58 protein-coding genes and 1 tRNA gene (1 of these 59 running past the window's edge) are annotated in these 54,755 nt (G+C 64.9%); 34 read left to right on the forward strand and 25 right to left on the reverse strand.

The annotated features are described in order from the left end of the window. Positions 1-265 precede the first annotated feature (265 nt). On the forward strand, positions 266-1,522 hold the full coding sequence (gene frc, locus SCD90_RS11700) for a formyl-CoA transferase (RefSeq protein WP_319844864.1): 1,257 nt from the start codon (positions 266-268) through the stop codon (positions 1,520-1,522). 309 nt (positions 1,523-1,831) lie between these two features. Here the strand turns inward: frc and SCD90_RS11705 are convergent, their stop codons facing one another. From SCD90_RS11705 to SCD90_RS11715, 3 genes are read right to left on the reverse strand one after another with little or no spacing between them, the layout of a single operon-like run. Then, positions 1,832-2,605 (reverse strand): fumarylacetoacetate hydrolase family protein, encoded by a 774-nt coding sequence (locus tag SCD90_RS11705; protein WP_319844865.1) that lies wholly within the window; start codon positions 2,603-2,605, stop codon positions 1,832-1,834. 28 nt (positions 2,606-2,633) lie between these two features. After that, complete coding sequence (gene pyk, locus SCD90_RS11710) at positions 2,634-4,052, reverse strand: pyruvate kinase (protein WP_319844866.1); 1,419 nt, start codon at positions 4,050-4,052, stop codon at positions 2,634-2,636. Beyond that, complete coding sequence (locus SCD90_RS11715) at positions 4,045-5,373, reverse strand: glycerate kinase type-2 family protein (protein ID WP_319844867.1); 1,329 nt, start codon at positions 5,371-5,373, stop codon at positions 4,045-4,047. The genes pyk and SCD90_RS11715 overlap by 8 nt, the downstream gene beginning before the upstream one ends. A gap of 206 nt (positions 5,374-5,579) precedes the next feature. On the opposite strand from SCD90_RS11715, the gene gloB reads away from it, so the two are divergent. From gloB to SCD90_RS11730, 3 genes are all read left to right on the forward strand, one after another. Continuing rightward, positions 5,580-6,338, forward strand: coding sequence for a hydroxyacylglutathione hydrolase (gene gloB / locus SCD90_RS11720; protein ID WP_319844868.1), 759 nt, complete (start codon positions 5,580-5,582; stop codon positions 6,336-6,338). A gap of 75 nt (positions 6,339-6,413) precedes the next feature. Then, positions 6,414-6,488: transfer RNA gene (locus tag SCD90_RS11725), tRNA-Gly, on the forward strand. A 294-nt stretch (positions 6,489-6,782) separates the two neighbouring features. After that, a complete protein-coding gene (locus tag SCD90_RS11730; protein WP_319844869.1) occupies positions 6,783-8,465 on the forward strand; it encodes a hypothetical protein in 1,683 nt (560 codons plus the stop codon). A 293-nt stretch (positions 8,466-8,758) separates the two neighbouring features. Here SCD90_RS11730 and SCD90_RS11735 read toward each other — a convergent pair whose 3' ends face one another. Continuing rightward, a complete protein-coding gene (locus SCD90_RS11735; protein WP_319844870.1) occupies positions 8,759-10,873 on the reverse strand; it encodes an NACHT domain-containing protein in 2,115 nt (704 codons plus the stop codon). Positions 10,874-11,659: 786 nt separating this feature from the next. Here SCD90_RS11735 and SCD90_RS11740 point away from each other — a divergent pair. The 7 genes from SCD90_RS11740 (at position 11,660) to SCD90_RS11765 (ending at position 16,941) form a co-directional block, all read left to right on the forward strand. Further along, positions 11,660-12,424: an ABC transporter ATP-binding protein gene (locus tag SCD90_RS11740; RefSeq protein ID WP_319844871.1), complete on the forward strand. Its 765-nt coding sequence runs from the start codon at positions 11,660-11,662 to the stop codon at positions 12,422-12,424. Positions 12,425-12,447: 23 nt separating this feature from the next. Further along, positions 12,448-13,305 (forward strand): ABC transporter permease, encoded by an 858-nt coding sequence (locus SCD90_RS11745; protein ID WP_319844872.1) that lies wholly within the window; start codon positions 12,448-12,450, stop codon positions 13,303-13,305. 59 nt (positions 13,306-13,364) lie between these two features. Further along, entirely contained in the window at positions 13,365-14,417 is a 1,053-nt protein-coding gene (locus SCD90_RS11750) for an ABC transporter substrate-binding protein (RefSeq protein WP_319844873.1), read from the forward strand. Between the two features lie 43 nt (positions 14,418-14,460). Beyond that, the gene (locus SCD90_RS16635; RefSeq protein ID WP_425265681.1) at positions 14,461-14,628 is read left to right on the forward strand and encodes an allophanate hydrolase-related protein; all 168 of its coding nucleotides are present in this window, start codon (positions 14,461-14,463) and stop codon (positions 14,626-14,628) included. A 26-nt stretch (positions 14,629-14,654) separates the two neighbouring features. Continuing rightward, positions 14,655-15,311, forward strand: a complete 657-nt coding sequence (locus SCD90_RS11755) for a GntR family transcriptional regulator (protein ID WP_319844874.1) — start codon at positions 14,655-14,657, stop codon at positions 15,309-15,311. A gap of 208 nt (positions 15,312-15,519) precedes the next feature. Next, positions 15,520-15,726 (forward strand): hypothetical protein, encoded by a 207-nt coding sequence (locus tag SCD90_RS11760; protein WP_319844875.1) that lies wholly within the window; start codon positions 15,520-15,522, stop codon positions 15,724-15,726. Between the two features lie 129 nt (positions 15,727-15,855). Further along, positions 15,856-16,941: a sensor histidine kinase gene (locus SCD90_RS11765; protein ID WP_319844876.1), complete on the forward strand. Its 1,086-nt coding sequence runs from the start codon at positions 15,856-15,858 to the stop codon at positions 16,939-16,941. Positions 16,942-17,024: 83 nt separating this feature from the next. Here SCD90_RS11765 and SCD90_RS11770 read toward each other — a convergent pair whose 3' ends face one another. Together SCD90_RS11770 and SCD90_RS11775 are read right to left on the reverse strand one after the other, a co-directional pair. After that, positions 17,025-17,609, reverse strand: a complete 585-nt coding sequence (locus SCD90_RS11770; RefSeq protein ID WP_319844877.1) for a histidine phosphatase family protein — start codon at positions 17,607-17,609, stop codon at positions 17,025-17,027. 139 nt (positions 17,610-17,748) lie between these two features. Next, positions 17,749-18,774 (reverse strand): isocitrate/isopropylmalate dehydrogenase family protein, encoded by a 1,026-nt coding sequence (locus SCD90_RS11775; protein ID WP_319844878.1) that lies wholly within the window; start codon positions 18,772-18,774, stop codon positions 17,749-17,751. Between the two features lie 236 nt (positions 18,775-19,010). Between SCD90_RS11775 and SCD90_RS11780 the strand changes: the two genes are divergently transcribed. The 7 genes from SCD90_RS11780 to SCD90_RS11810 all read left to right on the forward strand — a co-directional run bounded on the left by SCD90_RS11780 (position 19,011) and on the right by SCD90_RS11810 (position 26,145). Further along, a complete protein-coding gene (locus SCD90_RS11780) occupies positions 19,011-19,922 on the forward strand; it encodes an ABC transporter substrate-binding protein (RefSeq protein ID WP_319844879.1) in 912 nt (303 codons plus the stop codon). Positions 19,923-19,937: 15 nt separating this feature from the next. Beyond that, a complete protein-coding gene (locus SCD90_RS11785; protein WP_319844880.1) occupies positions 19,938-20,774 on the forward strand; it encodes an ABC transporter permease in 837 nt (278 codons plus the stop codon). Then, positions 20,771-21,577: an ABC transporter ATP-binding protein gene (locus tag SCD90_RS11790; protein WP_319844881.1), complete on the forward strand. Its 807-nt coding sequence runs from the start codon at positions 20,771-20,773 to the stop codon at positions 21,575-21,577. The genes SCD90_RS11785 and SCD90_RS11790 overlap by 4 nt, the downstream gene beginning before the upstream one ends. Before the next feature lie 8 nt (positions 21,578-21,585). Continuing rightward, entirely contained in the window at positions 21,586-22,344 is a 759-nt protein-coding gene (locus tag SCD90_RS11795; RefSeq protein WP_319844882.1) for an ABC transporter permease, read from the forward strand. Next, positions 22,341-23,063: a fumarylacetoacetate hydrolase family protein gene (locus tag SCD90_RS11800; RefSeq protein ID WP_319844883.1), complete on the forward strand. Its 723-nt coding sequence runs from the start codon at positions 22,341-22,343 to the stop codon at positions 23,061-23,063. The genes SCD90_RS11795 and SCD90_RS11800 overlap by 4 nt, the downstream gene beginning before the upstream one ends. A 210-nt stretch (positions 23,064-23,273) precedes the next feature. Then, positions 23,274-23,981: a FadR/GntR family transcriptional regulator gene (locus tag SCD90_RS11805; protein WP_425265682.1), complete on the forward strand. Its 708-nt coding sequence runs from the start codon at positions 23,274-23,276 to the stop codon at positions 23,979-23,981. Positions 23,982-24,111: 130 nt separating this feature from the next. After that, complete coding sequence (locus tag SCD90_RS11810; RefSeq protein WP_319844884.1) at positions 24,112-26,145, forward strand: AI-2E family transporter; 2,034 nt, start codon at positions 24,112-24,114, stop codon at positions 26,143-26,145. Here the strand turns inward: SCD90_RS11810 and SCD90_RS11815 are convergent. The 3 genes from SCD90_RS11815 to SCD90_RS11825 are packed head-to-tail and all read right to left on the reverse strand — an operon-like array spanning position 26,061 to position 27,693. Beyond that, positions 26,061-26,696, reverse strand: a complete 636-nt coding sequence (locus SCD90_RS11815) for an HAD hydrolase-like protein (RefSeq protein ID WP_319844885.1) — start codon at positions 26,694-26,696, stop codon at positions 26,061-26,063. The genes SCD90_RS11810 and SCD90_RS11815 overlap by 85 nt on opposite strands. Positions 26,697-26,749: 53 nt before the next feature. Continuing rightward, positions 26,750-27,190 (reverse strand): VOC family protein, encoded by a 441-nt coding sequence (locus tag SCD90_RS11820; RefSeq protein WP_319844886.1) that lies wholly within the window; start codon positions 27,188-27,190, stop codon positions 26,750-26,752. Then, a complete protein-coding gene (locus tag SCD90_RS11825; RefSeq protein WP_319844887.1) occupies positions 27,187-27,693 on the reverse strand; it encodes a MarR family winged helix-turn-helix transcriptional regulator in 507 nt (168 codons plus the stop codon). Before SCD90_RS11825 ends, SCD90_RS11820 begins: the two co-directional genes overlap by 4 nt. Before the next feature lie 56 nt (positions 27,694-27,749). Between SCD90_RS11825 and SCD90_RS11830 the strand changes: the two genes are divergently transcribed. The 3 genes from SCD90_RS11830 (at position 27,750) to SCD90_RS11840 (ending at position 30,881) form a co-directional block, all read left to right on the forward strand. After that, positions 27,750-28,496: a VOC family protein gene (locus SCD90_RS11830; RefSeq protein ID WP_319844888.1), complete on the forward strand. Its 747-nt coding sequence runs from the start codon at positions 27,750-27,752 to the stop codon at positions 28,494-28,496. A gap of 91 nt (positions 28,497-28,587) precedes the next feature. Beyond that, positions 28,588-30,066 (forward strand): sensor histidine kinase, encoded by a 1,479-nt coding sequence (locus tag SCD90_RS11835; protein WP_319844889.1) that lies wholly within the window; start codon positions 28,588-28,590, stop codon positions 30,064-30,066. A 41-nt stretch (positions 30,067-30,107) separates the two neighbouring features. Continuing rightward, positions 30,108-30,881 (forward strand): methyltransferase domain-containing protein, encoded by a 774-nt coding sequence (locus SCD90_RS11840; protein WP_319844890.1) that lies wholly within the window; start codon positions 30,108-30,110, stop codon positions 30,879-30,881. A gap of 6 nt (positions 30,882-30,887) precedes the next feature. Here SCD90_RS11840 and metW read toward each other — a convergent pair whose 3' ends face one another. Next, the gene (gene metW, locus SCD90_RS11845) at positions 30,888-31,562 is read right to left on the reverse strand and encodes a methionine biosynthesis protein MetW (protein WP_319844891.1); all 675 of its coding nucleotides are present in this window, start codon (positions 31,560-31,562) and stop codon (positions 30,888-30,890) included. Then, positions 31,559-32,737 (reverse strand): homoserine O-acetyltransferase MetX, encoded by a 1,179-nt coding sequence (gene metX, locus SCD90_RS11850; protein ID WP_319844892.1) that lies wholly within the window; start codon positions 32,735-32,737, stop codon positions 31,559-31,561. Before metX ends, metW begins: the two co-directional genes overlap by 4 nt. A gap of 144 nt (positions 32,738-32,881) precedes the next feature. Here metX and SCD90_RS11855 point away from each other — a divergent pair, with 144 nt between their 5' ends. From SCD90_RS11855 to SCD90_RS11870, 4 genes are all read left to right on the forward strand, one after another. Continuing rightward, positions 32,882-33,658, forward strand: a complete 777-nt coding sequence (locus SCD90_RS11855; protein WP_319844893.1) for a chorismate mutase — start codon at positions 32,882-32,884, stop codon at positions 33,656-33,658. Next, complete coding sequence (locus tag SCD90_RS11860; protein WP_319844894.1) at positions 33,655-34,773, forward strand: pyridoxal phosphate-dependent aminotransferase; 1,119 nt, start codon at positions 33,655-33,657, stop codon at positions 34,771-34,773. Before SCD90_RS11855 ends, SCD90_RS11860 begins: the two co-directional genes overlap by 4 nt. Next, positions 34,766-35,689: a prephenate/arogenate dehydrogenase family protein gene (locus tag SCD90_RS11865; RefSeq protein WP_319844895.1), complete on the forward strand. Its 924-nt coding sequence runs from the start codon at positions 34,766-34,768 to the stop codon at positions 35,687-35,689. Before SCD90_RS11860 ends, SCD90_RS11865 begins: the two co-directional genes overlap by 8 nt. A gap of 101 nt (positions 35,690-35,790) precedes the next feature. Next, positions 35,791-36,330: a gamma-glutamylcyclotransferase gene (locus SCD90_RS11870; RefSeq protein WP_319844896.1), complete on the forward strand. Its 540-nt coding sequence runs from the start codon at positions 35,791-35,793 to the stop codon at positions 36,328-36,330. On the opposite strand, the gene SCD90_RS11875 is transcribed toward SCD90_RS11870, so the two are convergent. From SCD90_RS11875 to ftsE, 4 genes are all read right to left on the reverse strand, one after another. Continuing rightward, the gene (locus SCD90_RS11875) at positions 36,327-37,085 is read right to left on the reverse strand and encodes a lysophospholipid acyltransferase family protein (RefSeq protein WP_319844897.1); all 759 of its coding nucleotides are present in this window, start codon (positions 37,083-37,085) and stop codon (positions 36,327-36,329) included. The two genes, SCD90_RS11870 and SCD90_RS11875, sit on opposite strands and share 4 nt — an antisense overlap. Then, a complete protein-coding gene (locus SCD90_RS11880; protein WP_319844898.1) occupies positions 37,082-37,735 on the reverse strand; it encodes a YdcF family protein in 654 nt (217 codons plus the stop codon). The genes SCD90_RS11875 and SCD90_RS11880 overlap by 4 nt, the downstream gene beginning before the upstream one ends. Beyond that, positions 37,735-38,601 (reverse strand): cell division protein FtsX, encoded by an 867-nt coding sequence (locus tag SCD90_RS11885; protein ID WP_319844899.1) that lies wholly within the window; start codon positions 38,599-38,601, stop codon positions 37,735-37,737. Before SCD90_RS11885 ends, SCD90_RS11880 begins: the two co-directional genes overlap by 1 nt. An 80-nt stretch (positions 38,602-38,681) precedes the next feature. Then, positions 38,682-39,341: a cell division ATP-binding protein FtsE gene (ftsE, locus tag SCD90_RS11890; protein ID WP_319844900.1), complete on the reverse strand. Its 660-nt coding sequence runs from the start codon at positions 39,339-39,341 to the stop codon at positions 38,682-38,684. 336 nt (positions 39,342-39,677) lie between these two features. Here ftsE and hpt point away from each other — a divergent pair, with 336 nt between their 5' ends. Both hpt and SCD90_RS11900 read left to right on the forward strand, forming a co-directional pair. Next, positions 39,678-40,241 carry a hypoxanthine phosphoribosyltransferase gene (gene hpt, locus SCD90_RS11895; protein ID WP_319844901.1) on the forward strand — a complete coding sequence of 188 codons (564 nt, stop codon included), beginning with the start codon at positions 39,678-39,680 and terminating at the stop codon, positions 40,239-40,241. 3 nt (positions 40,242-40,244) lie between these two features. Then, positions 40,245-40,625, forward strand: a complete 381-nt coding sequence (locus tag SCD90_RS11900; protein WP_319844902.1) for a response regulator — start codon at positions 40,245-40,247, stop codon at positions 40,623-40,625. A gap of 7 nt (positions 40,626-40,632) precedes the next feature. On the opposite strand, the gene SCD90_RS11905 is transcribed toward SCD90_RS11900, so the two are convergent. The 4 genes from SCD90_RS11905 to argH all read right to left on the reverse strand — a co-directional run bounded on the left by SCD90_RS11905 (position 40,633) and on the right by argH (position 46,380). Beyond that, the gene (locus SCD90_RS11905; RefSeq protein WP_319844903.1) at positions 40,633-43,194 is read right to left on the reverse strand and encodes a TIGR02302 family protein; all 2,562 of its coding nucleotides are present in this window, start codon (positions 43,192-43,194) and stop codon (positions 40,633-40,635) included. 78 nt (positions 43,195-43,272) lie between these two features. Then, positions 43,273-44,541, reverse strand: a complete 1,269-nt coding sequence (gene lysA, locus SCD90_RS11910; RefSeq protein WP_319844904.1) for a diaminopimelate decarboxylase — start codon at positions 44,539-44,541, stop codon at positions 43,273-43,275. A 20-nt stretch (positions 44,542-44,561) separates the two neighbouring features. Then, positions 44,562-44,888 carry a hypothetical protein gene (locus SCD90_RS11915; protein WP_319844905.1) on the reverse strand — a complete coding sequence of 109 codons (327 nt, stop codon included), beginning with the start codon at positions 44,886-44,888 and terminating at the stop codon, positions 44,562-44,564. Positions 44,889-44,991: 103 nt separating this feature from the next. Then, complete coding sequence (gene argH / locus SCD90_RS11920; protein WP_319844906.1) at positions 44,992-46,380, reverse strand: argininosuccinate lyase; 1,389 nt, start codon at positions 46,378-46,380, stop codon at positions 44,992-44,994. A gap of 27 nt (positions 46,381-46,407) precedes the next feature. Between argH and tlpA the strand changes: the two genes are divergently transcribed. Further along, positions 46,408-47,073 carry a thiol:disulfide interchange protein TlpA gene (gene tlpA / locus SCD90_RS11925; RefSeq protein ID WP_319844907.1) on the forward strand — a complete coding sequence of 222 codons (666 nt, stop codon included), beginning with the start codon at positions 46,408-46,410 and terminating at the stop codon, positions 47,071-47,073. 3 nt (positions 47,074-47,076) lie between these two features. Here tlpA and SCD90_RS11930 read toward each other — a convergent pair whose 3' ends face one another. From SCD90_RS11930 to SCD90_RS11945, 4 genes are all read right to left on the reverse strand, one after another. Then, positions 47,077-47,958 carry a 3-hydroxybutyryl-CoA dehydrogenase gene (locus tag SCD90_RS11930; protein ID WP_319844908.1) on the reverse strand — a complete coding sequence of 294 codons (882 nt, stop codon included), beginning with the start codon at positions 47,956-47,958 and terminating at the stop codon, positions 47,077-47,079. Positions 47,959-48,053: 95 nt separating this feature from the next. Continuing rightward, positions 48,054-48,782 carry a rhomboid family intramembrane serine protease gene (locus SCD90_RS11935; RefSeq protein ID WP_319844909.1) on the reverse strand — a complete coding sequence of 243 codons (729 nt, stop codon included), beginning with the start codon at positions 48,780-48,782 and terminating at the stop codon, positions 48,054-48,056. 75 nt (positions 48,783-48,857) lie between these two features. Continuing rightward, the gene (locus SCD90_RS11940) at positions 48,858-49,055 is read right to left on the reverse strand and encodes a twin transmembrane helix small protein (RefSeq protein ID WP_319844910.1); all 198 of its coding nucleotides are present in this window, start codon (positions 49,053-49,055) and stop codon (positions 48,858-48,860) included. A gap of 21 nt (positions 49,056-49,076) precedes the next feature. Continuing rightward, positions 49,077-49,583 (reverse strand): TspO/MBR family protein, encoded by a 507-nt coding sequence (locus SCD90_RS11945; RefSeq protein WP_319844911.1) that lies wholly within the window; start codon positions 49,581-49,583, stop codon positions 49,077-49,079. Positions 49,584-49,701: 118 nt separating this feature from the next. Between SCD90_RS11945 and SCD90_RS11950 the strand changes: the two genes are divergently transcribed. Both SCD90_RS11950 and SCD90_RS11955 read left to right on the forward strand, forming a co-directional pair. Next, positions 49,702-50,619 carry a YihY/virulence factor BrkB family protein gene (locus SCD90_RS11950; protein ID WP_319844912.1) on the forward strand — a complete coding sequence of 306 codons (918 nt, stop codon included), beginning with the start codon at positions 49,702-49,704 and terminating at the stop codon, positions 50,617-50,619. 38 nt (positions 50,620-50,657) lie between these two features. Next, positions 50,658-50,921, forward strand: coding sequence for a hypothetical protein (locus tag SCD90_RS11955; RefSeq protein WP_319844913.1), 264 nt, complete (start codon positions 50,658-50,660; stop codon positions 50,919-50,921). Between the two features lie 3 nt (positions 50,922-50,924). Here the strand turns inward: SCD90_RS11955 and SCD90_RS11960 are convergent, their stop codons facing one another. Further along, complete coding sequence (locus tag SCD90_RS11960; protein WP_319844914.1) at positions 50,925-51,218, reverse strand: hypothetical protein; 294 nt, start codon at positions 51,216-51,218, stop codon at positions 50,925-50,927. A 96-nt stretch (positions 51,219-51,314) separates the two neighbouring features. Here SCD90_RS11960 and SCD90_RS11965 point away from each other — a divergent pair, with 96 nt between their 5' ends. Beyond that, positions 51,315-51,515, forward strand: a complete 201-nt coding sequence (locus SCD90_RS11965; RefSeq protein ID WP_319844915.1) for a KTSC domain-containing protein — start codon at positions 51,315-51,317, stop codon at positions 51,513-51,515. Here SCD90_RS11965 and SCD90_RS11970 read toward each other — a convergent pair. Then, positions 51,512-51,781 (reverse strand): BolA family protein, encoded by a 270-nt coding sequence (locus tag SCD90_RS11970; RefSeq protein WP_319844916.1) that lies wholly within the window; start codon positions 51,779-51,781, stop codon positions 51,512-51,514. The genes SCD90_RS11965 and SCD90_RS11970 overlap by 4 nt on opposite strands. Before the next feature lie 123 nt (positions 51,782-51,904). On the opposite strand from SCD90_RS11970, the gene SCD90_RS11975 reads away from it, so the two are divergent. The 3 genes from SCD90_RS11975 to cobT all read left to right on the forward strand — a co-directional run. Next, positions 51,905-52,543 carry a J domain-containing protein gene (locus SCD90_RS11975; RefSeq protein WP_319844917.1) on the forward strand — a complete coding sequence of 213 codons (639 nt, stop codon included), beginning with the start codon at positions 51,905-51,907 and terminating at the stop codon, positions 52,541-52,543. A 79-nt stretch (positions 52,544-52,622) separates the two neighbouring features. Continuing rightward, positions 52,623-53,612 (forward strand): cobaltochelatase subunit CobS, encoded by a 990-nt coding sequence (gene cobS, locus SCD90_RS11980; protein ID WP_319844919.1) that lies wholly within the window; start codon positions 52,623-52,625, stop codon positions 53,610-53,612. 18 nt (positions 53,613-53,630) lie between these two features. Beyond that, positions 53,631-54,755, forward strand: partial view of a cobaltochelatase subunit CobT gene (gene cobT / locus SCD90_RS11985; RefSeq protein WP_319844920.1) — the 5' portion only. The gene runs 756 nt beyond the window's last position; 1,125 of the gene's 1,881 nt are visible here — the first part of the coding sequence; it begins with the start codon at positions 53,631-53,633; its stop codon lies off the right edge, out of view.

A 54,755-nucleotide genomic window follows, 5' to 3' on the forward strand; every position in this document is an offset into this window, starting at 1 on the left:
CATCGGAAACCTCAACCCGACCTCAACCGTCAGCAAGAAAAAGGCTGGCTGAGTTCCGGGAAGGGCAGCCGTTCTCCGGCTGCCCACACTGCCCAGTCCGGACAGGCCAGACCCGCCCGGACTGACACGCCGATTTTTTTGACGTATATACGCCACGCACCATCGGCCCGCTCCGGCGACTGCCGTACGTGGAAAGCATCATTTCCCTGGCCACCCGTTCGGGGTCGCGCCGGGACCAAGGTTTAACAACCCATAGGGACGTCTCATGAGCGACAAGCCTCTTGCCGGTATCAAGATCATCGACTTCACGCACGTTCAGGCCGGCCCGGCCTGCACGCAGCTCCTCGCCTGGTTCGGCGCGGATGTGATCAAGGTTGAGCGTCCGGGCGCTGGCGACGTGACCCGCTCGCAGCTCCGCCACATCCCGGATGCCGACGCGCTGTACTTCACCATGCTGAACAGCAACAAGAAGTCCCTGACGCTCGACACCAAGACGCCGCAGGGCAAGGAAGTCCTGACCAAGCTGATCCAGGAATCGGACGTCATGGTCGAGAACTTCGGCCCCGGCGCTCTGGACCGCATGGGCTTCAGCTGGGACAACATCCAGTCCATCAACCCGGGCATGATCCTCGCTTCGGTGAAGGGCTTCTCCGACGGCCATCACTACGAAGACCTCAAGGTCTACGAGAACGTGGCCCAGTGCGCCGGCGGCGCGGCTTCCACGACCGGCTTCTGGGACGGTCCGCCCACCGTATCCGCGGCGGCTCTCGGTGACTCCAACACCGGCATGCATCTCGCCATCGGCATCCTGACCGCGCTCCATGCCCGCAACAAGAATGGCGGCAAGGGCCAGAAGGTCGCCGTCTCCATGCAGGATTCGGTGCTGAACCTCTGCCGCGTCAAGCTGCGCGACCAGCAGCGCCTGGACGCCATCGGCTACCTGGAAGAGTACCCGCAGTACCCGCATGGCGAGTTCTCGGACGTCGTTCCGCGCGGCGGCAATGCCGGCGGCGGCGGACAGCCGGGCTGGGTGCTGAAGTGCAAGGGCTGGGAAACCGACCCGAACGCCTACATCTACTTCACCATCCAGGGCCATGCCTGGGCGCCGATCTGCCGCGCGCTTGGCAAGGAAGAGTGGATCGAGGACAAGGCCTACAACACGGCTGAGGCTCGCCAGGACAAGATCTTCGACATCTTCGCCGTCATCGAAGAGTGGCTCTCGGACAAGACCAAGTTCGAAGCCGTCGACATCCTGCGCAAGTTCGACATCCCGTGCGCCCCGGTGCTGTCGATGAAGGAAATCGCCAACGACCCGTCGCTGCGCGCCAGCGGCACCGTCGTCGAGGTCGATCATCCGAAGCTCGGCAAGTACCTGACCGTCGGCAGCCCGATCAAGTTCTCCGACCTCAAGGTTGAAGTGACCGCGTCGCCGCTGCTCGGCCAGCACACCAACGAGGTTCTCGCCAGCCTCGGCTACAACCAGGAACAGATCGACGAGCTTCATTCGGCCAAGGCCGTTTGATCCTTCGGGCTTTTGAACGCACGAACGGCGCCCTTCGGGGCGCCGTTTTTGTTCGTGCCTTGGTCGGAGGCACTTGGCGATCAGCGGATCGTTCCACGCAGATCAACAGCGTCCCGGCGGAGGCCGGGACCCATACAACTCAGAGTTATAGGGAAGGGCAAAGTGCCATAGGGTGGTGATCGCGACACTCAGTCGAGCCGGCACGGCGTATGGGTCCCGGCCTTCGCCGGGACGCGCTGAGTGGCTTGAGCGCTCGGTACAAAAAAGGCGCCGCTTTCGCGGCGCCCTTTGCATTCTCGTCCAGCCCGATCAGAGCTCGACGGTGTTCTTCAGCGATCCGACGCCGTCGATGATGATCTCGACCTCATTGACCGGCTCCTTCATGGCGCCGACGCCCACCGAGGTGCCGCAGGCAATCAGGTCGCCCGGATAGAGCGTCATGTCGTGCGACAGAAGGCTGACGAGCTTCGCCACCGGGAAGATCATGTCGGAGATCGGGTAGTTCTGGCGTTCCGCGCCGTTCAACACGGTACGCACGGTCAGCGTCGCGGGATCCACGTCCGTCGCGATCGAGGGGCCGAACGGGCCGAAGCCGTCGAAGCCCTTGGCGCGTGCCCACTGCGGGAAGGTCGGATCCTTCTGGATCAGGTCACCCGCCGTGATGTCGTTGACCACGGTGTAGCCCAGCACATGATCGAGGGCGTCCGCCTCCGACACATTGGTCGCCGTCTTGCCGATGACGATGCCGAGCTCGCCCTCATAGACGATGCGGCCATCATAGGACTTCGGACGCTTCACCACCGCACCGGGGGTGGTGATGGAGGACACCGCCTTCAGCAGGTAGAGCGGTTCCGCCGGCTCCGCCACGTTCAGCTTTGCCGCGAGTGCGTGGAAGTTGTTCCACAAGGCGATGACCTTTGTCGGCTCCGTGGGAGCGAGAAGCTCCACATCGCCCACGGACACGGTCTCGCCCGTGGCGGTCGCGCCCGTGAAGAGGTCACCGTAATGAACGGCGATCGTCTCGCCTTCCAGCGCGCCCACCGCAACCACACCGTTGCGGCGGAACCTTACCCAATGCGTCATCAATGCCCCCTTGGTCTTTTCTTGCTGCTCAGCGGTCGCCTATCTGGAAGATCCGCAGCAGATTTGTCGTGCCGGACTGCGCGAAAGGCATGCCGGCCGTGACGGCGATGAAGTCGCCGTCCTTGGCAACGCCCGTGCCCTTCGCCGCATCGGTGGCGAAGGCCACGATCTCGGACACCTTTTCGAGGTCACGCGTGACGATGGCGCTGACGCCCCACACGCAGGACATGCGGCGCGCGGTTTCCGTGCTCGGCGTTAGGCAGAAGATCGGCACCAGCGGCCGCTCGCGGGCCGCCCGCAGCGTCGTGGAGCCCGTTGTGGTGTAGGTGACGGCCGCCGCCAGCGGGAGGATGTCGGCGGTCTGGCGCAGTGCCGAGCAGATCGCGTCCGCGATCGTGGCGCTGGCCTTGGGCATCGTGGATTCGAGGATCCGCTTGTAGTCCGGGTCCTTTTCCACGCTGGTGACGATGCGGCTCATCATCTCGACGGCCACCACGGGGAATTTGCCCGAGGCCGATTCGGCCGACAGCATGACGGCGTCCGCGCCTTCGTAGACTGCGGTCGCCACGTCGGAGGCCTCGGCGCGCGTGGGCGTCGGGGTGTGGATCATGCTTTCCAGCATCTGCGTCGCCACGACTACCGGCTTGCCGTATTCGCGGCACATCTTAATCATGCGGCGCTGGATCGGCGGAATCTCTTCCGGCTGCATCTCGACGCCGAGATCGCCACGAGCCACCATGATGGCGTCCGAGGCCTCGACGATCTCGGCCAGCCGCTCGACCGCCGCCGGCTTCTCCAGCTTCGACATGATGAGCGCGCGATCACCGATGATCTCGCGGGCTTCCAGGATGTCCTCGGGGCGCTGCACGAAGGACAAAGCCACCCAGTCGGCGCCGTTCTCGAGCCCGAACTCCAGATCGCGGTAGTCCTTCTCCGTCAGGGCCGCGAGCGGCAGGACCGCGCCGACGACGCTGACGCCCTTGCGCTCGGACAGCACGCCGCCGGTGATGATGCGGCCGATGGCGTAATCCTCGCCATGCTCCTCGACTTCCATGCGGATCTTGCCGTCATCCAGCAGCAGCTGCACGCCCGGGCGCGCCGCGGCGAAAATTTCGGGATGGGGCAGATAGGCGCGGGTCTTGTCGCCGGGGCGGTTGTCGAGGTCGAAGCGGAACGTCTCGCCGTTGACGAGCGTCACCGGGCCTTCCGCGAATGTGCCGACGCGCAGCTTGGGGCCCTGCAGGTCGAGCAGGATGCCGATCGGGCGTCCCGTCTCCTTCTCCATGGCGCGGATGGCCTCGAAGCGCTTCCGGTGGTCGTCGTGCGTGCCATGGCTCATGTTCAGGCGGAACATGTCCACGCCGGCGTCGAACAAAGCGCGGAGCTGTTCCGGGCTCGAACTGGAAGGGCCGACTGTGGCGACGATCTTGGTGTTGCGATTACGCATCGGATTCGCGAGCTGTGGGCTCGCCTCCCTCTAGGATGAGAATGGCACGGAAGTCGTTGACATTGGTCAGGGTCGGGCCGCTGTGCACCAGATCGCCCAGCGCGTCGAAAAAGCTGTAGCCGTCATTGTCGGCCAGCCTTGCCTTGGCGTTGACGTCCTGCTTCGCAGCACGGGCCAAGGTGTCGTCCAGGGTAATGGCGCCGGCATTGTCTTCGCTGCCGTCGATGCCATCGGTATCGGCGGCAAGGGCATGGACGCCGGGCAGCCCGTCCATGGCGACGGTGAACGCCAGCAGGAACTCCGCATTGCGGCCGCCGCGTCCCTTGCCGCGCACGGTCACGGTGGTTTCGCCGCCGGAGAGCAGTACGCACGGAGCGGGCGCCGGCTGGCCATACTGCCGGACCTGGCGAGCGATGCCGGCCATGACGCGCGCCACCTCACGTGATTCGCCCTCGATAGCATCGCCGAGGATCAGCGGCTGGAGGCCGGCCTCGCGGCACAGGCTGGCGGCCGCTTCCAGCGAAAGCTGCGGCGTTGCGATCAGCCGCGTCTCGGCGTTCTGCAGCCGCTCATCGCCCGGTTTGATGCTCTCGCCTTCGCCGCGCTCCAGATGTTCGATCGCAGCGCTGGGCTCGGTGATCGCGTATTTGCGCACGATGGCGAGCGCGTCCGCGAATGTCGTGCGGTCCGGCACCGTGGGGCCCGACGCGATGACTGACGGATCGTCGCCGGGCACGTCGGAGATCAGCAGCGACACGGTGCGGGCCGGATAGGCAGCGGCTGCCAGGCGCCCGCCCTTGACGGCCGAGAGATGCTTGCGGACGCAGTTCATCTCGTCGATGGACGCGCCCGAGGCCAGCAACGCCTTGTTGAGAGCCTGCTTGTCGGCCAGCGTCAGGCCTTCGGCGGGCAGTGCCAGCAGCGCCGAACCGCCACCGGAGATCAGGGCGATCACCAGATCGTCTTCCGTGAGGTCGCTCACCAGCTCCAGGATGCGGCGGGCGGCATCCTGCCCGGCAGCGTCCGGGACGGGGTGCGAGGCTTCGACGATCTCGATGCGGGTGCAGGGGGCGGCATGTCCGTAGCGGGTGACCACCAGCCCTTCGAGGGGGCCATCCCAATTGTCCTCGACAGCCTTGGCCATGGCGGCCGATGCCTTGCCGGCACCCACAACGATGGTGCGGCCCCGCGGCTTTTCCGGGAGATGGGGCGGAACGATCTTCGACGGAAGCGCTGCCGCGACCGCTGCATCGAATAGCGATCGCAGGAAGTCGCGCGGTTCTGCGGACAACGTCGTCTGAGGGGCTGTGCCCGGTGCCATGAACTGCCTTCCACCAGGTGAGGCGCCTTGATGGAGGAAGTGCCCGCGGATTTCAACTGGGGCAGGGTGGGCATACCTAAAAAGCTGTCGCTGTGGCCGTTTCCCGCGAATCAGCCGCAACGGTGCGCCGGACCCGCCCGCGCGAGCAGCGGTTGACGGGGAGGGGAGTGGACGCCAGTTTGCCCGCAACCCCGAAGGAGCGCGCAATGCCCGAGATCCGCCTCGTCCCCTGCCTCGCCGACAACTACGCCGTCATCGTGAAGGAGGGGTCCACCGTCTTCCTGGTCGACGCCCCGGAGGCCGCACCCATCCGCGACCAGCTCGACGAGGATGGCTGGCGCATCACGCATATCCTGATCACCCACAAGCACGACGACCACATCGCGGGCATCGCGGAGCTGGTGGAGGCGTTCTCGCCGGAGGTCATCGGGCCTGCCGCTGAAGCGGGCAGCATTCCCGGCCTGACCCGCACGGTGCGCGAGGGCGATGTCGTGGAGGTCGGTCCGCTGTGGGCGGATGTCTATGACACACCGGGCCATACGCTGGGCCACGTGGTTTTCCATTTCCCGGAGCTTAAACTGCTGTTCTCCGGCGACACCATGTTCGCGCTGGGCTGCGGGCGGCTGTTCGAGGGCACGCCCGCACAGATGTGGGACAGCCTGCGCAAGCTGCGCCAGCTCCCGGACGACACCATTGTCTATTCCGGGCACGAATACACGCTGTCGAACGCGCGCTTCGCGGTGTCCATCGATCCCGCGAACGAAGGACTGCGCACCCGCGCCGCCGAGATCGAGCGCAAGCGTGCGGACGGCGTGCCGACGGTGCCGTTTCAGCTCGGGCTGGAGAAGACCACGAGCCCGTTCCTGCGCGCAGACGATCCGGCACTTGCCGAGGCGATGGGGCTGAGCGCTGCCGATCCCGCAGCTTTGTTCGCCGAAATCCGCGGGCAAAAAGATCGCTTCTAGGGCGTTGCATTGCCCGGCGAACTGGGGCATAGAACCGCCCACCGCGACGGCAACGTCGCGGACCGAACTGGATATGCGGGCGTAGCTCAGGGGTAGAGCACAACCTTGCCAAGGTTGGGGTCGTGGGTTCGAATCCCATCGCCCGCTCCAGGTCGAAGACCCAAAAAGCCGCGGGAAACCGCGGCTTTTGTCGTTTCTAAAGTTAGCTCTTGAGAGTGCCGGAGACGGTGCCGAGAGGCGCGGGTTACTCCGTGGTTACCGAGGCACTGTCATAGAAAATCTCGGCTTGATGCTCATCATGGCCGGAGAATGGGGGCGTGAACCCCAAAAGCCAAATATCGCCGATAACGGTGAGGGTGCTCGCATACCAAGTTCGGTATGTCACTGCTATGGCGACCTCCGCTTAGGCTGTGGAGCACTCAACCACTCTGCACAGACATAGACATGCCACACGACGCCTATGACAAACTCGCTGCGTTTGAAAGAAAAGCAGACGAGCGGATGCAGAGCTTGCCGCTCTGGAAGCTGCCCTACCGCTCAGTGCGTTCCGCCGCTCTGATCGCGGCTGACAACGCGTTCAGCGGCGGGCGATTTCGCAACCATCGTGAACCTGAACCCGAGAAGGGGCTCGCCATGATCGCCCGCTTCTCGTACTGGCGTCCCTATCTGCGCCAATGCGCGCGGGAGATCGGCACGGGCATCGAGAACGCCCTCAGCGTCGTGTCGATCGATGGGCATCGCCAGATCGCGCAGGCGCTGCTTTATTCCCATTTCTGCGAATTGATGCCCTTCGTTCACAGGAAAGCTCTTGCAGTCGAGTGCACACCGTCGGGTTTCCACCTGCGCTACCCGACCGAATCGGCCGCTCGAATGGAGGCGCTCGATGTGATCGTGAGTGAGTTTGCGCTGACCGCATTGAGCGAGCGTTTCAGTTACGATCATCATCGTCTTCTGCGCATGGTCCACACTTGGCCCTATTGCGATGTGGCAGACCTCTACGCGGTACTTCGCCAGGGCTATACTTTTCACCTCGGCAACGTACGCGAGCACGCCTTCATCAACGCTGACGCTTACGAGCGCGTGCTCGGTTTCCAGCATGCGGAATTCGTCCGGGTACGGGCGGCCATGATGGCCCTCGCATCCTGGTGTCTTGGCATGGCAAGTGCTGCCGAAGCGCATGCGATTGGTTCGCAGCGGCGTGAACAGGACCGGTTCGGCTTTGAATGTTTCGAATGGCTCGCGCCCTTGTTACGACGCGACTTCGTACACGGCATCATCCGGCAACTAGCCGAAGTGCCAACTGAGCGGGCTGCGGAGATTCTCAGATACTTTGAGGAAGATCCGTTCGCCGAGCTGGGAATCTCCGGCGAAGGCTACCTGACACCCTTCAGCACCTATGACGGCTCCGTGATGGTTTCGCCGCGCGCAATTCTTCAGATGACGGCAGAGAGAAACGTTCTGTACGTGCTCAATAAACTAGACCGGCGCCGCTTTGACGAGTTTGTCTCGGCCGAGTTGGAACCTTCGCTCCTCGGGCACGCAAAGCAATTGATTGATCGGATCCCTGGTGTCGAAACGCGAATTAACGTCCAATGGCGCGGCGGCGAGATCGACTTACTCGCTTACTGCAATAAGACTAATTCCGCGATCCAGTTTCAAGCCAAGGCGGCGATCCCTCCCTGTGGGGCTCGCATGACGCGCCAACTGGAAGCGAACACGCGTACAGCTGTTCGGCAGCTTAAGGGCTTCGAAGACCTGGTGGCGGACGAAAAAAGTGCCCTGATCGAAAGGGTCTTCAATGTTCAAGCTGGACCGGTTACTTGGGCATCCGGTGTCCTCTCCCGCTCCTCGTTTGGTTCTCTCGACGCGTGGAAAGCCATCGGTTCGAGAGCGGCGTTAAACCTGCCGCTGCTCAAGTTTGTGACGGACCAGTTCGGAGATGAGCCGCATGCGGACCTCACCAAATTTCCGGAATATGCTGCGCGTTTTCTTGAAGAAGTCGCGGATGAAGCAATCATTGGCTGGGAGGATCAACCCATCGACGTCTTTGGCACGATCGTTGTCGCTCCAATTCTGCGACTTAACAATGATGCGATCTCCCGCAGGCGAGCCGCCCTCCTGAGCTGAAGGGTTGCAGCCGATGTTCAGGCCTCGACGTGGATCGAGTGCGCGTAAAGCGGGCAGCGGCGAGTTAAATCTTGGCCGAAGGGCTCGCGACTTGCTGCCAGTCCCCGCGGAACCGCTGCCTGTAGGTTCTGTATCTAGGACGAGGTTGCGCCTGCTACAGCCATAGAGCCGGCCAGGCTCGACCTCTTTGCGGCATCCAAAGTCGCGGATCCGAATAAGCGATCGTCGATCGCGGTTGTATGGCGACGACCCTTATACGAAAAGACGGGTAGCCTAACGCTGCGAGGAGCCGACTACCCCGTTTCGAACTCCACTCTACGCTTTCGGTCGCGCTTAGCTACCTGCTGTTCCTGCTTGATTATCCAAGAAGGTTTCTTCGGGCTTTCTAGTTGGCGGAGAAAATCCTCCAGTACCTTATCGCCGCGGCGGAATGCTTCTGATGCGGCGCGTATATCCGGGTCCAGCCCGTCGGGCCGCCAGCCGCGCCTCACCAGTTCCATCCACTCTTGGCGGAACTCCAGGTTCCTGGTGTCACCCTGCGCCAAGCGACCAAGAGCGTAGGCAATGTCACCCGGTTGGGCGGAAAGTCCGACTAACCGGAGTTTCAGATAATATGCTGTCGTCAACAGCGTTTGGGTGCCGCGGTTGCCGTCCATTACATGAGCGTGAATGGCACGCCGCAACGGATCGTGTTTGGCCAGCCGATCCGCGAGGGTCTGCCTGACGTCGTTATCATAGCTGTGCGCATGCTCTATAACCCCCAGCCAGCGCCATACTACCGGTGCCTGAGCAGCGCAGACGCCGCCGTCGTCGATGGCGAGAGTCAGTAGTTGGGCAACGATGTCAGCAACGTGGCTGCGGCTTCGCCAATCATCCTCGCGTAGCAGCTCCGCGTAATCAACGATGAGGTCGATCAATCCTGAGCGGCGCGATGATGGAATCGCGTCCACCAAGCGACGATACCGCCGCACAGTTTGAACTTGTCGTTTCGTCCGGCGTGGCAGAGTACAACTTGTCACCCCCATCTCTGCAAACAAGGTCGCGACAATCACCTCATCGGACACATCGGCATCGATGTGTTGTATCAGTTGGCGCGCTAACCGTGGCGCATCGCTGCCCGCTTGATTGGTCAGGATCGCGATAGTGGATCGCCACCATTTTCGCTCGCGGTGCGGTAACAAAGCTTTGGCTGCATCCTCCCGCTCCCGGTAGCAGCGTTCCTGCGACAAGACAACTGACTCAAGCGTATCCGCGAGGTCGGCGGCGAGCGGCGTTCCTTTTAGCCCCTCGATGAGCAGTGAGCGGAGATGAACGCTGCTGCCTGCTGTGTCGATGATCCCTTGGATTTTCGCCTTGAGCGTCGGAATCATCAGCCCGGCAGCAGTCTTGCTGTCCCAGTCGGCCGAACGGAAGTAGGGATCATCTTCTGCGAGGACGCAGAGCGCCTCGAACAGGCAATCTGCGAGTTGCGGAGTGAGAGCAGCCGGCTCTCCGTAGCGCAGAATGCCATAGGGATCTGCAGAGATAACCCGCCTCGACATAGACGGGCTGTGATAAGCGAGCCAGGCATGTAGCCCGCGAAGGCTGGCGGGCACACCGCCGCTACCGTGCAATTGGGCGAGCACCCGCCGCTGCACCCGCGGTGAAGGTGCCTGCCGAGAGAGCCAGCGCGAGCCGAGAAATTCGGCAACCACGCGGTGGATTGGCCTCGCGCGCGACGGGCCGGCGCTGTGGAACAGCTTCGAGGAGAACATTGAGCGGACGGCCTGTGCCTGAGGCAGTTTCTCCAGGTCGACGAGCCGAAGATCGCTTTGTTGGACGTGGGCCGCGCCAGCCGTGCTGGCCGCTTCGGCGCCGGCGAACAACAGGCTTGCCGAGATTGCCCCAGCGGCGTCGAGTGCCTCATCCTCGGCGAGTTGCGCCAGACCGTAGTCCTGCCGGTCCGCGTCGTGCTCTGGCCAAACTAACGCGCAGACACGCTCAAACAAGGCGGCTCGGGTCGCTGGCAAGTTCGTGTCGCTCTCGGCTACCCGTCCCATCAGACCGAGCGTCAACGGATTGCGACAGAGCTCATCAAGATTATGCGCCGCTAGGTGGTCGAGTACATGCTCTGCGTCCGCAGTTGGATGTTGGGCGACGAGGTAGGCCCGGGCCTCGGCAAAGTCGAAGGGCTGGAGTGTGAGGATCTTGGGATCGGCGCCATATAGCTGGCGCAGGTTCGTCACGCTGCGTGCCTGCCACTCGCGTGAGCGGCAAGAGAGGATGAAAGAAGGCGCTCCGGCCGCTTCGAGCTGCGCGAGGATCGCGTCTATTGCGTCACCTTCACCCCGTGACATCGCCTCATCCAGGCCGTCGATCAGCAGGGGGTTACCGGGCGGTATCAGCCGTTCGGGGTTCTTGGCGTTCAAGAACCGGATCGCGGTGACTGCTTCGACACCAGGCCGCCGCGCTAACTCCCGCATCAACCCACTCTTCCCCATGCCAGGCTCGCCGAGGAGAATTTTGTTGCCGGCTAGTTTAAGAAGGTCGGCCTCGTTGACGCGATCATCGAGAACTGAAGCATCGCTTATCGAGAGCTGGCGAGGAAAATAAATCGCGCGGTTCCTTGCGGGTTACTGTCGCTCGCCTCTCCTTGGTTTCGGATCAGTTCACCCGCGTGCACCGCACGGGGCTACGGCAGCCGAGGCAACGTCTTGTTCGTCGGTAAAGAGGCTAGCACGACATTGAACTGCGGAGCACCTAGCAGACACCGCAATTCCTGCGTTGCGAAGGTTGGGGTCGTGGGTTCGAATCCCATCGCTCGCTCCAGGTCGAAGACGCAAAAAGCTGCGGGAAACCGCGGCTTTTGTCGTTTCTGGGGTGCTATCGAGATCGACCGTGAATGGGGGCGGGAGGCGTGGGTTATTCCCTGCTTCGCGTCAGTCGTCCTGTTGTGTCTTCGCGTCCAATTTGCGGCGCCGATGCTGGCCCACGTGGACGTGCTTTGCCTGGGCACGCTGCGCCCTGAGAGTTCTCAGGAAGTCTCGCCACGACCCATCAGACTGTCGCAGACCAATTAGGCGGCGCCCTGCTGCTCCTTGCGGCAGCGATAGCCCGTTCGGCAGCCCTTCTTCGGGAGACTCCGAAGGCGCGCAGCGCCAGCGGCGGAGTGGCACGCTCATTGCATTCAAGATTGTATGCAACGGAGGGGTGCCGTGTCTCAGTCACTGATCGAGGGCAACAGGCTAAGCAAGGTTTATGCGACCGCAACGGGGCCTCTCGTTGCTCTCGACAACGTCTCCTTCGGCATCGAGGAAGGTGAGTTCATATCCCTGGTAGGACCCTCGGGTTGCGGCAAGTCTACCTTGCTCTCGATCCTGGGCGGGCTTGAAGAGAAGTCTGACGGCACGCTCGTTCTCGCCGGCAAACACCATGACGCGCCGCGGCCGGATCTCGGAATGATGTTCCAGACATCAGTGCTGTTTTCCTGGCGAACCATCCGGGAGAACGTCAAGCTCCCCGGCATCATCTTGGGGTTGGACCGTAAGCAGCAGGCTGAACGTTGCGACGAGCTCCTCGACATGGTGGGGCTGAACGGTTTCGGAGATCGGTACCCGGACGAACTCTCGGGCGGCATGCGCCAGCGCGTCGCTCTGGCTCGGCTGCTGGCCCACGACCCGCGCGTGCTGTTGATGGATGAGCCCTTCGGCGCGCTCGATGAATTCACGCGCGAGACGATGAACAACGAACTCCTGCGCATCTGGGAGAAGACCGGAAAGACGGTTGTGTTCGTCACGCACAATGTCGGCGAGGCGGTCTTCCTGTCCGACCGCATCTTCGTGATGACGCCGCGGCCGGGGCGTCTGGAAGGGATCATCGACGTCGATCTGCCTCGCCCCCGCAAGGCGGAGATCATGCGCGATCCGCGTTTCAGCGAACTCGTCTTCGATATCCGCCGCATGCTCGGCGTCGATCACTGATCCCGGCGAACGGAGAGCCCGATATGACAATGCAGGCCACCGCCGACATGATCGAGCCGACAAGCGTCAACACGCATGCCGAGCGCATCGATCGCTTCATTGCTGAGGAACGGCGCCGGGGTAGACGACGCAATATCCGCAACCGTCTTCTTGCAGCGGGATTCGGGATCCTTGTTCTCGCAATCTGGCATTTCGCCACGACTTTGGGCTTCGTCCATGCCCTGATCATTCCCTCGCCAGCCGACACGTTCTGGGCCACGCTTCGTGTGGGAGGCGCCGATTATTTCTGGCCCAATGTGTGGGTCACCCTGCAGGAGATTTTCTGGGGCTTTGCGATTGGGCTCGCGAGCGGGGTCATCCTCGGCGTCGGCGTTGCGATGTTCGATGTGGTGCGCGCAACGATCTACCCCTATCTCGTTGCCCTGCAGGCGCCGCCGAAGATCGTGCTCGCGCCCATCTTCATCACCTGGTTCGGCTTCGATCAGGCATCGAAGATCGCCATCGCCGTGGTGATGAGCTTCTTCCCGATGTTCCTCAACACGCTGACCGGGTTGTCGTCCGTCGATCCGAATGCCGTGAAGCTGATGCGCTCTCTCACGGCGGGACGGTGGAAGACGTTCCGCTACCTGCTGCTGCCGAACGCGCTGCCGATCATGATGGCGGGCGTGAAGCTGTGCTGGACCCTTGCAGTGCTCGGCGTGATCGTGGGCGAGTTCGTGGGCGCCTCGGCCGGCATCGGCTACCTGATCTACGCCATGAACTTCCAGCTCGATATCGCGGGCGTGTTCTCGCTCATCATCCTGCTCTCGCTGTTCACCCTCATCGTCTACCAGCTGATCGAGTGGCTCGAGAGCCGCATCATCTTCTGGAAACAGCTCTGACACGCCCTCCGGCCGACGGGCTGTCGGCCGGCCCTACTTTCCACGAGAGGACCGGAAACATGCAAAACGCGGGTTGTTTGAAGAAGGGCGCCGCCGTCCTGGCCGTGTCCATGGCCATGATGTTCGGTGCGAGCGCCGAGGATCTGGTCAAGTTCAATGGCGTGACCGCGCAGGGGGGGCCGACGGCGCAGGTGTTCCCGATTTTCATCGCGATCGAGAAGGGCTTCTACAAGGAGGAAGGGCTCGACGTCACCCTGAACTATTCCAAGGGCTCGTCGGACGCCGCACGCCAGCTCGCGGCAGGCAATGTGGAATGGGGCATCTTCTCCTCAGCCGCCACGATGCAGACGGTCCAGCGTGGGTTTCCGCTCAAGGCCATCATGCAGGTCTATTATCCCGACACCTTCGATGTCGTCGTTCCCGACAGCAGCGACATCAAGACCATGGCCGACATGAAGGGCAAGGTGCTCGGACTGTCCGATCTCGCAGGCGGCGAAGTGCCGATGGCTCGTGCTTCGGTGCTGGAGGCAGGCCTGAAGCCGGCCGATGTCCGCATGGTCGTTGCCGGCGAGGGTGACCCGACGACGGTCCGTTCGCTCAACGAGAAGCGCATCCAGGCTTATGCCGGCGCCAAGCGCGATCTGCTCCTGCTGCCCGCGCAAGGCATTCCCACCCGTTCCATCACCCCCGAGGTCATTGCAGCCTTCCCGGGCGATGCGCTGTCGGTGCGGGCCGAGACGTTCAAGAAGGACCCGGACCTGCTGGTCAAGTTCATCCGCGCCACGCTCAAGGGCCGGGCCTGGGGCATGGCCAACGCAGATGCCGCGTTCCAGCTGCTCAAGACCAAGTATGCGGCAGCCTCGCTCGGCAACAACCCCGTTGCTCCCCAATACTGGCAGCTGGTGCAGACCTATTACACCGCGCCGCCGAGCGTCCAGAAACACGGCACCTTCATCCCGGCGGCCTGGAACACCTACATGGAATACCTGCAGCTTGGCGAAGGCGAGCAGCAGGCACTGGCGGGGCCGGTCAAGCTTGACGAGGTCCTGACCGACGAGATCGTCCTGAAGGCCTGGGACGGCCTCGACATCAAGGCGGCTGAAGCGCCGTGATTTAGGGAAGGCGGGGTTCATAGCCCCGCCTCCCGCCTGACGGATGACAGCCGCCGCTGGAGCACACTTGCAAACGCATCACATCGATCTGGTTGTGGTTGGTGCCCATCCTTCGGGCCTGCCGCTGAACGGCGAGCTTCAGAGTTTGGGCGCAGAACTGGTGCGCGCGAACCTCACCGCACCCGTTTACCGTCGCCACGAACCCGTCTAAGCGCCCGGCAAAGTTGATCGTCTCTCATGACCGCTAAACCGAAGCAGACCGCGACCGATCGTGTTCGCACGACGCTTGCAGACGAGATCGTCCGGGGGATCATAGGACCCGGATCGGTTCTCGACGAGGCTTCGCTTGCGGAGCGGTTCTCGGTTTCAAGAACGCCCGTTCGGGAGGCGATCCGGCAGTTGGAAGCAATTGGCTTCGCAGCGGCGAAGCCCCATTGCAGCGCTGTCGTGCCACGCTTCACGCCGGACAAGCTCACCGAGATGTTCGTGGTCATGGCAGAGATGGAGGCTCTGTGCGCATCCTACGCAGCACAGCAATCAGTCCCCATCTGGCGCGACAAGCTGCAAATCGTGCACGATGACTGCTGCGAGGCGGCCCGGGGCGGCGACATCGACGTCTACTATGCCGCCAATATCCGCTTCCATGAAACCATCTACGAAATCAGCGGCAACGGATTCCTGGCCGAAGTGACGAGGAACGTGCGCCACCGGCTGGCGCCATTCCGGAAGGCGCAATTCCGCTCTTTCGGGCGCCTCGCACTGTCTGTCGAGGAGCATGAAAAGGTGGTCATCGCCATCCTGGGCAACGATCCCAGCAGTGCTGCGACAACAATGCGGGACCATATGCTCGAAGTTCGCCATTCGGTGGGAGATGTGTCTCCCAGCCTGGCGTGAGCGGTCGGCAGGGCTGCTGAGACGTACAGGGTCGCCAAGTGCGGATCGTCAGCAAGACCAAAAAAGTTGAGGGGATCGGTCCTTCCTGCGCACCGGTGGCATTCACGGTCCGCGGCGAGACCTGGGACGAGCTCCGGACGGATCTGCTACAATGGCGTGATGTTTCCTGCGGCCGGGAGTTTCTGTGCCCCCTCTATCGCCAGACGCTATGAGATTGCTGCAGCGCTTTGTCTCCATGGGCAAAGTTCGCGCGGGCGATGCAGTGAAGGGGGCATCCTACATCTCGCTCTATCCGAACGTGAACGCAGCTCTGATCGCTGCTCAAGAACTCAGCGACGCGGGGCTCGCGACCATCTCGCAGAACGGCTCGATCAAGCTCACAGCCGAAGGAGCGAGTGCAGCCAAGGAGCTCTAGTGCATGAGGGCTGCCCCGGGAGCGCTCCTGGTGAGACTCGACCCTTGGCGCTCCGCGCCTGCACCCCTGCTCGGCCCGGCCGTGCTAAAAGCAACGTGAAGTGGCGGTTCAGTGGCACGAAGGATGGCAATGAACATCATTCCGCAGGATGAACATCAGCGGATGGCGGCGGTGAAACGCTACGACATCCTGGACACGCCGCCTGATGGCGCCTTCGATCGCATCACCGCCATCGCGGCGCGAAGGTTCAGAACGCCCATTTCGATCATCAGTGTCGTCGATCACGACCGGATCTGGTTCAAGTCAGGTCATGGCGCTCCGGTGAGTCAGATCCCGCGTGATCCGGGCTTGTGCGCCTCGGCAATTCTGACCCCGGATGCGTACGTTCTGACCGACGCCAAGGTGGATCCGCGCTCCATGACGAACCCCCTGGTCGCTGGCGAAATGGGCCTCCGCTTTTACGCGGGGGCACCGCTGCGCACCTATGACGGCTACAATCTCGGAACATTGTGCGTTCTCGATACCGAACCGCGGACCATCGATCAGGATCAGATCGACGATCTCAAGGATCTCGCTTCTGTCGTAATGGACCAGCTTGAACTCAGGCGCTCCGCACGGGTCGCGATCGAACGTTCTCGCCTCATGGCCCGCGAGATCGATCATCGGGTCATGAACAGCCTGCAATTCGTCTCCAGCATGCTCTTGATGCAAAGCCGGACAAGTGGCGGGACTGACGCGGCGGGCGAGTTGAAGATGGCCGCGAACAGGGTTGCTGCTGTGGCTCAGGTACACCGCAACTTCTACTCTGATGCCGCCGGCTACGTGGAATGCCTGACGTTTCTGCGTCGTTTGTGCGCCGATCTCTCGGCGATTCTCGGGAAGGAGATCACCGTCTCCGGCGAACCCATCGAACTTCCTTCGGTGCAGATCCAGCCCGTCGGCTTGATCGTCAATGAACTCGTGACCAATGCCGCGAAGCACGGTGAAGGAAAGATCGGGGTCTCGTTCCGGATCTCGGACGATCAGTGCGAGCTGAGCGTCTGCGACGAAGGAGCAGGATTGGCTGAGGATTACGATGCATCTTCGCCAGCCGGACTTGGGATGAAGGTGGTGAAAGCCCTCTCGCAACAGCTCAATGGCCAGCTGACAGCCGGTGCGGCTTCCTCGGCTTCGGGCTCCTGCTTCAAGGTACTCTTCCCGAAGTCTGAAGCCTAGGCTTGCACCTGCGGGTCGGGGCCAGAGAGGCTCGTTTCATTTCCGGGGTGGCTGTTGGAAAAGCCTCCCGGTTGAACTCGCGGTCATTGCGCCGTGGCTTGGGACGGTGGCACGCGGCCCAGCACCCGAACCCCTTCACCGGCAACACGGACCACGATCATTTCGCCGGATGCTGGGAACACGCCCGTCAATGCGGTGATGTTGACCTGATGGGTCACCAGGATCGCCCGTTCGCCTAGCTTGTCGAGCGCTGCCAGTTTGCGGCTCACCTCTCGGGACTGCTTCCCTGCCGTGTCCTGTACGGAGAAGAACGAGTTCAGGGCGGGGTATTCCACGGCCGCTCCGAGGCCAAGCAGGGATGCCGTCTGTGCCGCCCGGCACCATTGGCTCGACAAGACGCGCTCGATCCGGATGCCGCGATCCCTGATCGCTTGTCCGATGCGTCGTGCCTGATCCCGACCCTGCTCCGAGAGGTTGCGCTGGGTCGAGCAGTCGCCGATCCGGAAATTGGGCGGGTCCCCGACGCCGGGCGCTTCGGCGTGTCGCATCAGGATGTGCGTTCCCGGATTTCCGAGCTTGCTCCACGCATCTCCCTGGGCCCGGGCACCGGCTGAAAATGCAAGAGCGACGGTCAAGATCGCTACGATCGTCAGGAAGGTCTTCTTCATTCCGCCCATGCCTCCCGGATTCGCCAGCGAAGGCGCCCAGGAAGCGAGATGGAGCGGTGAAGCTCGGAAGGAAGAGACGGCGGCATGAAGGGGAGGGGTGCCACCCGCCCCTTTCTTGATCGGCGAGGTGAAGTCCTGCCTATCTGAGACGGTTGATGAGAGCTTCGGCGAACTCTGCGGTTCCTGTCGTACCGCCGAGATCGCGGGTCTTCTTGTCCGAGTTCAGCGTCTCGCCCAGTGCAGCCCGGATGCGCGTCGCCTTCTCGTTCTGCCCCACATGGTCGAGCATCAGCGCGGCGGCGAGCAGCATGGCTGTGGGGTTGGCCACGCCCTTGCCGGCGATGTCCGGTGCCGAACCGTGCACGGCCTCGAAGATGGCGGCCTTGTCGCCGATATTGGCGCCCGGCGCGAGGCCGAGGCCGCCGACGAGGCCGGCGATCTCGTCCGACAGTATGTCGCCGAACATGTTGGTGGTGACGATCACGTCGAACTGCGAGGGGTCGAGCACCAGCTGCATGGCGCAGGCATCCACGATCCGGTCGTCCATCTCGACCCGGCCGGCATAGTCAGCTGCCACCTCGCGTGCCGTCTCCAGGAAGATGCCCGTCAACATCTTCAGGATGTTGGCTTTGTGTACGACCGTCACCTTCTTGCGGCCGAGGCGGGCGGCCATGTCGAAGGCGTAGCGCAGCACGCGGCGTGAGCCCTCGCGGGTGTTGATGCCGGACGCGATGGCCATGCCATGCGGGTCGTCGCCCACGCGCACATAGTGCTCCAGCCCCACATAGAAGCCTTCGAGGTTCTCGCGCACGAGGATGAGGTCGATGTCCTCGTAGCGGCCGCCGCGCACGATGGTCAGGCCGGGGCGGACATTGGCGTAGAGGTCGAATTCGGCGCGAAGCTGCACATTGACGGAGCGGAAGCCGGTGCCGATCGGCGTCGTCAGCGGGCCTTTCAGAGCCAGACCGTTCTGCCGAATGGAGGCGAGTGTTTCCTTTGGCAGCGGCTCGCCGTGCGCCTCGATGGCAGCCATGCCACCCAGCTGCACATCCCAGTCGAAGCCCGCATCCACGGCGTCGAGCACGCGCACCACGGCGTCGGTGATCTCGGGTCCGATGCCGTCGCCGGGGATAAGCGTGGCGGGGAGGCGGGACTTGCTCGACATGGCGTTCCTTTCAGGTCCGGATGCGGTCAGGCGCCGCATATGGGCTTCATCGCAGAGGCCAAATCCGGCGTCAACGAGGTTTGACCACCTGGCGAACGCATGCTAACCAATATGCAATAAAATAAAAATTGGTTAGGGAGATGGACGTTATGGGCATTATGGGCGCTTGTGTCTTTCGCAGTGCAGCCAGCCTCCTCGCGGCTGCTTCCGTCACGGCTCTTCTCGCCGGCTCTGCCATGGCCGGTACGGTCAAGGTTGCCTTCGGCGACATCGCCAGCGTGGAACAGCTGAACCTCTTGATCGCCTTCGAACGTGCCAAGGAGCGCGGCGTCGATGTGCAGACCACCTTCTTCAAGTCCGAGGACCTCGCGGCACAGGCCGTGGTGGGCCGGCAGGCCGATGTGGGCATCGGCACGCCCTATGCGCTGCTGCAGAAGGTGAAGGCGCCGATCCGCCTGTTCTACCAGATCAGCAATCTGCGCTTCTATCCGGTGGTCAACACCGAGTTCTACAAGGACTGGAAGGACCTCGACGGTCAGGAATTCGCCGTTCACTCGCGCGGCTCCGGCACGGAAGCCATCATGAACCTGATGGCGCAGAAGCACGGCATCAAGTTCTCCAAGCTGTCCTATGTCCCGGGAGCCGAAGTTCGCGCCGGCGCTCTGCTGCAGGGCAATGTGAAGGCCACCATCATCGATTCCTCCGCGCTCCGGCTGGTGAAGGAAAAGGGCGGCGACAAGTACAAGGCGCTGGAGATGGGCGACATCAACGCCTCCGACGAAGCGCTCTATGCCAACACCGCCTTCCTCGAAAGCAGCGCCAACGATGTGCAGATCCTGGTCGAGGAACTGCTGAAGACGCAGCGCGAGATCAACAAGGATCCGAAGAGCGTTGTTGCGCTACGCGCCAAGTACAAGCTGCTGCCCGATCTTCCGAAGGATTTGGAAGGTGAGGTCGAACCCTATTTCGAGGATGCCGTCTCGGCGAAGCTTTATCCCGACGATGGCGGCAGCGCCGCGGCTGTGAAGAGCGATTTCGAGTTCTACACCGTCGCCGGGCAGCTGAAGGGCGACGCTGGCCAGCTGAAGGCCGAGGACTTCTGGAGCTTCCAGCCGCTCGAGAAGGCGCGCGCCGCGCTCGGCTCCTGAGCCGGAGGCGTGACCATGAGCCTCGATCTCGTGACCAATCCCAGCCAGCCGCAGGCGAAGGCCGCCGGACTGGCTCCGTCGGGCGGCAAGTCCTGGGCAGGATCCATCCTGCTCTGGCGCCTGGCCTCCATCGCGCTGTTCTGCGGTCTCTGGGAGATCGCGGGACGCATTCCCATCAATGTGGCGTTCCCGCCGTTTTCCGATGTCGTCGCGGCATTCGGTCGGCTGGTCGCTGACGGGTCCCTGCCGTCGGCTTTCCTCGTGACGCTTCAGCCGCTCGTCATCGGCATCGTGGTGTCGGCCGTGGTTGGCGTCTCCGTCGGCGTGGCGATGGGGCTCCGCAAGGAGTTCGAATGGGCGGGAGTCCCCGTCTTCGTCGTCATGCAGGCGGCGCCCATGGCCGCTTTGATCCCGCTCATCACCTTCGTCTACGGCATCGGCCTGACGGCCAAGGTGCTGGCGGTCATCATGCTGGCGCTGCCGGTCATCGCTCTCAACGGCTACAAGGCGGTCAGCAATGTCAGCCCCTCGCTGCGCGCGATGTGCCGGTCCTTCCTCGGCAATTCGCGGCAGGACATCTTCAAGATCGTGCTGCCCGATGCCAGCCCCATGATCTTTGCGGGGCTGCGGCTGGGCATCTCCGCGGGCTTTGTCGGCGTGGTGCTGGCCGAACTGCTCATCACGCCTACGGGCGTGGGCGACCTCATCACCTATCACCGCTCGGTGGCGGACTACGCCGAGATGTATGCCGTGATCGCCACCATCATCATCTTCTCCGCCGTCGTCGTCAGCCTGCTGGAACGCGCCGAGATCGTCTTGTTCCGGCCTGAAAAGAGGGAGCTTTCCGCATGATCGCCGCCGTCATGACGCGCCCGCGCGAAGTCGCCCCCGTGGCACCCGAGGCCAGTGTCGAGGTGCGGGACCTGTGCAAGGTCTACCCCACGGGCACCGAGGCCCTTCGGGGCATCAACCTCACCTTCCCCAAGGGGCAGTTCACAAGCCTGCTGGGCCCCTCCGGCTGCGGCAAGACCACGCTGCTCAAGATCATCGCCGGCCTCGTGCCCGCGACCTCTGGGGAGGTGGTCGTCAATGGCCGGACGGTTACGAAGCCGGGACCGGAACGGGCTTTCGTGTTCCAGGACTTTGCGCTGATGCCCTGGGCAACGGTGCTGCGCAACGCGGCCTTCGGGTTGGAATTACGTGGCGTGGCGCGGAGTGAGCGGGAGGCGACCGCAAAGCACTACATCGACCAGGTCGGCCTCGCCGGGTTCGAGAACCGCTACCCGCACGAACTCTCGGGCGGCATGCGGCAGCGCGTCGGCCTTGCGCGAGCCCTGGCCGTCAAGGCGGACGTGCTCCTCCTGGACGAACCCTTCAGCGCGGTGGACGAGCAGAACCGCCGCAAGTTCCAGGAAGATCTCCTGCAACTCAGGCAGGTCGAGAACAAGACTTTGATCTTCGTGACGCACTCCATCGAGGAGGCGGTCTACCTGTCGGACCGCATCGTGCTGCTGTCGCCGCGCCCGGGCCGGGTGTCGGACATCATCGAGCCAAAGATCTCGCGCGAGCGCAGTCCCGAAGACATCCGCCGCGATCCGGAATATCTCGACATCGTCGAGGATATCTGGCGCGGCCTGCGCAACTACGCGGATTGAGGCCCGACATGACCATCGCCGGCTACCGCATTCCGCCTCTCGCCTCGCTGCTCTTCTGGGCCGTCATCTGGGAGATCGTCGGGCATCTCGGCATCGTCTTCCTGTTCCCGCCGCTGAGTTCCGTCGTCATGGAGCTTGGGCAGGTGGTGGGTTCCTCCACCTTCCTCGGTGCGGCCTGGATGACGGTGGAGAGCTTCGTGCTCGGCCTTCTCCTCGCCATCGCCGTGGGGGTTCCGATGGGGCTCCTGATGGGGCGCTTCAACGCAGCCGACAAACTGCTCGGCATGTGGGTCAACCTGTTCGTCTCGGCGCCTCTGTCGGCGCTGGTGCCCATCATCATGATCCTGTTCGGCATGGGGCAAGCCACGATCATCGTCACCGTCTTCATGTTCGCGGTCTGGATCATCGTGCTCGACACCCGCGCCGGCGTGCGCGACGTGCCCAACTCGCTGAACGAGATGGCGCGCTCCTTCGGGGCGTCCGGCTGGCAGCAGCTCACGAAGATCACGCTTCTGGCCGCGCTGCCTGAAATCCTCGCCGGCATCCGCCTGGGTGTCGTGCGCGGCGTGAAGGGCGTCGTCATCGGCCAGCTGCTCGTGTCCATCGTCGGGCTCGGAGAACTGTTCGAACTGTATTCCCGCAACTTCCTCATGGAGGAGTTCTGGGCTTTGACGCTCATCGTCTTCGCCTTTGCCCTTGGCGCGGCCGAACTTATCGCCATCCTCGAACGCAAGATCGATTTCTACGCTGGAGTACGACACGGATGACAAACGCTGCCACCATCGACACCGTGCGCGACGCCGAATACGTCGTCGCCCCTCCGCCGCTTCCCACGCTTCCGGTGCGCGGCACCTCGGCCGTCTATCCGGTGCGGCGCGTCTACTGCGTCGGCCGCAACTATGCCGCCCATGCCATTGAGATGGGGCATGATCCCAACAAGGAGCCGCCCTTCTTCTTCCAGAAGAACCCCGACAACATCATCCTCAGCGGCGAGCCCTTTCCCTATCCGTCGATGACCAGCGACGTGCATTTCGAGATCGAGATGGTGGTGGCTCTGGGGAAGGGTGGCACCAACATCCCGGTGGAGAGCGCACTGGACCATGTCTACGGCTACGGTGTCGGCCTCGACATGACCCGCCGCGACCTGCAGGGCGAGGCCAAGGATCTCCGGCGCCCGTGGGAAGTGGGCAAGGCGTTCGAGGCGTCCGCGCCGTGCAGCGAACTGGTGCCGGCCTCCGAGATCGGCCACCCCGATCAGGGCGCCATCTGGCTCGATGTCAACGGCGAGCGCCGCCAGGCCGGCGACCTCAACCAGCTGATCTGGAAGGTGCCGGAGATGATCTCCTACCTTTCGGGCCTGTTCGAGCTGGCGCCGGGAGACATCATCATGTCAGGCACGCCGGCAGGCGTCGGGCCGATCCAGAAGGGCGACGTCATGCACGGCCATGTGGATGGCGTCGGAGACCTGCACACAGCCGTAGTCTGAGCATACCGGCGGCAGGCGGCTCGGGCAGCCACCTGCCGCCGGATCCCCGGCAAACCAATCAGCGGATTGCGAGCACCCATTTTTGCCGGCACAGGCGCTGGATGCATACCGGTTCATCGGCTTTACCGGTTTATGCGGTCCGAGACCTGCCCTAGACCGGCATGCGAGATGCATGTGTCCGCAGACAGGCGGAGGAACCTGTACCCGACGATGAACGAGATGTTTGCGCCAGTTGAGCCCGCGGAAGGCAAGCAGGACTACGCTGCGGCGCTGACGCAGCTGCGCGCCTTCGTGGCCCAGAAGGAGATGGAGTCGAACACCCGGCTGCCGTCGGAGCGCGAGCTTTGCGAGAGCCTTGGCGTGTCGCGGGGCGAGTTGCGGAAGGCCTTGGCGATCCTCGAATCCGAGGGGCAGGTCTGGCGCCATGTCGGCAAGGGCACATTCGTCGGCCAGCGGCCGCTGGAGGACATCGGCGACGTCACGGCGCTGACCAGCCAGACCAATCCGTCCGAAGTGATGCGGGCTCGGCTTCTCATCGAGCCCGCCATCTGCCGGGAGGCCGCGCTCAATGCCACTTCGACCGACATCCTTGAGATGCGGCTTTGCCTTGTGCGGGCGCGCGAGGCGCACACCTGGCGCCAGTACGAGAACTGGGACAACCGCTTCCACCGGTCCATCGTTCAGGGCGCCCGCAACAATCTGCTGGTCGGGTTGTTCGACACGCTGAATGCGGTGCGGCGGGCGGTGGTCTGGGGACGTCTCCGGCCCAACAACAACGCGCCGGAACCATCCCATCACTCCTTCGCGGAACATGACGCAATTGTCGCCGCGATCGAAACCCGCGACATCGAAAAAGCCGGATCGGCCATGCAGACGCACCTGATGTCGGTGGAGCGCAAGCTCAGGGCAGGGGATTGAGGGCTTCAGCAACGGCACACGGCGCTTGCGCGCAATCAATATCGGCGGTTGCGGACGGAGCAAAAGGCGAGTCACCAGAGTTTAGGCTGGCGCGGTGTGCACCCACACCACGGTAAAGGATGCGCCCGCCGTGCCGCTAACACCCATTTCCCGCAAGCCGCCCGGCGTCGCGCCGCCTGCTACACCGGGCCTGTCGGGCCTCACCACACTTGCTGTCGGCGTCGTTGTCGTCGGTGCGCTTTACCTGGCGCAGGATGTTCTCATCCCGCTGGTTCTGGCCATCCTGCTCAGCCTTGCGCTCGCGCCGATCGTCTCCTTTATCCGCCGTTTCCTGCCTTGGCGCATACCCTCGGTGCTGGCTGCCGTCACTCTGGCGCTGGGGCTTTTCGTTGGGTTGGGATTTGTGATCGGGGAGCAGATCACGGAACTGGCCGGCAACGTGCCGCAATATCGCACGGAGGTTGAGAAAAAGCTTTCAGGCCTGCAGGAGGGGCTTGTCGGCCGCGCATCCGACCTGCTGAGGGAAGCGAGCGAGGAATTCCGGCGCGCCACGGCTGAGCCCGAACCGCAGGCGCCCAATGGAGGTGAGACGACACCGCAGTCCGGCTCGGAGCAGGCGATGCTGGTGCGTGTCCAGGAGCCCGCGCCTTCGCCGCTGACCATTGCCCAGAACGTGCTGGGGCCTCTGATCAAGCCCATCACCACGGCTGGCATCGTGCTCGTGGTGATCGTCTTCATCCTCCTTCAGAGGGAGGATCTGAGAGACCGCCTGATCCGGCTGTTCGGTGCCAGCGACCTGCACCGGACCACCGTCGCGATGAACGACGCGACGCGACGGCTCGGCACGTTTTTCCTCACGCAGATCGGGCTCAACGCCGCCTTCGGCGTCATCGTGGGCGTCGGACTGTGGATCATCGGGGTGCCCAATCCCGCGCTGTGGGGCGTGTTCGGCACCCTGATGCGCTTCGTGCCCTATATCGGCGGCTTCATCGCGGCTGCGCCTCCTTTGCTGCTGGGGGCCGCGGTGGATCCCGGCTGGTCCATGGTGATCTGGGCGGCTGGCCTCTTCGTCGTCAGCGAAGCCCTGATGGCGCAGGTGGTGGAGCCGATGATGTACGGTCACTCCACGGGAATGTCGCCGCTGGCCATCGTCGTTTCGACCTTGTTCTGGGGCTTCCTTTGGGGCCCGATCGGTCTTCTTCTGGCGACGCCTTTCACCGTCTGCCTTGTCGTGCTCGGACGGCATGTTGAAAGGCTTGAATTTCTCGACGTTCTCTTCGGCGACCGCCCGGCTTTGACGCCCGTCGAAAACTTCTACCAGCGAATGCTCGCGGGCGACCCGGACGAGGCGCAGGACCAGGCCGAGCAGATGCTGAAAATCCGCTCGCTCTCCTCCTACTATGACGAGGTGGCGCTGAAGGGCCTGCAATTGGCCGCTTTGGACTTCCAGCGGGGGGTGCTGACGCCAACGCAGGTGGAGACCATCCGCTCGCAGACGCGCGCACTGGTCGAGGAGTTCTCCGAAAGGCCGGATCAGGAGCCGGAGCAAAGCGCCGCCGAAAAGAACTCGCCGGACGGGCCTACTTTGGCCGAGAAGGCGCTGCCCGACGATGAGGCTCCCCTGCGCCAAGCGCCGGAAGTGGATGCTCGCCCCACAGGGTGGCGGGGCGAGACGCCGGTGCTCTGCATCGCCGGCCGTGGACAGTTGGACGAGGCGGCGTCCGCCATGCTGGCCCAGCTCTTGAGCAAGCACGGGCTGAATTCACGGGTGGTTCCTTACGACGGGGTCGCGAGATCGAGCATCGCTCAGCTGGATGTCGAAGGCGTCGCAATGGTCTGCGTGTCCTACCTCGATATCAGCGGCAATCCCGCTCATCTGCGCTATCTGCTGCGCCGCCTCCGCAAACGCATCCCCGGCGCACCCATGCTGGTCGGCCTGTGGCCTGCGGATGACGCCATCCTGACGGATGCGACCCTCAGGCGCGAAGTGGGTGCCGACTACTACGTCACCAGCCTGCGGGAAGGCGTGGACGCCTGCCTCGGGGCGCTGCGCGCGGCCGCAACCGCGGAGGCGGCCGGTCAGGACAGCAGGTCTGCGACGTCCTCGAGCCTTGAGAACACGAGGTCGGGATCGCTGGCGCGAAGCGCCGCTTCGCTCGCATAGCCCCATGTGGACGCACCGAAGCGGAGGCCGGCCTTCTTGGCGGCCACCGCATCGCGTGTCTCATCGCCCACATAGATGGCTTCCGCCGCCGGCACGACCGCATCGCGCAATGTGGCCTTCAGCCGGCCGGCCTTGCCGAACAGGGAGGCATCGCAGCGGAACATGCTGATGAGGCCCGACGTCTCGGGGCCCAGCGTGCGGCGGATGCTGCGTTCGCTGTCGGAGCTGACGATCGCCAGCTTCACGCCGCGGGCGTGCAGGGTCGCCAGCAAATCGTGAGTGCCGGGGAAGGGCCGAAGCTCCGCTGCCGCGTCAAGCTTCAGCGCCCTCAGGTCGCGCGCGATGGACGGCACCTTCCACACGGGAATGGACAGTTCGCGCATGATTTCGCGTGTCCGCATGCCGCGCAGCTTGTCCACCTCGTCCTCGCGGGCCTCGCGGAAGCCGTGGCGGCGCGCCACCTCGTTCACGACGCTGCAGAACCAGGGAAAAGAATCGACGAGTGTGCCATCGGCATCGAAGATGGCGAGGCGGATGGCGGGCGCGATCATGCAAGTTGCATGACCCCGCCACGCCTCTACGTCAATGGCCGGTTAGTAGGCTCTCAGGCGGAAGATGCGGCGGCTGCGGCCTCCGGGCAGCCATCCACGGCGGCTGCCGGATCCATCCACATGATCTCCCAGATGTGGCCATCCGGGTCGCTGAAGGCGTGATAGTACATGAAGCCATAGTCTTTGGGCTCGTTGAAGGTGGTTCCACCCGCGGCCTTGGCCTTGGCCACCATGCTGTCGACCTCCTCGCGGCTGTCGCAGGACAGGCAGTTCATCACCTCCGTGCTGCTGTGCGCGTCCACCATCGACTTCGGCGTGAAGCCCTGGAATTTCGCCTCGGTGAGGAGCATCACGAAGATGGTGTCGGACACCACCATACAGGCTGCTGTGTCGTCGCTGAACTTCTCGTTGAAGGTGAAGCCCAGTGCGTCGAAGAACGCCCGGGAGCGGGGCAAGTCCTTCACGGCGAGATTTACAAAGATCATCCTGCTCATCGTTGCCTCACGTGTTTTCCGCTGGTGGATTCTTCCTGCGCGACGGCCTGCAAGCTTGCCCGCAGGCGGGCGGCATCTCCTGCGGGCAGCATCGCTTCGACGGCGGCATGCTCGCTCGTCCAGATCGGCAGGGCGCGCGCGAGCAGCGCCCGCCCTTCTTCCGTCAGGCTGAGACGGCGGCTGCGGCGGTCTTTCGGGTCGGTAAGAACCAGCACAAGCCCGCGGCGCTGCAACGGCTTCAGCGCAGCCGTCAGGGTGGTCCGGTCCATTGCCAGAAGATCCGCGACCGGGCCCATCGGTGGAGGCTCTGGCCTGTTCAGTGACATCAGCAATGAAAACTGCCCATTGGTGAGGCCGACCGGGCGAAGCGCTTCATCAAAGCGGCGTGCCAGCGCACGCGCCGCGCGCTGTGCATGAAGGCAGAGGCAGCAGTCGCGCACGAGGATCGTGGTCGCAAAGGGGACGCTGGTTTCATCTGCGGCAAGTCCAAGGGGCTTTGACATCGAAGCCAGTATATTGATATCAACGTAAAAGACAAGATCACTGATGGAGGAACAGCATGGATCACGGCAATTTCGTTTGGTACGAATACACGGCTGCCGATCCGGGATCAGCCGCGGGCTTCTATGGCAGCGTCATGGGCTGGACTGCCGAGGCTGCGGAAGTTGCCGGCATCCGCTTCACGATGTTCCGCGCCGACGGAACGCCCGTGGCAGCCATGTATCCGCTGCAAGACCTTGATCCTGGAACGCCGAAAGGCTGGACGGGTTACGTGGCGGTGCGAGACCTCGACGAGGCCGCGACCCGGATGGAGGAGGCCGGCGGCGCCGCCGTCCGCCGTCTGACAGTCGGCGACATGCGCCTCGGCGTGTTCAAGGATCCGCAGGGCGCACGCATCGCGATGATGGAGAATTGCGAGCCACGCAACTTGGCCTACGGGACGAAGGGCACAATGGGCTGGCACGAATTGCTGGCCGCCGATTGGGAAAGCGTCTTCGGCACCTATTCCGACCTGTTCGGATGGACCAAGGGGATCGCGATGGAGGGGTGCCCCACGGGGGTGTACCAGATCATCCAGTCGGAAGGCCGCGACATCGGCGCCATGATGACGAAGGTTCCGGACGTGCCGGAGCCCACCTGGCTCTTCTATGTCTTCACGGACAGCATCACGGCGGCAGCGGAGCGGGTGCATGCGGCGGGAGGGCAGGTGATCTTCGGACCGCAGGAAGTGCCGGGCGGCATGTGGATCATCAACGCGCTCGATCCTCAGGGTTCCTCGATCGCCCTGGTCGGTCCGCTCGGCTGATTGACGGCTGGTGGCGTGTACGCCATGGCGCCATTGTCCTTCAGGGCGTATGAGCGTGGTGCCCGCTTCAGGGTCTGGCTGATCGATTCCCATGCCCATCTCAAACGTCCGGTTCATCCGCGCCACGGCGATCCTCATGCTGATCGGCGTGGCCGCTCTGCTGATGATGATCGGAGTGACTTTCTGGCTCTCGCTGAAGATGGAGGGCCTCGGCAAGGACATCGAGGAGGCGCGGCGCTTCAACCGTGTTTCCATCGAGTTGCGCAACGCGCTGCAGGACATGGAAACCGGCCAGCGCGGGTTCCTGCTGACTCAGGAGGACGCCTATCTTGTTCCCTTCGAGGCGGCCCGTACCCGGCTGCCAGCGATACTCGGGGATCTTGGCGAGGACGTCTTTGCGGACCATCGCGCCGAAACGGCGCGGCTGCGCGAGATAGCTGAAGGCAAGCTCGCGGAGTTGAGCCGCACCATCGACATGGTTCGTGCCGGGGATCTTCAAGGCGCTCTCGAGGTCGTACGTACCGACCAGGGCAAAAACCTCATGCAGGAGGCGAGAGGCATCATCAGCGGCCTTCTTGCCGTGGGCGATCGCCGCTTGAGCGAGGCCACCGGGCAGCAGGTTTCAAGCACCCGTGCTTTGCAGGCGTCCATCATCGGCGGAACCCTGCTGATCCTCATCGTGGTCGGAATTTCGACCGTCATTGCCCTGCGTTACACGCGCGAACTGCTCCTGACGCGCGCCGAGATGCGCATGCTGAACGAGAGCCTCGAAAGTCGCGTCGCGGAGCGCACCGCCGAACTCGGCCGTGCGACCACCGAGATCCAGCGCTTCGCCTATATCGTGGGCCACGACCTTCGCTCGCCTCTCGTCAACGTCATGGGTTTCACGTCCGAGCTCATGGAGTTCAGCAAGGAGGTGTTCCGCGACATGGACGCCCTGCGGGAGAGGACCGGCATCGCCGCCACTCCTGCCGACGTGCAGTTGCAGAAGGACTTCGACGAGGCGGTCGGCTTCATCCGCACCTCGACCAGCAAGATGGATGGGCTGATCAATGCCATCCTCAAGCTGTCCCGCGAGGGGCGCCGTCCCCTGACGCCCGAGCGCATCGACATGGCGGCCCTGCTTGAGGATGCCTCCGTGAACGTGCGCCACCGCGTCAACGAGCGCGGCGGATCCATCGCGATGAGCGGCACCTTCCCGGCCATCGTCTCGGACAAGTTCTCGCTCGAGCAGGTCTTCGGCAACCTCTTCGACAATGCTGTCAAATATTCCGATCCCGCGCGGGCACCGGAAATCAAGGTGGTGTCCGGAACCCTCGGGGCGGATGTCAGCATCGACATCACCGACAATGGTCGTGGCATCGCGGAAGGCGATTTCGAGCGTATCTTCGAGCTGTTCCGCCGCACGGGCCGGCAGGACCAGCCCGGGGAGGGCATCGGCCTTGCCTATGTGCGCGCCTATGTCCGGCGTCTTGGCGGGGACATCACCGTGACCTCCAAGCTCGGCGAGGGCAGCACCTTCCGCGTCCGCCTGCCGCGCACCCTGAAGGATGCCACCCTCGAGGCCTGAGCTCTTGCCCCTTGAGGCTGGGAACTCCAAACTGGCAGCGTATGTCCCTCGACGTCATCGATCTGCGAGATTTCTATCACCGGCCGCTGGGCCAGATTGCCCGCCGGGTGCTGCGCGCCAAGATCCGGGCGCGCTTCTCCGACGTCGCGGGCCTCAGGGTGCTTGGCTGCGGCTACGCGGCCCCGTTCCTCGGGCCTTTCCGCGAGGAGGCAGAGCGTGTGCTGGCTTTCATGCCGGCGGAACAGGGCGTGCTCGACTGGAGGTCCAGCAGAGGCGTGGCCTCCACGCTGATCGACTGCGAAATGTGGCCGCTGCCCGACGAGGCGATAGACCGCATCTTGCTGGTTCATGCCCTGGAAAGTGCGGCGGAGCCTCGAGAGGTCTTGCGGGAAGCATGGCGCTGCCTCGCGCCGGGTGGGAGGCTGCTTGCCGTGGTGGCAAACCGCCGTGCCCCGTGGTCGGCCTTCGAGAACAACCCTTTCGGCCACGGGCGCCCTTACAGCAGCATGCAGCTGCGCAACCTGCTGAGGGAGACGCAGTTCAATCCCGTCGAGTGGAGCGAAGCTCTTCTGTTCCCGCCCATCGAGCGCGCCATCCTGCTGCGGTCGGCCATTGCGCTTGAACGTCTCGGCGGCCGGTTCTGGGCGCCGTTTGCGGGCGTCCACATCGTCGAGGCGGTGAAGCAGGTTCACCGGCCGGCTCGCGTGCGGCGCCGGGCTTCCCGCGTCAAGCGGGTCAGGCGTCTGGCGCGTCGACTGGTGCCGGAGGTTGGACGTCCCGCGCCCGGCGTCGGGGCGCCGGCCAAGTACGAGTAGAGGCGGCTAGCTTCCGCGCCGGCGCAGCAGGAAGATGGCCTGCGCGCCGAACAGGTTCCAGAACCACCACGGAGCATTGACCCGGACAGGCCCGCCGGAGCTGTCCAGTGCGACGGCCCGCACCATCTGCGCACCTGTCTCGTCGCACAGATCCACGAAATCCCGGATCGTGCAGAGATGGATGTTCGTGGTGTCGTACCATGAGGCCGGCAGGCTGGGCGTCACGGGCATGCGCCCCCAGATGACCAACTGCATCCGCATCCGCCAGTGTCCGAAATTCGGCACCGAAACGATGGCGTGGCGCCCGATCCGCAGCAGATGCTCCATGACCTGTTTGGGATGACGCGTCGCCTGCAGCGTCTGCGAGAGGATCACATAGTCGAAGCTGTCGGTGGGATAGTCCGCGAGATCGGTGTCGGCGTCTCCCTCGATCACCGAGAGGCCATGCGCCACGGACGCGTTCACCCCGGCGCGGCTCAACTCGATGCCGCGCCCATCCACGTTCTTGCGGTCGATGAGGAGGCGAAGCAGCTGTCCGTCGCCGGACCCGACGTCGAGCACGCGGGAGCCCTCGCTCACCATTTCCGAGATCAGCAGGTGATCGGGCCGGATATCCGTCGCGAAGCCACGATGTGCCGGCCCCGTGGCGAGCGGCGCACCCTCACGTTTCGACGGGCTCATCCTTCGCTGGCCTCCGTCAGCCCGCGTGCGCGGGCGGCGCCGGCAAGAAAGCCCCGCGCGGTGGCGAAGAACTCAGGCTCGTCCAGCAGGAAGGCATCGTGCCCCTTGTCGGAGGACACCTCGACGAAGGAGACGTTGGCGGCCGCGGCGTTGAGCGCCTTCACCACGGCGCGGCTGTCGGCTGTCGGGAACAGCCAGTCGGACGAGAAGCTGATGACGCAGAACCTTGTCTTGGTGCCCTGGAACGCGCGCGCCAGATTGCCCTCGTGGTCCGCCGCGATATCGAAATAGTCCATGGCACGGGTGCAGTAGAGATAGGAATTGGCGTCGAAGCGCTCGACGAAGCTCGATCCCTGATGCCGCAGATAGCTTTCGATCTGGAAATCGGCATCGAAGGTGAAGGTGGGCCGCTCTCGGTCCTGCAACTCACGCCCGAACTTCCGCTGGAGGGCAGGCTCCGAGAGATAGGTGATGTGCGCGGCCATGCGCGCGACCGCGAGGCCTTTCCGCGGCACGATGCCGTGGTCGAGATAGCGCCCGCCGCTCCAGTCGGGGTCGGCCATGACGGCCTGCCGCCCCACTTCGTGGAAGGCGATGTTCTGCGCCGAGTGCTTGGCGGTCGTGGCGATAGGCATCGCGGCGAACACCCGCTCGGAATGGCTGGCCGCCCATTCCAGAACCTGCATGCCGCCCATCGAGCCGCCGATGACGGCGAACAGCTGGTCGATCCCGAGATGATCCACCAGCATGGCCTGGGCACGAACGATGTCGGGGATCGTCACGAGCGGAAAATCGATGCCCCAGGCCCGTCCTGTCGCTTCGTTGAGCGAGGAGGGGCCTGTCGTGCCCATGCAGCCGCCCAGCACGTTCGAGCAGATGACGAAATAGCGCGTGGTGTCGATGGGCAGGCCGGGACCAATCAGGGTGGTCCACCAGCCCGCGCGGCCCGTGACGGGATGTTCGTTCGCGACGTGCTGGTCTCCCGTCAGCGCGTGGCAGACGAAAATCGCGTTCGAGCGGTCCGCGTTCAGTTCGCCATAGGTCTGGTAGGCGATCTGCAGGGGCGAAAGGCTGACACCGCAATCGAGCCGCAACGGCCTGTCCGCGTCGAACCGCACCACCTGGCTCTGCGGGTGGTCGGCCTCGCGGCGGGCTGCATCCCTGATCGACTCCATCAACATACCCCTGGTCCTGTCCTCCGCCCCGGTGGGGCGACAGCTAAGGTGCGGCCCGCCTGCCAAGTCAACGTTTCTTTGACTTCGCGCGGGGGCAGCGTATCTAGGGGCGCCCGCGCGACCCTGCGCCTGATGCACCTTGCGATGACCGACCAGCCAACCACGCTCGACGACCTGCGAACCCGGATCGACCAGATCGACGAGGATATGCACCGCCTGCTGATCCAGCGCGGCGGCATCATCGATGAACTAGTGCGCGTGAAGCGGACCGGCGAGACCGGCTCCGCGTTCCGGCCGGGCCGCGAGGCAGATATGATGCGCCGGCTAGTGGAACGCCATAGCGGGCGGCTTCCGTTCTCCGCCGTGGAGCATATCTGGCGCACCATCATCTCCGGCTTCACGCATGTGCAGGCGCCCTACGGCGTGCATGTCGATGGATCGGGCGATGCAGGCGCCATGCGCGATCTTGCGAGATTCCAGATGGGCTTCGACGTGCCGCTGACCCTGCATGATGGCCCGCAGGCCGTCATCGAGGCCGTCAGCGCCTCGCAGGGCGATCTTGGCCTCATCCGCCTCGGCGGTTCCCCGACGGCATGGTGGTCGGAGCTTGGCGAGCCCGGACGCCCGCAGATCATGTCGCGGCTGCCGTTCCTGATCTACCCGAACCGTCCGGCGGCGGCCGATGCCGTGGTCATCGCCAACCATCTCGGCGACGCGGCGGCGGAAGACATGGCCGTCGTGCAGTTCGATCTGGCCGGAGCGCCGCCCGAGGGCGCGTTCCAGGTGCTGGCCTACAACATAGCGGACCGTTGGCGCGGCCTTGTCGCGCTCGACAAGGCGCGGCTGCCGGAAGGCGCACGCACTGCCGGATCCTACGCCCGGCCCGTAACCCTGGCTCCGAACGGAGGGGACGCACGATGAGCGACGCCATATCCGCCATCCGCCCGCTGCCGCGTCCGGGCATTCTCGACATCGACCCTTACGTGCCCGGCAAATCCGGCGCGGCGGGGCTGAACCGCGTGTTCAAGCTATCCTCGAACGAGACGCCGCTGGGGCCGAGCCCGCGTGCCGTGGAGGCATATGCCGCTGCCGCCGCCAAGCTGGCCAGCTATCCGGAGGGCACCTCGCGCGCGCTGCGGCAGGCCATCGGTGCAGCGGAGGGTCTGGATCCAGAGCGCATCGTATGCGGTGCGGGGTCCGACGAAATCCTGAACCTGCTGGCCCATGCCTATGTCGGCGAGGGTGATGAGGGCGTGTTCACGGAGCACGGCTTCCTCGTCTACAAGATCGCAATCATGGGGCGCGGCGGCGTGCCCGTCGTGGTGCCGGAGACGGGGTTCACCACAGATGTGGACGCGATCCTCGCCAATGTCGACGAGCGCACCCGCATCGTGTTCATCGCCAATCCGAACAATCCGACCGGCACCTACATCCCGCGCGAGGAGGTGCGCCGCCTTCATGCCGGCTTGCCGCCGCACGTGCTCTTGGTGCTCGACGGCGCCTATGCCGAATATGTCGGGCGGGACGATTACAACGATGGGCGCGATCTCGTCGACGAGGCCGAGAACGTCGTCGTCACGCACACATTCTCGAAGGTGTTCGGGCTCGCCAATCTGCGTCTCGGCTGGATGTACGGCCCGGCCAGCATCGTGGACGTGCTGAATCGCATTCGTGGTCCGTTCAACGTCAGCGGCGCGGCGGTGGCGGCGGGCGTGGAGGCCATCTCCGACCGGGCATTCCTCGATGAGGCTGTCGCCTTCAACACGCACTGGCGCGGTTGGCTGGAAAGCCGGATTTCAGAACTCGGGCTGCACGTCACACCGAGCGTGGCGAACTTCGTGCTCATCCACTTCCCTGCGGAGCGGGGGCAGACAGCAGCGGACGCCGATGCGTTCCTGACGGCGCGGGGCCTCATCCTTCGTCGCCTCGAGAATTACGGCCTGCCGAATGCGTTGCGCCTCAGCATCGGCAGCGAGGAAGCCAACCGCGCCGTCGTGGAGGCTTTGACCGAATTCTTGGCCTCAGCCAATGGCTGAACCCCTGTTCGGACGGCTGGCGCTGATCGGGATCGGCCTGATCGGCTCGTCGATCGCGCGCGCGGCGCGGGCCAATGGCCTTGCCGGTGAGATCGTGGTTCAGACGCGTCGGTCGGAAACTCTGGAGCGCGCCCGCGAACTTGGCCTTGGCGACGTCTACACCACAGACATGGCCGAAGCGGCGCGTGGCGCGGACCTCGTGATAGCGAGCGTGCCCGTCGGCGCCTCGGACGCCGTGGCGCAGGCGATCGCCCCCGTGCTGAAGCCCGGGGCGACCGTCTCCGACGTTGGATCGGTGAAGACGTCCGTCGTGCGGCAGATGGCGTCTCTTCTCCCCGAAGGCGTGCACTTCGTGCCGGCTCATCCCATCGCCGGCACAGAATATTCAGGCCCGGATGCGGGTTTCGCCGAGCTGTTCCGCAATCGGTGGTGCATCCTCACCCCGCTTGAGGACGCCGATCCGGAGGCTGTGGACCGGCTGTCGGCGTTCTGGCAGGGCTTGGGAGCGCGCGTCGAGAGGATGTCGCCCGAGCACCATGACCTCGTGCTCGCCATCACCAGCCACATTCCGCATCTCATCGCCTACAACATCGTGGGCACGGCGGCGGACATGGAGGACAGCCTTCGCTCGGAGGTCATCAAGTTCTCCGCGTCGGGTTTCCGCGATTTCACCCGCATCGCGGCCTCCGATCCGGTGATGTGGCGCGACATCTTCCTGCACAACAAGGATGCGGTGCTGGAAATGCTGGGCCGCTTCACCGAAGACCTGACGGCGCTCCAGCGTGCCATCCGACGCGGCGATGGCGACACGCTGTTCGAGCATTTCAGCCGCACGCGGGAGATCCGGCGCGGCATCGTCGAGCAGGGGCAGGACACCGCCGAACCGGATTTCGGACGCGTTCGCACGCAGGGATGACAAAGGACGGTGGGTTGCATGGCATTTGCCTTGTTCCCGCCCCGAGCACTTGGTCCAATCCGAATCAGCGGGAGACGTGCACCACCCGCCAGCCGCTGGTGATGGACCCCTCTTCGGATCTCTGGATATTCGGTTACGGCTCCCTGATGTGGCAGCCGGGCTTTGCGTTCGACGAGCTTCGCCCCGCGCGGCTGATCGGATGCCACCGCTCGATGTGCATCTATTCGCATCATTGGCGGGGAACGCCGGAAAAGCCGGGGCTGGTGCTGGGCCTGGACACCGGCGGTTCCTGCCGCGGCGTGGCGTTCAGGGTCGCCGCTGACCGCGCGGGCGAGACCTTGGCCTATCTGCACGAGCGCGAGCTCCGGAACCACGTCTACCGCGAGGTCACGCGGCCGATCAGGTTCTGCGACGGCACGGGAACGCGCGCACTGGCCTATGTGGCGGACCGCACGCATCGACAATATGCCGGCGCCCTTGGACCAGAAGAGCGGCTGGCCCTGATCTCGCAAGGGCAGGGCGCGGGCGGCCCGAACCGGGACTATGTGTTGAACACCGTGCACCATCTGCGCCAGCTCGGCGTCAAGGACACCGAGCTCGAGTGGATGGCCTCGCGTCTGGAAGCCCTCGCCGCCGCCTAGGCAGCGGGCGGGCTCTCGCTTGCCGGTGTGTAGGGAACGCCGTGGGGTGCCGCCTCGGCCAGCAGCCGCGCGGTCGCCGTCTCTATGCTTTCCTGCAGCACGGCGCGAAAGGTTCGGCTGTCCAGCCCCGGCGGTATCGGCTCCAGGAACTCTATGACCGCCGTGCCAGGATGGCGAAGGGATGATCCGCGCGGCCAGAACAGCCCGGTGTTCACGGCAACCGGGATGCAGGACGTGTTGAGCTTCGCATAGAGCTGGGCGATCCCCGGCTTGTAGTCCGGTGCGTCTCCGGGCGCCTGGCGAGTGCCTTCGGGGAAGATGATGACCCTGCGCCCTTCGGCGACCGCGTCACGGGAATCGGACACCATCTTCCGCAGCGCCGACGCTCCGGCGGATCGGTCGACGCCGATCATCCCGGCGCGTGTGGCGTACCAGCCAAAGAAGGGGAGACGGAGAAGTTCGCGCTTCAGGATGAACGCGAAGTCGCCGACATACGGCACCAAGGCAAAGGTCTCGAGCGCGGACTGATGCTTGGCCGCGATGAGGCCCCCCGCTTCTGGAAGGTTCTCCAGCCCGCGCACTTCCACCTTCAGCCCCGTGATGACCCGCAGCGCCCAGAGGCTGAGGCGCGACCATACCCGGGCCACGGCGCGTGAGCCGCCCGGCGTGGCGAGGAAGGGCAGAGCCAGCACCGCCATGACCATGATCAGCAGGTAGAAGACGGCGCTGAAGAGGAAGGATCTAAACGCCGTCATGTGTCGCCCTCCGGCCGTCCGGTCAGCCTGGGGGCCACGCGAACCTCCACCAGCGCGGCGAGGTATTTCACATACTCCGCGACGAGCAGGCGGGCCGCACGGCTGTCCTGCCACCAGTTCTGCTCGGTGGTCCCGTTGCCTGCGACATGCGGAAGGATGATGACCTCCGGCAGTGCACGCTGGAGCTCCAGAAGGGAGCGCCGCATATGCCAGCCTGACGTCACCACGATAACCGTCTGGAAGCCGTTCTGGCGCACCCATTGCCGGGTTTCGGCGGCATTGCCCGCCGTGTTGAGCGCCCTGCGCCCAAGGTCCATGCAGCAGTCCAGCCAGCGGGTGGCGCGGGGATGCAGGCGCGCGATCTCCGCCTTGGTCGTGTCGGGATTGACGCCCGAGATCAGCAGGCGGCGGGCCTGGCCGTCTGCCAGCAGGTCGACCGCTTCGCCGATGCGCTCGGGGCCTCCCGTCAGGACCACGATGGCATCGGCCATGGGGCGGCTGCCGGCAGCGGGCTGCGGGATGTTCTGGATGAAGAGTACGAAGCCACCGATCAGAACGAGCCCGCCGAGCAAAGCCAGGCCGAGCAGAAGGCGCACGAGACGAGCCAACAGCGAAGGACGGCGGCGGCGGGCCGTTGCGGTCTCGGCCATCAGTCCAGCCGCCGTAGATGGGCCATCACCGCCATGCGCGACGTCACGGCGGTCAGCAATGCGATGAGAAGCGCCGTGCCGCCGATCTGCGAATAGCCCCAGAGGCTCAGCTCCATCCGGCCGAACAGGATGTCAGCGGCGGGATCGCTGGCTTCGCGCCCGATGGCGCCGCCCACGACGAACAGAGCAACGGCAAGCGCGCCGCCGATCACGCTTCCCCGCAGGCCGAGGCGCAGGAAACGGCGGGAGAAAGCGCCCGCGACGAAGCGATCCCGGGCGCCCACGAGGTGCAACACCTCCACCACGTCGCGGTTGCCGGCCACCGCGCCGCGCGTCGCGAACAGCACGGACAGGATGGTCGCGCACAGCACGAGCCCGAGGATCGCCAGTCCGAAGCCGGTGAGGGCGCTGCCCGTCAGCCGCAGACGCTCCAGCCAGCCCCGGTGGTCGTCCAGGCTTGCGCCGGGCACCTGATCGGTCAGGGCGGCGGCAAGCGCGTCGAAATCGGGCCGTGCGCCTTCCTGCAGACGCACGACGACCAGCCTTGGCGCGGGCAGTTGATCCAGGCTGACGCCCGCGCCCAGCCAGGGCTCCAGCAGTGCCGCCATGTCGGCTTGCGAATAAGGCTCGGCGGATGCCACGCCCGTCACCTCGCGCGCCAGCGCTGCCGCCTGCGCGGCGGCTGCGTCCATGTCGCGCCCGTCCCGTGGCCGGATCTGGATGGTCACCTCCCGCTGTACGCCGCTCTGCCAACTGGCGGCTGCGGTGCGCACGATGTCCACGCTGCCCACCGTCAGGGAGGCCAGGAAGGTCATGATGGCAATGATGACGACCAGCGCGGTGCCGGCCAGGGATCCGCTCGGCACCAGCGAAGGCGCTCGCCTGCCGTCGCCCGGAGAGGCCAGAGGGTCGGCGCCGCGGCCGGATCGTGGAATGCTTAGGGGCATCAATCGTGAATGGTGAGCCGGCCGTCCTCAAGCAGGAAGCGGCGAGCGTCATACAGGTCCATCAGGGCAATATCGTGGGTGGCGATTAGCACGGAGGTGCCTGATTTGTGCAATTCCACGAAAAGACGGAGCAGCCGCCGCGCCAGATGTGGATCGACATTGCCGGTGGGCTCGTCGGCGAGCAGGAATTCCGGCCGGGCGATGACAGCGCGGGCGATGGCTGCGCGCTGCTTCTCGCCGCCCGACAGCACGGGCGGGTACGCATTGATGCGGTCGCCCAACCCCACCCAACGCAGCAACTCGACGACTTCGGCACGATAGACGGTCTCCTCCCGTCCGAGCACCCTGAGCGGCAGCGCCACGTTCTCGAATGTCGTGAGATGGTCGAGCAGGCGAAAGTCCTGGAAGACGATGCCGATGCGCCGGCGAATGTCCGGCAAATCGCGGCGAGCGATGGCCGTCGTGTCGCGTCCGAACACGCTGATCAGCCCCCGCGTCGGCTTCAGCGACAGGAACAGCAGCCTGAGCAGCGAGGTCTTGCCCGCGCCGGAAGGGCCGGTGAGGAACTGGAAGGAGTGCGGCGCGATGCGGAAGGACAGGTCCCGCAGGACCTCCTGTCCCGGACCATATCGCAAGCCGACATTCTCAAAACGTACCAATGGCTCCACCCGGATGCGAAGAGTTTACCATGAGGGGTCCGGGTTAACCGCTTATTAACCGTGAATGCGCAGGGATACAGGCGATGCGATCCATGATCCCGAACGCGGGCCCGAAAGGGCTTACACGCTCAGCATGCTGATGACACCGGCCAACCGCAAGCTCCGCATCTTGGGGCGTCCTACACGCCTGACCTACGGGTCAGCGCTCGAGGGCGACCTGAAACCTGTGGAGACCCGCGGAAAGAGGGCTTTTGGAGAGGCCTGGAGCGCTACCATGAAGTCCATGGCACAGAACCGAATCCCCCTTCCGGAGATTACCGCCTTCAAGGTGCGGCCATGACGACGCAAGTGCGCGTGCTTTACGACGCCGAAACCCTTGCGGAGCGCATTCGCGGGCTCGCTCAGGAGATCGCGGCGCGGGACCATGAGAAGCTGCTGGTGATCGCCGTGCTTCGCGGCAGCTTCGTGTTCGCGGCCGACCTGATCCGCGCGCTGCACTACGCAGGCATGGAGCCGGAGATCGAGTTCATCCAGTTGTCCAGCTACCGTGAAGCCATGGTGTCGTCGGGGCAGGTGGACGTCGTGCGCGACATCGACAGCGATGTGCGCGGCCGCGACGTGATGCTGATCGATGACATCCTTGAGTCCGGTCGGACGCTAGCCTTCGCGAAGGATCTCCTTGCGGCACGCGGCGCCCGCACCGTCACGACCTGCGTGCTGCTGGACAAGCCCGAGAAGCGGGCGGTGCACATCCAGGCGGACTATGTGGGCTTCCAGTGCCCGGACCTGTTCGTGGTCGGCTACGGCATGGACGTCGCCCATTCGTACCGGCAATTGCCCTTTGTGGGGGTGATGGAACATTCCAGTTCAAAACCCTCCGACGATCCGGGGAGAGTGTGAGAGATGGCCCGCATTCTTGTCGTAGATGACGAGGAATCCATTCGCGGCTTTGTCAGCCGTGCGCTCATGCTCGACGGTCACCGCGTGGAGATCGCCTGCGATGGGGCCGAAGCGTTCGACACGCTGAGCGCCGATCCGGAAGGCTTCGACCTATTGCTGTCGGACATCCGCATGCCCCTGATGGACGGCATCGACCTTGCGAAATCGGCCGCCAGCCAGTGCCCGGCGCTGACCATTCTTCTGATGACCGGCTACGCTCACCAGCGCGAGCGTGCGGACGATCTCGACCGCGTCATTCATGACGTGCTCAGCAAGCCGTTCTCGCTGGCGGATATCCGTGGCGCGGTGGTGGGAGCCCTGCAGTCGCGTCGGCAGGCCGCCTGACGAGAAATCAGTCCCTCAACAGGCGGTCCAAATAGTCCAGTTCTTCCTGCGGGCGTGACGGCTCGCCCACACGGCGACGGAGTTCCTCCAGCACGCGCCTCGCGCGCTGGGCCTCGATCTCGCCGGGTACGCGCACGCTGGAGCCCGGATCGTAGCGCCGGTTGCGCGTCGGGCGGCCGAGAGGGTCGGTGTCCTCTCCCTGTGCGGCCTGTCCGCGGCGCCCCGGCTGCTGGCCCTGCGCCTGCCCTTGGCCCTGTCCTTCTCCCTGCTGCATGCGCTCCGCCATGCTGCGCGCACCTTGCCTGAGCGCATCCAGCGCTTGCCCCTGCTGCCCGACCGCGCCTTCGGCATTGCCCTGGCCGAGCTGTCCCTGCGCCCGGCCCATGGCTTCTCCGGCCTCACCGAGCGATCCTTCGCCCTCCAGCCCTTGGCCTTCCATCTGGCGCATCAGCTCCTGGAGCCGCTGGCGAAGCGCTCCCTGCTGCTGGCTGAGCTCTCCCGCGCCGGGCTGCTGTCCGTTCTTTCCCTGCTGCCCGGGCCGTTTCTGGCCTTCCTGCTGGCCATTACCGTCCTGACGCTGCTGGAACGTGCGATCGCGGAGTTCGCTCTGCTCGCGGATCATGCGGCCAAGCTCGTCCAGTGCCTGGGACTGCGGGTCTTGTTCCCCTTCGCCGCTCTGCCCTTGTGCGGTCTGCCCGCGCTGCAGGTTCTCCAGCATGTCCCGCAACTGGGCGAGCATGTCCTTGGCAGACTGCTTGTCGCCGCTGAGCGCCCGATTTTCCAGCTGGTCCATCATGCGCTTGAGGTCTTCGGGCGTCAGCACGCGGGCGTTCGGCGGCATTGCGGTCTGGCGCTGCGGCTGCTGCTCCATGCGACGGGCGAACTCTTCCATGAAGCGGCCGAGTGCGGCCCGCAGCTCATCCATGAGGCGCTTGATTTCCTCGTCCGGAGCGTTGCGCTCCAGAGCGTCGCGCAGGGCCTGTTCGGCGTCCTTCAGTTCGCGGTCGAGGCCCTGAAGATCGCCCTCTTCAAGTGCGACGGCCATCTCCCACAGGTAATCGGCTGCGCTCCGGAGTTCGTCATCATTGCGGGCTTTCGTGACGCGCCAATAGCCCGCCCGAAGCCCAAGATAGACGCCCGACACGGTGGAGAACTTATCCGGGTACAGCGAAAGCGCATCGATGGCGCCGGCTACACGTTCGCGGGCACGGGCGTCGAGCGCAAGAATGCGGCGCTGCTCGATCAGCGCCTTCGCAACGGGGTGGGAGAAGGCACGCGCAGGCAGCACCGCCTCCAGTGTTTCGCTCCGACCCTCCTGACCCGCTTCGTCGCGCGCCACCAGAGTCATGGCGACCCGGGCGCCGGCCCATGGATGCTCCAGCCCGTCATAGATCGTGGATGCCTCGCCCGAGCCGCCCCGCGTCGCGGGCAAAGCGAGGCGGATGTCCGGAGGTCCATACAGCGGGCGGGCGGGAACGGTGTCTTCACGCGGATCGGCGGCGACGCGCTCCACCTGCGCCGTGGCGCCGGTCAGCCCGTAATCGTCGCCCGCGCGGTAGCCGAGCAGCAGTGCGCCGCGATCGTTGAAGCCGGGCGGCGCCGTGAAGGCGATGGTGGGGGCGGCGTCGGGAACCACCGCGAACCGCCAGGCATAAGGTGCCGATCCGTCGGCATGCGCGGTGACGGTGGCATCCCGGTCCAGCGCATACTGGCTCTGCCGCACGCCGGCAGCCGGAGGCGTCGTGCCTCTCGGCGTGGCTGCCGCGTCGTTCTCGACGGGACGCGCCCCGGCTCCTGCTTCAACGCGAGCCTCGCCGCCGCTGGTGCGGATGACGAGGATGCTACCGGCCGGCACGCGGAAGCTTTCCTCGCCTTCGACGATCGCGGCCGCGCCGTCTTCGACCGGCTTGCCGGCCGTAAGGAATACCGGCGGGCGGCCGGTATAGCCGGGTGGGGTCACCCACGCGTCGAGGCGCGGCGGTGCTGCCGCTAATGAAGTGCCTGACCAGTCGAAGGCCGCACGCACGCCGGAGAGGTGATCACCCCCGGCGGCCGCAAAGCCGACGACCGCGACAAGCACGGCGAGGAAGCGCAAGGCCCATGGATCGCGCTGCGCCACCCGAGGGTGCACGCCGCCATGGTTCAGGCCGTAAGCGGTGCGGGCTGTGCGGGTACGGTGCGCATCCCAAAGGGCGCGGGTTACGGGGTCCTGCGCCTCGTTCGAAAGGGGCTCGGCAAGCGTGGTCGCGGGACGGTGGGCTTGCCCGCTCGCGCGGTCGATGCGGGCGAGGAGTTGCGCCTGCGTGGGGACTCGCAGTCTCAAGAGAGGGTACAGCGCGGCACCCAAAGCGCCGGCGAAGGCAAGGACGCCGATGATCCGGACCGCGCGTGGCGCGGCTTCCCAGAGCCCCAGCCATGAGATTGCCAGGAACAGCAGCACCAGGGCGCCGGCGAGCGCCACGGGAGGCCATGCGGCTTCCCACAACAAGGCCAGCCGGGCGCGCCGCAGCAATCTGTCGAGATCCGGCCCCGGACCTGACGAGCGGGGTGGGAGGGGTGCCTCCGTCACGCGTCCGTACCTGTCATGCGCCGCACCTTAGCAGGCGCGGGCCGGCTTGCCACGCCGATCTCGGCTATGTGAGAGGGCTCAGGACAGCCAGGGTGCCGAGCGGTCGAGCGCGATCAGGGCGTGGATGTCGAGACGCGGCCTCACCACCGCGTGGTCCTTGCCGCGCACAAGCACTTCCGGCACCAGCGGACGGCTGTTGTAGGTGCCGCTCTGCGTCGCCCCATAAGCGCCGGCCGTCATGACGGCGAGCAGGTCTCCCGGCTTCGGAAGGGGCAGGGTGCGGGACAGCGCGAGGTAGTCGCCGGTCTCGCAGACCGGGCCCACAACGTCCGCCACGATCTGCGCGGTTCCCGGCGCTGGCTCCCGCACAGGCCAGATGTCGTGGTGCGCCTCATAGAGCGTGGGGCGGATGAGGTCGTTCATCGCCGCGTCCACGATGATGAAGTTCTTGGCCTCCCCGGGCTTCACGTAGAGAACGCGCGTCAGCAGCACGCCGGAATTCCCTGCGATCAGCCGTCCGGGCTCCAGCACCACCGTGACGCCGAGCGGCGCCAGATGCTTCAGCACGATGCGGGCGTACTCAGCCGGCAAAGGCGGGGCTTGTTCGGCGTGACGGTAGGGGATGCCCAAGCCGCCACCCGCGTCCACGTGGTCGATGTTATGTCCGTCCGCTCGGAGCTCACGCACGAGATCGGCCAGCAGAGCAAAGGCGGCATCGAACGGCGCCATGTCCGTGATCTGACTGCCGATATGCATGTCGACACCCGACACCTCGATGCCGGGGAGGCGCGCGGCCTCGGCATAAAGAGCGCGCGCGCTGGCGAAGGGCACTCCGAACTTGTTCTCGGCCTTGCCCGTCGAGATCTTGGCATGGGTGCCGGCATCGACATCCGGATTCACGCGCAGCGCGATGTGTGCGATCTGTCCGCGCGAGGCCGCGACCTCCGAGAGGCGACGGAGTTCGGGCTCGGATTCCACGTTGAAGCAGAGGATGCCGGCGTCCAGCGCCGCTGCCATCTCGACGTCCGTCTTGCCGACACCGGAAAAAGTGATGCGATGGCCGGGGACACCGGCCGCCAGCGCGCGGGCGAGTTCCCCGGCCGACACCACGTCCATGCCGGCACCGAGGCGCGCAAGCGTCTTCAGCACCGACTGGTTGGAATTGGCCTTCATCGCATAGCAGACGAGGCTCGGCACCTCCGCGAAAGCTTCGGTGAAAACGCGGTAATGCCGCTCCAGCGTGGCGGTCGAGTAGACGTAGACCGGCGTTGCCACGTCATCCGCGAGGGTGGTGAGCGGCACGTCCTCGGCGTGCAGCACGCCGTCGCGATAGGTGAAATGGTGCAAGGCTGGGAAGCCCCTCGGGCCTAATTCAGCAGGGGATCGAGGATGAAGGCGCGCTTCGGCTTCGCCGCGACAGGCTGCTTCTCAACCGGGAGCGGATCCCTGGTCCTGTTGTAGGACCATTCCGCATCGCCTGCTGCGGTCGAGGTCGGAGGAGCCAGGAAGCTGGAGGGTGAGGCCGTCGGCTGGGCCGTGCTCTGGGCGCTCGGCACCAGCTGCGTGGGTGCGGGCGGTGCTTCCGCACGGCCTCCATAGCCGGGCGCCTCGAGAGGGCCGTTACGGCCGCATCCCGCGACGACCACGAGGACGATTGCGGCGACGACTCCTGCCACCAATGCGCGACGGCTCATGCCCGGTGCTCCGGATGGGTGACGAGGTGAGGGTGCGCGGCGTTCATGGCGGCGCACTCTCCCGGAAGTGCGTCGCAAGCGCAAGCGTGCTGCGTCAACAGCCTCAACGCTTCGCACCGAGACGGTCGAGCCAGGCGCGTGCCTCGCGTTCCACATTCGCAGGCGCCGTGCCGCCGAATGAGGTGCGGCTTGCGATGCTTTTCTCCACCGAAAGGACATCGAAGACGGCGGCGGTGATGCGCGGCTCGACGGCCTGAAGATCGGCGAGCGGCAGTTCCTCGAGCGAAGTGCCGGTTTCGACCGCACGCGCCACGATGCGTCCGGTGACGTGGTGGGCTTCGCGGAAGGGCAGCCTCAGTTCCCGCACCAGCCAGTCGGCCAGGTCGGTTGCCGTGGAATAGCCGGAGCCCGCGGCCCGCTTCATGGCGGCGGCGTCAGGTTCGAGGTCGGCGATCATGCCGGTCATGGCCGTTAGGCAGAGGCCAAGCGTGTCGAGCGCGTCGAACGTGCCTTCCTTGTCCTCCTGCATGTCCTTGGAATAGGCCAGCGGAAGACCCTTGATGACGGTGAGCAGGCCCACAAGCGCGCCGATGACCCGCCCCGTCTTGCCGCGCACCAGTTCGGCCGCATCCGGGTTCTTCTTCTGCGGCATGATGGAGGAGCCGGTGGTGAACCGGTCCGACAGCCGCACGAAGGTGAACTGCGCGGTGGTCCACAGCACGATCTCTTCCGCAAGGCGGGAGAGATGCGTGGCCGCTATGGCGGCGGCGGACAGAACCTCCAGCGCGAAGTCGCGCGAGGACACGGCGTCGAGCGAGTTCGCCATGGGGCGCGTGAAGCCGAGGGCCCCCGCCGTCATGTGCCGGTCGATGGGGAAGCCGGTGCCGGCCAGCGCGGCCGCGCCGAGCGGGCTCTCGTTCAGCCGCGCGCGGGCATCGGCGAAGCGCCCACGGTCGCGTCCCACCATCTCGACATAGGCAAGCATGTGATGGCCAAAGGTCACGGGCTGCGCACTCTGAAGGTGCGTGAAGCCCGGCATCACTGTCCCGGCATGGGCCAGCGCCTTCTCCGCCAGCGCCTGCTGGAGCCCGAGCAGAGCGGCGTCGATCTCGTCTACCGTGTCGCGGGTCCAGAGCCGGAAATCGGTGGCCACCTGGTCGTTGCGCGAACGTGCGGTGTGGAGCCGTCCGGCAGGCGCGCCGATCTTGTCGGCCAGCCGCGATTCGATGTTGAGGTGGATATCCTCAAGCGCACGCTGGAATGTGAACGTGCCGTCCTCGATCTCCGCGAGGATCTCCGTCAGCCCCTGCGAGATGGCTGCCGCGTCCTCGTCCGTGACGATGCCCTGCCGGGCCAGCATGGCGACATGGGCTTGCGAGCCCCGGATATCCTGCGCATAAAACCGGCGGTCGAAATCGATCGAGGCATTGATCGCCTCAAGGGCGGCATCCGGCCCGGCGGAGAAGCGCCCGCCCCACATCTTGTTGCTCATCCCCGGCCCCTCGCGATGGCATCCTGAATGACGGACGGAACCACACGGCCCAAATTTCCGCTGCGCAGTCTCGCGCTCGTGGCGCTTCTCGGCGCCGCCATCGGCGTGGGCGCGGTATATGTGAAAAGCAGCGGGCAGGGCAATCAGACTGCAGCGGTGACTTGCGCGGGCAACACGGAAGCGCTGGCCCGCATGAAGCCATTGGCGCGCGGCGAAGTGGCGGGCGTCGTCGTTCCGGATGCTCCCCGTCCGGTGCCGGACCTCGCCTTTCAGGATGCGAACGGGCAGCAGAAACGACTCGCGGATTTTGCCGGCAAGACGGTGCTCCTGAACATCTGGGCGACGTGGTGCGCGCCCTGCCGGCACGAGATGCCGGCGCTCGACCGGCTGCAGGCGGCGCTGGGCGGTGAGCGCTTCGAGGTTGTGACGGTGTCGATCGATTCCGGCAGCACGCAGAAATCCAAAGACTTCCTCAGCGAGCTGAAGATCAGCAATCTAGGGTTCTACGCCGACCCTGAAGGCGGCGTGTTCCAGAAGCTGAAGCAGGCGGGGCGTGCCGTCGGCCTTCCCACCACATTGATCGTGGACGGCGCAGGCTGCGAGATCGGCTATCTGCCCGGCCCCGCGGAGTGGGACCATGAGGATGGACAGGCCCTGATCCGGGCGGCTCTTGGCGAGCCGCCGAACGGCTGACCTCTATCGGGTGGGGACCGGCTTCTCGCCGCGATAATCGTAGAAGCCGCGGTCCGTCTTGCGGCCCAGCCAGCCGGCCTCGACATATTTCACGAGCAGCGGGCAGGGGCGGTATTTCGAGTCGGCCAAGCCATCATGCAGCACCTGCATGATGTGCAGGCAGGTGTCGAGGCCGATGAAGTCCGCAAGCTGGAGCGGCCCCATCGGGTGGTTGGCGCCGAGCTTCATGGCCGTGTCGATGGAATCGACCGTCCCGACGCCCTCATACAGCGTGTAGATTGCCTCGTTGATCATCGGCAGCAGGATGCGGTTGACGATGAACGCGGGGAAATCCTCGGCGACCGTCGCCGTCTTACCGATGCGTGCGACGAAACCGCGCGCGGCTTCGAAGGTCTTCTCCCCGGTCGCGATGCCGCGCACCAGCTCCACGAGCTGCATCAGCGGCACCGGGTTCATGAAGTGGATGCCGATGAACTGCTCCGGCCGGTCCGTCGAGGATGCCAGCCGCGTGATGGAGATCGAGGAGGAGTTCGAGGCGATTATCGCGTCGGGACGCAGCACCTTGCAAAGCGCGGAGAAGATGGCCCGCTTCTCCGCCTCGTCTTCGACGGCTGTCTCGATGGCGAGGTCGACATCGGCGAAATCGGCGAGCGAGGGAGCAAGTGCGATGCGGTTCAGCGCTTCGTTGCGCTGCTCGTCCGTGACCAGACCGCGGGTGACCTGACGGCCGAGATTGCCCCGGATCGTCTCGAGGCTTTCGCCCAGCTTCTCGCCGTCGACATCGTTCAGCACCACGTCGTACCCCGAAAGCGCGCAGACATGAGCGATGCCGCAGCCCATCTGGCCCGCGCCCACCACTCCCACCTTGTGAATTGAGAACACCATCCAACGTCAATCCGGGAACGGCCGAAACGTTGCAGCGCTGTGCATTGTTTGGCGGGAGAACTGTACCTTGACGCGATCCTAGACCTTAAACGTAACTAGAATTCCTCAATCCTTCTCGTGCCGGCAATCGTCTTCGGCGGACGGCCGAACAGCGGAACCTCGGATCGCTTCATAGGCACGGTGAGAAGCGCGCCGGCGGCAAAGCCGCCAAGATGCGCCATCCATGCGGTCGCATCGTCGCCGCTGAACCAGAGGCTCCCGAGCTGAACCGCAAGCCAGCTCAAGATCACCCAGGATGCCGTCAGGCGCAGCGGAATTCGCGCGAAGAGGAGCACCCAGATCTTCACCCGGGGATGGAGCAGCAGATAAGCGGCGATGATGCCCGAGACCGCACTGGATGCGCCGATCAGTGGCGCGTTCGAGCCGGGCACCGAGAGCTGGTAGCAAAGCCCGCCTGCGAGGCCGCACAGAAGATAGAAGACGACGAACCGGACATGGCCCATCGAGTCCTCGATGTTGTCGGCGAAGACCCAGACGAAAAACAGGTTGGCCGCCACGTGCACCACGTCGCCATGAAGGAAAAGCGATGTGATGAAGGTCAGCCATGGAGGCACGATCTGCAGTTCGACAGGCAGCACCGCCTGCCCTGATACGAGCGACGGCACCACGCCCCATGACATCGCAAGGCCGGGCGAAGCGGGGATCAGCAGCCCCGATTGCAGGACGACCCACACCACGGCGTTGAGGCCGATGATGCCCCACGTCACATAGGGGTAGCGGACGATCAGGCGCGGATTGTCATCACTGAGCGGGATGAAGACCAATTGGCGGCGCCCTTCTGCGGTCGGCCCTTGTTCCCCGCCTGTACACGATTCGCCCCGAAAGGCCTTCCCGAAGGGTCAGCCTCCGGGACCGCGGCCGGACGCCCAGATCGCAGCCATGGCAATGGCGATGGCGCCGAACTGCAAGATGACGCGCCAGCGCATCAGGCTTTGCGAGCGCTGCGAGCTCCCGCCGCGCATCATGTTCCACAGCCCCAGCCCGAGGACGGCTGCAACGGCGAGGACGGAAAGGGGGATGAGGACATATTCGAACATGACGGGGCTCCGGGCGGCCGGTCAGGGGTTGAGCCGCCAGATGCCCGCGTTCAGCGCACATGCATAGGCCACCCACAGAAGATAAGGCGCGAGCAGCCATGCGGCGAGGCTGTCGTAGCGACGGAAGGCCGCAATCGTCCAGATGATCGCTGCGAGAAGAGCGACGATGACGATCATGCCCGCGGCGGGGCTGCGGCTGGCGAAGAAGGCGTATGACCACAACACGTTCAGCGCCAGCTGGACCGCGAACGGCAGCAGGGCGTAATTACGGGTCAACGGCACGGCGGACCGGGTCAGGATTCGCCACAGCGCCACGGCCATCAGCAGGAACAGGACCGGCCAGACAACGGGGAAGGCCCAGTTGGGCGGCGTGAAGAACGGCTTTGCGAGTCCGGAATACCATGGCCCGATATGCGGCGTGGTGAAGAGGGAGCCGAGCCGCAGGGCGGCAGCGCAGATCAGGACGCTGAGCAGCAGGGCCAGCGGCGAGCGAAGGCGGGCGATGTTGAAGCTTCGGGACGTGTCCATGTTTGAAGCGGCTCCATACGCGGTAAATGCCGGCAAAACCGGTCTTGGGGGTTTGCAGGGAGGGTCCGGTGCCTAAACTAGGGCCTTAGGCGGGATTTCCCGCAAGGGACCCTGCCGCGTGGGCTTGCTGAAGCAAATCTGGAAGGTTTCCTACGCGGTGTACCTGCGCTTCAACGCGCATGATGCCTGGGCAATTGCCAGCCATGTGGCCCTTTCGGCCCTGTTGGCCCTGTTTCCATTTCTCATCGTGGTCACGGCGCTTTGCTCGCTCGTGGGAACACCGGAAGCGGCCAATGAAGTCGTCGGCCTTGTCTTCGAGGGCTGGCCTTCGATGCTGGCCGACCCGCTTTCCGCGGAGGTAACCCGGGTGCTGACCGGCCGACGGGTCGACATCCTCACCATCGGTGTGCTGCTTCTGGTGTGGACCTCCTCGTCGGCAGTGGAGGCCATGCGCGTCGCGCTTGTGCGCGCTTACGGCCTGCCGGACATGCGGTCGTGGTACTGGACGCGCCTCCAGAGCATCGGCTTCATGCTCCTCGGCGCCGCCGGCATGCTGCTGCTGTCCGTTACGGTGGTGCTCTGGAACCCGATCTGGGAGTTCGCCAGTCACCTGACGCCACCGCTGAGGCTCATCACCGGCACCTTGGATTGGGTGCGCTATGGCGGAACGGGACTGTTCCTGGTGGGAGGGCTCATCCTTGCCCATCTCTGGCTGCCGCCGCAGCGGATCTCCATCATCTGCACATTGCCGGGCACGCTGCTGACCATGGTGCTGTGGCTGCTCAGCGCCTCGATGTTCGGCTTCTGGCTGTCGGGCTTCGCCAACTACGCATCCACCTATGCCGGCCTCGGCAGCATCATGGCCGTGATCTTCTTTCTCTACCTCAACTCGGTCTGCTTCATCCTTGGCGGCGAGCTCAATGCGGTGCTGCTAGCGCGAAGCAAGGCCCGCGAGCAAAAAGCGGCGAGAGCTGCCGAGCAGCAGGCCAAGGCCGAGCACGCAAATGCCGCACGGCTGGTGTCGGAACCGGGCTAACCTCGCCGCGTTCTTTCCCCAAAGAGGGAGAGATCGTCGTGACCTATCAACCGCCGGAGCGGGATGCCGCCGTCAAGAACCCGACCCAGGCCCGCCAGGGAAGCCGTGGCCGGCCTGTGCTGTATGTGCTGGGCGGCGGACTGGCGCTCGCGATCCTGGCGCTGCTCTACTTCGTCAGCACGTCCGTGGACGATCCGCCGCCGAACCCTGCCGCCGAGCAGTCCGTCGGCCCCACCACCGATGCGGCGCCGAACAATGCCGAGCCGTCGCGCCTCGATTCGCCGCCGACTCAGAACAGGTAGCGATCAGAGGTTCTGTCGCGGACGCTCCGGCGGCAGAACCTCGTATTCCGCGTCGATGACCACGGGCTGGCCGGGCCTTGGCTGAACAGCCGAGGCCTTCGCCTTGCGCGCACGCCAGCGATAGACCTGATCCAGGATCAGGATGGCCGGGAAGGCCACGAGGAACACGCCAGTCGCGACCACCGCCAGCGTGATGACGAGAGCCGCCGCCACGGCGCCGATCAATGCGATCTGCCAGGCGGGCAGCTTGCGGGTGCGGACGCGGAACGCGCCGAAGGGGTGTCTGTCGTTCATCATTGCCGCCGTAATATCGTGACCGAGTATGGCATCGCCAAGACCGTACCGAAACGGATCTTGCTTATGGCGCGTTGGTGCCGTGAGGAGGATCACGGCATGCCATCCACGGCCATCGCCAATTTCCGCTATCTACCCGCCGACCGGGAACTCGACGTCACCTTTCTTGGCACGGGTCGCACCTACACCTACATGGATGTCGAGCCGGAGACCCACGAGGCGTTCCGGCAGGCGCTGTCCAAGGGACGTTTCTTCAACAACCGCATTCGCGACCGCTACAAGTTTCGTCAGCGCCGCTAGGCGGCCCGTGCCTCGATGGCGAGGGCGTGCACCCGCTCCTGCAATTCGGCCGCCAAAGCCGTGTTGATCGAGCGGTGTATCTCGACACGGCTTTTCCCGGCGAAGGCCGAAGATGCGATGCGCACCCGGTAGTGCGTCTCGCCACCCGGTCGGGCGCCGCCATGGCCGGCGTGCTGATGGCTCTCGTCGATGACTTCGAGGGCGACCGGCGCGAAGGCCGCCTCAAGCTTGGCCTGGATGCGGCCGCGCATGTCCTGCTGGGTCATGCTGATCTCCTTCGTTCGGGAGAGGCGATATAGGGGCGGGGGCCGTCAAGCCCCACCTTTCGATCTGAGACCATGGGCCGCGTTCGCTTGTCGTGAACGTGCCCTCCAACCATAATCGGACCTATGAAACTCGACTCCCCCTGGTTCGACCGCATCCGCGCCGCCCCGAAGCGCGCGGAGAAGGCTGAGAAGAAGACGGAAGTGAAGCCCGGTTGCTGCGAAGCGACCGGCTGCGAGAAGAAGGCCGGCTTCAAGGCGCCCAAGGGCCGCGATCTCGAGGGCCAGTACTGGAATTTCTGCGTGGACCATGTCCGCGAGTACAACCAGTCGTTCAATTATTTCCGGGACATGCCGGAGGATGCGGTCGCCGCCTGGCAGAAGGACAGCCTGACCGGCCATCGACCGACCTGGACCATGGGTGTGAACAAGGCGGGAGCCAAGAAGGGCGCCCGTCCCTCCGGTGCGCATCCGCGCTACGGGGACTGGGACTTCGCGGACCCGTTCAACCTGTTCGGCGGCGCGGGAGAGCCGGCTCGGCCCGAGCCGAAGCGGCCCGAGCGCGTCCTCCGCAAGGTCGAGCGCGCGGCGTTCGAGGAAATGGGCCTTGAAGAGGCGGCGGGCGCAGACGAGATCAAGGCGCGGTTCAAGACGCTCGTGAAGCGGCTGCACCCGGATGCAAATGGCGGCGACCGTGGCACCGAGGATAAATTGCGCGCCGTGATCCAAGCCTATAATTACCTGAAACAGGCGGGCTTCTGCTAAGTCCGCTCACGATGCGGATCCCTACTCTGCCGGGACGTGATGGCCGCGAACAAAGGGTGCTCGCGGCCGAGGAGGATGAATGACGATTGCAAACGAGGCGGGCGCTGGCGTTCCCGACATCATGGTTTCGGCACGGGACGTCTTCGGGATCGACAGCGATCTCGTGGTGCCGGCCTTCTCGCAGCGCGACGACCATGTTCCCGATCTTGATTCGGACTACCTGTTCGACCGCACGACGACGCTCGCCATCCTGGCAGGTTTCGCCAAGAACCGTCGTGTGATGGTCACCGGCTATCACGGCACGGGCAAGTCCACGCATATCGAGCAGGTGGCCGCGCGCCTGAACTGGCCCTGCGTGCGCATCAACCTCGACAGCCATGTCTCGCGCATCGACCTCGTCGGCAAGGACGCCATCGTGATGCGGGACGGCGCGCAGGTCACCGAGTTCAAGGATGGCATGCTGCCCTGGGCGCTGCAGAACAACGTGGCACTGATCTTCGACGAATATGACGCCGGCCGTGCCGACGTGATGTTCGTGATCCAGCGCGTGCTGGAAGTTTCCGGCCGGCTGACGCTTCTCGACCAGCGCCGCGTGATCCGTCCCCACCCCGCCTTCCGCCTGTTCGCGACCGCGAACACAGTGGGCCTCGGCGACACCTCCGGCCTCTATCACGGCACGCAGCAGATCAATCAGGGCCAGATGGACCGCTGGTCCATCGTGACGACCCTGAACTACCTGCCGCATGACAAGGAAGTCGACATCGTGCTGGCGAAGTCGCCGCATTATCGCGACTCGCAGCAGGGCCGCGAAACGGTGTCGCGCATGGTCCGCCTTGCCGACCTGACGCGAAACGCGTTCATACAGGGCGACCTGTCCACGGTCATGAGCCCGCGTACGGTCATCACCTGGTCGGAGAACACCGAAATCTTCGGCGATGTCGGCTTTGCGTTCCGGATGACGTTCCTGAACAAGTGCGACGAGTTGGAGCGCCCCCTGGTGGCCGAGCTCTACCAGCGCTGCTTCGGCAAGGAACTGGCCGAGTCCGCCCTCAACGTCGCCCTCAGCTAACCGGCAGAAACGCAGCGTATGGCGTCGAACAAGGTGTCAAAGCCGGCTCGGGAAGCTCCCGTCGAGCCCCTGAAGCGCTCTGTCGCGGCAACGCTGCGGGCGATCGCGGGCGCGCCGGATCTCGAGGTGTCGTTCTCCCAGGATCGTCCCACGATCTCGGGCAAGACCGTGCGCCTCAGCGAGCCTCCGCGCCGGCTGACGCGCGAGGACGCCGGTGTCATGCGCGGTCAGGCCGACGCCATGGCGCTGCGGCTGGCCTGCCATGATCCGAAAATCCACAACCGTCTTGTGCCCAAGGGCAGCGAGGCGCGCGCGGTTTTCGACGCCGTGGAGCAGGCGCGCTGCGAATCGGTTGGTGCCTGCCGCATGGCCGGCGTGGCGGAAAACCTGACGGCCATGCTCGACGAGCGCTACAGCCGTGTCGCCTATCAGGAGTTCAAGACCCGCGAAGACGCGCCGCTGGAAGATGCGCTGGCCCTGATGGTGCGCCAGCAGCTGACCGGCATGGAGCCGCCGCAATCCGCGCGTCACATCGTGGAGTTGTGGCGGGGCTGGGTGGAGGAGCGAGCTGGCGAGAACCTCGGCGGCCTGCCCGATGTCCTGAACGATCAGAACGCTTTCGCGCGCAGCATGCGCGATCTCCTCTCGGCGCTTGAGATGGGCGACGATCTTGCCGGCGATCTCGACCAGTTCGAGGAGCCGGAGGGGGATCCCGACAGCGACAATCAGCCAGGTCAGGATGAAGGCGGCGACCGGGGCGAGCAAAGCTCCGAAGGCGAGCAGACCGCCGAAGCGGACCAGTCCGACGACGAGCCCGATTTCGGCGAGATGGAGCAGGCGGACGCGCCGTCTTCCGATCTCTCGGACGAAGCCGACGAGGACGAGGGCAGCGACAGCTCCGAGCCGCCGCGCCGTGCGCTCTCGAACAGCGAGGGCGAGAATGTCCTGCAATATCGCGCCTTCACGACGGCGCATGACGAGACGCTGAAGGCAGAGGATCTCTGCGACGCGGAAGAGCTGGCCCGCTTGCGCGGTTATCTGGACAAGCAGCTTACCAGCCTGCAGGGCGTTGTCGGACGCCTTGCCAACAGGCTTCAGCGCCGTCTCCTTGCGCAGCAGAATCGCGCCTGGGAGTTCGACATT

Origin of the sequence: Terrihabitans rhizophilus (assembly GCF_033898525.1) — a bacterium.
In the GTDB taxonomy this organism is placed as follows: Bacteria; Pseudomonadota; Alphaproteobacteria; order Rhizobiales; family Methylopilaceae; genus Flaviflagellibacter; species Flaviflagellibacter rhizophilus.

Excerpts from the sequence above, each read along its gene's own strand:
- SCD90_RS16635 (WP_425265681.1), top strand. The coding sequence starts at position 14,461 with ATGACAGCCGCCGCTGGAGCACACTTGCAAACGCATCACATCGATCTG.
- SCD90_RS11970 (WP_319844916.1), bottom strand. The coding sequence starts at position 51,781 with ATGACCCAGCAGGACATGCGCGGCCGCATCCAGGCCAAGCTTGAGGCG.
- SCD90_RS11750 (WP_319844873.1), top strand. The coding sequence starts at position 13,365 with ATGCAAAACGCGGGTTGTTTGAAGAAGGGCGCCGCCGTCCTGGCCGTG.
- tlpA (WP_319844907.1), top strand. The coding sequence starts at position 46,408 with ATGACGGACGGAACCACACGGCCCAAATTTCCGCTGCGCAGTCTCGCG.
- SCD90_RS11860 (WP_319844894.1), top strand. The coding sequence starts at position 33,655 with ATGAGCGACGCCATATCCGCCATCCGCCCGCTGCCGCGTCCGGGCATT.
- SCD90_RS11965 (WP_319844915.1), top strand. The coding sequence starts at position 51,315 with ATGCCATCCACGGCCATCGCCAATTTCCGCTATCTACCCGCCGACCGG.
- SCD90_RS11785 (WP_319844880.1), top strand. The coding sequence starts at position 19,938 with ATGAGCCTCGATCTCGTGACCAATCCCAGCCAGCCGCAGGCGAAGGCC.
- SCD90_RS11840 (WP_319844890.1), top strand. The coding sequence starts at position 30,108 with ATGTCCCTCGACGTCATCGATCTGCGAGATTTCTATCACCGGCCGCTG.
- metX (WP_319844892.1), bottom strand. The coding sequence starts at position 32,737 with ATGGAGTCGATCAGGGATGCAGCCCGCCGCGAGGCCGACCACCCGCAG.
- SCD90_RS11820 (WP_319844886.1), bottom strand. The coding sequence starts at position 27,190 with ATGAGCAGGATGATCTTTGTAAATCTCGCCGTGAAGGACTTGCCCCGC.
- SCD90_RS11795 (WP_319844882.1), top strand. The coding sequence starts at position 21,586 with ATGACCATCGCCGGCTACCGCATTCCGCCTCTCGCCTCGCTGCTCTTC.
- SCD90_RS11775 (WP_319844878.1), bottom strand. The coding sequence starts at position 18,774 with ATGTCGAGCAAGTCCCGCCTCCCCGCCACGCTTATCCCCGGCGACGGC.
- SCD90_RS11940 (WP_319844910.1), bottom strand. The coding sequence starts at position 49,055 with ATGTTCGAATATGTCCTCATCCCCCTTTCCGTCCTCGCCGTTGCAGCC.
- SCD90_RS11900 (WP_319844902.1), top strand. The coding sequence starts at position 40,245 with ATGGCCCGCATTCTTGTCGTAGATGACGAGGAATCCATTCGCGGCTTT.
- SCD90_RS11870 (WP_319844896.1), top strand. The coding sequence starts at position 35,791 with ATGGACCCCTCTTCGGATCTCTGGATATTCGGTTACGGCTCCCTGATG.
- SCD90_RS11835 (WP_319844889.1), top strand. The coding sequence starts at position 28,588 with ATGCCCATCTCAAACGTCCGGTTCATCCGCGCCACGGCGATCCTCATG.
- SCD90_RS11760 (WP_319844875.1), top strand. The coding sequence starts at position 15,520 with ATGAGATTGCTGCAGCGCTTTGTCTCCATGGGCAAAGTTCGCGCGGGC.
- SCD90_RS11875 (WP_319844897.1), bottom strand. The coding sequence starts at position 37,085 with ATGACGGCGTTTAGATCCTTCCTCTTCAGCGCCGTCTTCTACCTGCTG.
- SCD90_RS11930 (WP_319844908.1), bottom strand. The coding sequence starts at position 47,958 with ATGGTGTTCTCAATTCACAAGGTGGGAGTGGTGGGCGCGGGCCAGATG.
- SCD90_RS11745 (WP_319844872.1), top strand. The coding sequence starts at position 12,448 with ATGACAATGCAGGCCACCGCCGACATGATCGAGCCGACAAGCGTCAAC.
- cobS (WP_319844919.1), top strand. The coding sequence starts at position 52,623 with ATGACGATTGCAAACGAGGCGGGCGCTGGCGTTCCCGACATCATGGTT.
- SCD90_RS11790 (WP_319844881.1), top strand. The coding sequence starts at position 20,771 with ATGATCGCCGCCGTCATGACGCGCCCGCGCGAAGTCGCCCCCGTGGCA.
- argH (WP_319844906.1), bottom strand. The coding sequence starts at position 46,380 with ATGAGCAACAAGATGTGGGGCGGGCGCTTCTCCGCCGGGCCGGATGCC.
- SCD90_RS11730 (WP_319844869.1), top strand. The coding sequence starts at position 6,783 with ATGCCACACGACGCCTATGACAAACTCGCTGCGTTTGAAAGAAAAGCA.
- SCD90_RS11755 (WP_319844874.1), top strand. The coding sequence starts at position 14,655 with ATGACCGCTAAACCGAAGCAGACCGCGACCGATCGTGTTCGCACGACG.
- SCD90_RS11880 (WP_319844898.1), bottom strand. The coding sequence starts at position 37,735 with ATGGCCGAGACCGCAACGGCCCGCCGCCGCCGTCCTTCGCTGTTGGCT.
- SCD90_RS11945 (WP_319844911.1), bottom strand. The coding sequence starts at position 49,583 with ATGGACACGTCCCGAAGCTTCAACATCGCCCGCCTTCGCTCGCCGCTG.
- SCD90_RS11825 (WP_319844887.1), bottom strand. The coding sequence starts at position 27,693 with ATGTCAAAGCCCCTTGGACTTGCCGCAGATGAAACCAGCGTCCCCTTT.
- SCD90_RS11715 (WP_319844867.1), bottom strand. The coding sequence starts at position 5,373 with ATGGCACCGGGCACAGCCCCTCAGACGACGTTGTCCGCAGAACCGCGC.
- SCD90_RS11830 (WP_319844888.1), top strand. The coding sequence starts at position 27,750 with ATGGATCACGGCAATTTCGTTTGGTACGAATACACGGCTGCCGATCCG.
- metW (WP_319844891.1), bottom strand. The coding sequence starts at position 31,562 with ATGAGCCCGTCGAAACGTGAGGGTGCGCCGCTCGCCACGGGGCCGGCA.
- SCD90_RS11805 (WP_425265682.1), top strand. The coding sequence starts at position 23,274 with ATGAACGAGATGTTTGCGCCAGTTGAGCCCGCGGAAGGCAAGCAGGAC.
- pyk (WP_319844866.1), bottom strand. The coding sequence starts at position 4,052 with ATGCGTAATCGCAACACCAAGATCGTCGCCACAGTCGGCCCTTCCAGT.
- SCD90_RS11705 (WP_319844865.1), bottom strand. The coding sequence starts at position 2,605 with ATGACGCATTGGGTAAGGTTCCGCCGCAACGGTGTGGTTGCGGTGGGC.
- SCD90_RS11865 (WP_319844895.1), top strand. The coding sequence starts at position 34,766 with ATGGCTGAACCCCTGTTCGGACGGCTGGCGCTGATCGGGATCGGCCTG.
- SCD90_RS11815 (WP_319844885.1), bottom strand. The coding sequence starts at position 26,696 with ATGATCGCGCCCGCCATCCGCCTCGCCATCTTCGATGCCGATGGCACA.
- SCD90_RS11765 (WP_319844876.1), top strand. The coding sequence starts at position 15,856 with ATGAACATCATTCCGCAGGATGAACATCAGCGGATGGCGGCGGTGAAA.
- gloB (WP_319844868.1), top strand. The coding sequence starts at position 5,580 with ATGCCCGAGATCCGCCTCGTCCCCTGCCTCGCCGACAACTACGCCGTC.
- SCD90_RS11770 (WP_319844877.1), bottom strand. The coding sequence starts at position 17,609 with ATGAAGAAGACCTTCCTGACGATCGTAGCGATCTTGACCGTCGCTCTT.
- SCD90_RS11975 (WP_319844917.1), top strand. The coding sequence starts at position 51,905 with ATGAAACTCGACTCCCCCTGGTTCGACCGCATCCGCGCCGCCCCGAAG.
- hpt (WP_319844901.1), top strand. The coding sequence starts at position 39,678 with ATGACGACGCAAGTGCGCGTGCTTTACGACGCCGAAACCCTTGCGGAG.
- SCD90_RS11780 (WP_319844879.1), top strand. The coding sequence starts at position 19,011 with ATGGCCGGTACGGTCAAGGTTGCCTTCGGCGACATCGCCAGCGTGGAA.
- SCD90_RS11915 (WP_319844905.1), bottom strand. The coding sequence starts at position 44,888 with ATGAGCCGTCGCGCATTGGTGGCAGGAGTCGTCGCCGCAATCGTCCTC.
- SCD90_RS11855 (WP_319844893.1), top strand. The coding sequence starts at position 32,882 with ATGACCGACCAGCCAACCACGCTCGACGACCTGCGAACCCGGATCGAC.
- frc (WP_319844864.1), top strand. The coding sequence starts at position 266 with ATGAGCGACAAGCCTCTTGCCGGTATCAAGATCATCGACTTCACGCAC.
- SCD90_RS11800 (WP_319844883.1), top strand. The coding sequence starts at position 22,341 with ATGACAAACGCTGCCACCATCGACACCGTGCGCGACGCCGAATACGTC.
- SCD90_RS11960 (WP_319844914.1), bottom strand. The coding sequence starts at position 51,218 with ATGATGAACGACAGACACCCCTTCGGCGCGTTCCGCGTCCGCACCCGC.